A 55,645-nucleotide genomic window follows, 5' to 3' on the forward strand; every position below is an offset into this window, starting at 1 on the left:
GCACGCCCTCCCCGGGGGCCGCGTTCACCGCCGCCACCACCTCCCCCAGGGGCGGGCGCAGCGGCGGCGTGAAGCCCGTGCCCAGCAGGCCGTCCACCAGCACGTCGGTCTCGCGGGCGCGGCGGGTCACGGCCTGAGGGGTCAGCGGTTCGGGCCTGAGGCCGAAGGCTGCCAGCCGTCGCCGGTTCAGGCGGGCCAGCGGGTGCCGGGCGGGCGCGGCCAGCACCCGGACCGGGTGGCCCAGCGCCGCCAGATGCCGCGCGGCGACGAGTGCGTCCCCGCCGTTGGCCCCGCCCCCGGCCAGCAGCAGCACCCGGCTCCCCGGAAACCGGGTGTGGACGACCTGCGCGGTGGCCCGCCCCGCCTCCTCCATCGCGGGGTCGAGCAGGCCCGCGGCGGCCAGGCGGGCATCCAGCGCCCGCACCCCCCCCGGCAAGTAGACCCATTCAATCATCCCAGCCCACCCCGCAGCAGCAGGAACAGCACCAGCACGCCCACGGCGATCAGCACCCAGCGCAGGGCGGGCGGCGGCGCGCGGTGGCCGAACTGCTCGCGCAGGTCCTCGCGCGATTCCTCCCGCGAGCGCTTCATGCCCAGGCGCTGGCCCCGGCGAATCGCGCTGACCGACTCGTGCAGCTTGCCCTGTCGCCGCAGCGCCACCCCCAGGTTGTGGTGCGCGCCGTCGTAGTCGGGGTTCAGCCGCAGCACCTCGCGGTAGCGGGCCTCCGCCTGGGCGGGCTGCCCCGCTTCCAGTTCCAGGTTGCCCAGGTTGGTCATCGCGCGGTAGTGGGCGGGGTCGGTGTTCAGCGCCTCCCCGAAGGCCGCGCGCGCTGCCTCCGGTTCCTCGCGCAGTGCGTGCAGCACGCCCACCGCGTTCAGCGCCTCTGCCCGCGTGAGCGGGTGCTCCAGGGCCGGGACCAGCCGGGCGGTCAGCGCCTCCGGTTCCGTCTCACCGCCCGGTGCGCGCCGGGTCGCCTCCAGCGCCGTCAGCGCCTCTCCCAGCGCGCCGGGCCTCACCAGCGAGCGCAGCAGCGCGACCTCGCCCGTCAGGCCCTCGCCCGCGGCGGCCTCCAGGTCGTCTTGCAGCCCGGCTAGGGCGCGGCGCGCCTGCCCGAGGCTGCGGGCGCGCACCGCCTCCTGCACGTTCACGATGCCCTCCAGCGCCCCGCGCAGCGCCGCTGGGGTGGGGGTGAGGCGGGCCGCCGCCAGTGCCCGCCGCCACTCGCCCGCGCGGGCAAAGCTGCCCCAGTCCGGCGCGGATTCGGGGGGCGTGCTGGGGGAGAGGCCAGGGTCGGTCATGCGGGGAGTATACTGACGCGCCCAGCGCCCCTTCCCGCCCTCAGGGCGCGGCAGCCCGGCGCGTCCAAGGAACCTTCCCGTGACCCAGCCCGACCCCGCATCCCCGCCGCCGACCCCCGCCGCCGACCTGCCGCTCTACTCGCCCGCCCGCGTGCGTGACCTGCTAGCCCTGCACGGGCTGAGGCCCACCAAGAGCCTGGGTCAGAACTTCCTGATCGACGGCAATATCCTGCGCGCCATCGCGGAGGCGGGCGGCGCGGCCCGGGGCGTGCCCGTGCTGGAGGTCGGCCCCGGCCTGGGCGTCCTCACCCGCGAGCTGGCCGCGCGCGGGGCACAGGTGACGGCGCTGGAAAAGGACGAGCGCCTGGGGCCCGTCCTGGCCGAGACTCTGGCCGGGCTGGACGTGAGCGTGGTCTGGGGCGACGCCCTGGACTTCGATTACGCGGCGCTCCCGGCGGGCACCCGCGTGATTGCCAACCTGCCCTACTACATCACGGGCGTCCTGCTCTCGCGTTTCATGGGGGCACCCGGCGTGCTGTCCGCGACCGTGCTGGTCCAGAAGGAGGTCGCGCAGCGCCTCGCGGCCCGCCCCGGCGAGGCCAACTACGGCTTCCTGAGCGCGCTCGCGGCCCTGCACGGCACCGTCCGCCACGTGCGCGACGTGCCCAGGGGGGCCTTTTTCCCCGCGCCGGACGTGACCAGCAGCGTGGTGCGGCTCGACTTCGACCGCTCGCGGCCCCTGCCCGACCCCGCGTTCCTGAAGTTCGTGGAGGCGGCCCTGCACCACCGCCGCAAGACCCTGCGCAACAACCTGCGGCTGGTGGGCTTTGAGGGCGAGGCGATCAGTGCGGCGCTGGAGGCCGCCGGACTGCGCCCGGACGTGCGCGCCGAGGACGTGCCGCTGGAGGACATCCGCACCCTCGCGCGGCACCTGGGCGTGATACGGTAGGAGCCGCGTTTCAAACGCCAACCTGGCAGTCCGGCGCTGAGGTTCCCCCGCGGAACACGGCGAACCTGTCCGGACACGCCGCATCTGGGGGCCGCCTTCTGCTGGCCCGGAGGTTTCCACGTGAAGTTTTTCGTTATCGGTGACGTCACCGTCGATCACCTCTACCACCTCGACCGTCTCCCCACGCCCGGTGAGGAAGTCGTGCCCGGCCGCGCCACCATGAAGCCCGGCGGGGCGGGCGGCACCATCAGCGTCACCCTGGCCCGCCTGGGCCACAGCGTCACCCTCGCGGCCCGCGTCGGCAACGATCCCTTTGCCGAGTACGCCCTGGGCAGCGTGCGCGAGAGCGGCATCGTGCAGACGGCCATCCAGGTGGACCCCGAGCATCTCACCAGCACCATCACAGTGATGCAGACGCCCGACGGGCAGCGCGCCATGATCAGCGACGGGGCCGCCAACCGCCAGCTCGACCCCGCGAAGCTCAAGAAAAAGGACATCGAGGGCACCGACGCCCTGATCGTCAGCGCCTACAGCCTCACGGAAGGCCCGCAGCGCGAGTACACCCTGCGGGCTATCGAGACGGCCCAGAAGGCCAAGAAGCCCGTGCCTGTCTTTATCGACCTGGGCACCGGTGCCGTGAACAAGGTCGGCACCGACCTGATCGAGAACGTGATCAGCGCGGACTACCTGACCCTCAACCAGCACGAACTCCTCGCCCTGACCGACACCACCAGCATCAGCGCGGCGCTGGCGCAACTGGGGGACGCGGGCGCGCGGCGCGTGGTCGTCAAGGTGGGCCGCATGGGCAGCATCGTCTGGACGCCCAGCGAAACCGAACTGGTCGACCCCATCAAGCCCGAGGGCCGCGTCGTGGACTCCACCGGGGCGGGCGACACCTTCACCGCCGCCTTCGCCCACGCGGTCCTGACCGGCCAGCCGCTGCCCCAGGCCGCCCGCATCGCCAACGCCGCCGGTGCCCTCGCCGCCACCCGCGTCGGTGCCCAGGCCCGCCCCATCACCCCCGCCGACCTCGAAGCGGCCCTGGCCCGGTAGGGGAGAGCACTCGACGCGCGCCCCGGCCGTAGTGGCTGGGGCGCGTTTTTTGGAAAGGGGGAGGTTCTTTCTTGAATATATACAAGAGGACTTACAGAACATTGCAGGCTGGTCAGTGCAAATCAGTGCAAAAGCGGGTCCCCACCCCACTCCCCGCGCCTCAGCGCCCCACGTACTCCTCGCTGAGCTGCCACAGCCGCGCCGCCGCACCGTCGTCAAGCGCCTGGGCGGCGGGGCGAACCTCGCGCTCCTGGCGGAAGTAGCCGCCGCTGACATGCAGGTCGGGGGCGCTGGCGAGGCGAATGCTGGTGCGTGCGCCCTCCTCGGGCGTGATGCCGAAGCGGTCCACCAGACTCCACAGCCGGCTGATGCCCCCGCCGTTGTTGTGCGCGAAGCCCGAGCGGACCAGGCCGGGGTGGAGGCTGTTGCTGCTGACCCCCGGCTCGCGCCGCGCCAGCTCCCGCGCGAACAGGATGTTCGCCAGCTTGCTCTGGCTGTACGCCGCCCAGCCCCGGTAGCCGCGCCGGAACTCGGGGTCGTCCAGGCGAAGCCGCCCGCTGCGGTGGGCCTCGGAGGCGACCGTCACCACCCGCGCGTCCCCGGAGGCCCGCAGCAGCGGCAGCAGCTCCCGCGTCAGCAGGAAGGGGGCCAGGTGGTTCAGCGCCCAGGTCAGCTCCAGCCCCTCGCGCGTCTCCTGCCGCCGCCCGTAGAACGCGCCCGCGTTGTTGACCAGCACGTCCAGTTCTCCCACCTGCTCGCGGAACTCGGCGGCGGCGCGGCGCACCTGCGCCAGTTCCGACAGGTCGGCCACCAGCGTGCCCACCGCGCCGATATCCTGCGCGACCCGCGCGGTCTTCCCGGCATTCCGGCCCACGATGTACACCCGTGCCCCCCGCCGCGCCAGCTCCCGCGCCGTGACCTGTCCGATGCCGCCCGTCGCGCCCGTGACCAGCACCGACTTGCCAACCATGTCCCGCGTCATCCCGTCAGCATAAGGCTGCCCCCAGCGAGGCCCCATTCCAAAGGCAAGGCTGACCCACGCGGAGTCAGCCTCCCGGCGCGCGGACTTCACCCGGCCCGCATATTTGGTTGCGCTGATGCCCGCACTGTACGTCCGCGCCTGTCACAACACTCTGACGCCTTTCCGTCCGGCGACCCGTCTCAGATCACCTCGCGGAAGGCCACGCTCTGGCTGCGGCTCTGCAACTCCTGGCGCAGGTATTGCAGCCGCGGATGCTCCAGCCGCGGGTCGTGCGCGAGGATGTGCTTGGCGAGTGCCCGCGCCTGCTCGATGATCTCCACGTCGCTGGCGAGGTCGCCCAGCCGCAGGTCGGGAATGCCGCTCTGGCGGGTGCCGCGCAGCTCGCCGGGGCCGCGCAGCTTGAGGTCGGCCTCCGCGATCACGAAGCCGTCGGTCGACCCCTCGATGATCTTGAGGCGCTGGCGGGTCTTCTTGCTGTGCTCGCCCGCGATCAGGACGCAGTAGCTCTGTGCGCTGCCGCGCCCTACCCGCCCCCGGAGCTGGTGCAGTTGCGAGAGGCCGAAGCGCTCGGCGTTCTCGATCACCATCACCGTGGCGTTGGGCACGTCCACGCCCACCTCGATCACGGTGGTGCTCACCAGGATGTCGAACTCGCGGGCGCGGAAGCGGTCCATCACGAAGTCCTTTTCCGCCGCCGTCATCTTGCCGTGCAGCAGCTCGATGCGCGCCTCCGGCAGAATCACCCGCAGGTCGTCCGCGAGTTGCGTGGCCGCCAGCAGCTCCAGATTCTCGTTTTCCTCGATCAGCGCCGTGACCACGTAGGCCTGCCGCCCTTCCCGGATCTGCCGCATCACGAAGCCGTAGGCCTGCTGGCGGTGCGTGTCCTGAATCAGCTTCGTCTCGACCGGCGTGCGCCCCGGCGGCAGCTCGTCGATCACCGACAGTTCCAGGTCCCCGTACGCCGTCAGCGCGAGGGAACGCGGAATCGGGGTGGCCGACATGACCAGCACGTCCGGCCGGGAGGACAGCAGCTTGCGCCGCTGCATCACGCCGAAGCGGTGTTCCTCGTCCACGACCGCCAGGCCCAGGTTGTCGAAGCGCACGTTCTCCTGAATCAGCGCCTGGGTCCCTACCACCACGTCCACGTCGCCCTCCGCGATGCGGATCTGCATCTCCAGCTTCTGCTTGGGCGTCATCGCGCCGATCAGCAGGCCCACCCGCACGTCGAGCTTGCCCAGATACCCCACCAGATTCGCGTAGTGCTGCCGCGCCAGAATCTCGGTGGGGGCCATCAGCGCGCCCTGGTAGCCGTCGCGCACGGCGAGGTACAGCGCGCAGGCTGCCACCGCCGTCTTGCCGCTGCCCACGTCGCCCTGCACCAGCCGGGCCATCTGCCGCTCGGCGCGCATGTCGTCGGTGATTTCCAGCAGCACCCGCCGCTGCGCCCCGGTGAACTGGAAGGGCAGCGCCGTCTCGAAGCGGCTGATGTCCTCGCCCGTCGCCTGGAAGCGCTTGCCCAGCAGCACCGCGTCCTCGCCCTGAAGCAGCACCCGCAGCTCCAGAAAGAGGTACTCGTCGAAGCGCAGCCGGTGCATCGCCCGCTCCAGGTGCGCCTCGTCGTGCGGGAAGTGGATGCCGTGCAGCGCGTCCGCGAGGTCGGTCAGGCCGCGTTCGCGCCGCCAGTGGGCGGGGAGGTAATCGTCCAGCGGGACGGCGTGCAGGGCGCGGGACGCGGCACGCCGCAAAAACTCCTGGCTGATGCCGTCCTTGCTGTCGTAGACCCCCACGATCCGCCCGATGCTGAGGCTCTCCCGCGCGTCCTCCACCGTTTCCAGATGCTCCACGCCGAGCTGCACCGTGCGCCCGAACCGCTTGGCGCGGCCCGTCAGCACCAGCCGCGCGCCCTCCTTGAGCTGCCGCTCCACCCACGGCTGGTTGAACCATGACGCCTTGACCCGCCCGCCCGACGGCGTTTCCAGCGTCACCTCCAGAATCAGCATGTTGGGCTTGGGCTTGCGGCGCGACTTGGCGACCACCGTGCCCTCCACCGTCACCTTCTGGCCTTCCTCCACGTCCGCGAGGTCGGGCAGCGCGCGGCGGTCCTCGTGGCGGTGCGGGTAGGCGTGCAGCACGTCGCGCAGGGTGTGCAGGCCCAGCGACTGGAGCTTGCGCGCCCCGCCGGGGCCGGTGTCCAGCCGCGTGACCTCCGCATCCGGCGGCAGCCGTTCGCCGGGGGCAGCGGTGGGAACCGCCTGTTTCGCGGCGGGGCGGGGCGTCCGGGGCGCTTTGGCCGCCTGCTCCTGCCCATCCAGCACCGCCAGCGCCCCTCTCAAGGCCTCCGCCCGGCCCGCCGCGTCCAGCCCCGCGTAGCCGCGCAGCGCCTCGCGCACGCCCGGAAAGGGGTTCGCCAGCGGCGAGGCCAGCAGCCGCTCGACACCGCCCGCCACCACGCGGTCGGCACACCCGGCGGCGAGTTCCGCCGCGAGGGGGCGGCGTAGTCTCTCCCGCATCTCCGCGACCGTCGCCATACCAGCGCGCAGGCTACCAGAGGGGACGGGAGCGCGGCGGGGGTTCCCTCACGGTGCCCCTCAGTGTCGCCGTGGCCGCAGGTGCAGCGCCGCCACGATGACGCCCCCCACCAGCAGCCCCGTCAGCGCGGAGCCGAGCGTCTCCACCACCCACGCCACCACGTCGGCCGCGAAGGGGAGCGCCTGCCCCGCCGCCACCGCCACCTCATGCAGCGCGTGTTCGGGGGCTTCCAGCCCAAAGTGCGCCAGGCCGTCCAGCAGGATGTGCCCGCCGACCCACAGCATCGCGGCAGTACCGATCACCGACAGGGCCGCCAGGACCGCGGGCATCCCCCGGACCAGCCCCCGCCCGAGGGTCCGCAGCGCCCCCGAGTGGCCCCGCGAGAGCCGCAGCCCGAGGTCGTCCATCTTGACCAGCAGGGCCACCACGCCGTAGACGAGCAGGGTGATCATCAGCGCCACCAGCACCAGGCTCACCGCCCGCAGCACAAAGGTCTGGGCCGCCACCTCGGCCAGCGAGATCGCCATGATCTCCGCCGAGAGAATGAAGTCGGTGCGGATTGCCCCCGCCACCAACTGTTCCTCCTGCGCGCGGCTGGGCGGCCCGGCGTCCTGGGCCTGGGCCGCGTCCCCGTGCCCGGTCAGGGCCTCGTACACCTTCTCGGCCCCCTCATAGCAGAGGTAGGCCCCGCCCAGCATCAGCAGCGGCGTGATGGCCCCCGGCAGGAACTCGCTGAGCAGCAGCGCGGCGGGCAGGATAAACACCAGCTTGTTGCGCAGCGAGCCGCGGGCAATCCGCGCGATGATCGGCAACTCGCGTTCCGGGGCCAGGCCCGTCACGTAGCGCGGGGTCACGGCGGTGTCGTCCACCACCACCCCGATCGCCTTGACCCCCGCCTTGCCCGCCGCCGCGCCCACGTCGTCGATAGAAGCGGCCGCCAGTTTCGCCAGCGCCGCCACATCGTCCAGCAGCGCCACCAGGCCGCCACTCACCGTTCAGCTCCCGGCGGGAGAGTCCGCGCCGTGTCCTTGCCGTTGCCGCCTTGCCACTGGGCCATCAGGCGGACAGCCTATCAAGCCCGCGCGCGTCCACCTTTACCCGAGCTTCATGCCCCAGCGGGTTCTCCCGCGTTCAGGCGCTCCAGCCCGCGCTGCAGGCTGCGGCGGTGGCTCCCGGTGTGCCACGTCGTCATCCGCAGCCAGTCCTGCGCGTCCAGCATCCCCATGAAGGGATGGAAGAAGGTGCGCCCCGGGTTCGCCTCCGCGCGCACCTGCTCCAGCAGCGCGCGCGTGGCAGCGTGGCGGGCCAGCAGCGCCTCAAGCGGCTGCTCCGGCCCCGGCTCCAGCCCTGCCGGGGCGAGCCGCCGGCCGTCCTCGGTGGTGCGGCCCGGCTCCTGGGGCGTGGGGCGCAGCGGCTTCTCCGAGAGCAGCAGCCGCACGATCCTGCCGGTGCCCTCGTTGACCAGGATGGTGTGTTCGGCCTCCTGCGCCGGCGACCAGGTGCGGTCCGGCATCCGCGTGTCCCAGTGGGGCAGGGCGGCGCGCAGGGTCTGCTCGAAGGCGTCCAGTTCCTGCTCCAGCCGCTGGGCGAGAACCTCGGACGTGGGGAAGGCCGTGCGCAGGGCGGCCACCTGCTCCTGGGGGCTGGGTTGCGTCATGGCCGCAGTCTAATGCCACCTCGCCCGGATGCCAGAACCTCCGGGAAAGCGCCCGGGGTTCACAGCCGCAGCGCCAGCCCCACCGCCTCCGCCAGTCCCCCCGCGTCCACGTGGGCGACGTGATAGCGCCCCGCCGCCCGCGCCTCCGCGTCCGCGTTGCCCATCGCCACCGGGTGCCCGACCACCCGCATGGCCGTCACGTCGTTGTGGCCGTCGCCCACCATCATCACCCGCTCCAGCGGGAGGCCGTAGGCGGCGGCCACCCGCGTGACCGCGCTGCCCTTGCCCACGCCCGCCCGCGTCACGCTGATGAACATCACGTCCGGCATCACCGGGCTGCCCGCCGGGTGCAGGTCCAGCCCCGGATGCGGCTCGGCCTGCACGCCTGCCGACTCCGCCAGCGGCACCACCCACTGCGCGCGGACACGGGTGCCGGTCAGCGTCTGCGGGTCGCGCGGTACATAGGGCACCCCCAGCAACTCCGCGTGCCGCCGCGCCAGGTCGCCCGGCTGCGTGACGCCGTACTCGTCATCGGTGTAGACCTCCAGCAGCCGCCCCGTCTCGTGGGCGCGGTCCAGCAGCCGGTCCAGCTCCCCCGGCGGGAGCGGTTCCGATAGACTCTCGCCGCTGCCCACATTGACCACCGACGCCCCGTTCTGAAAGATGTGCCACCCGTCCGGGTCCAGCCTCCGGGCATACTTCAGCGCGTTGCCGAAGGCGGGCCGCCCGCTGCACAGCGCGATGCGCACGCCCCGCGCGCGGGCATCCGCCAGTGCCGCCCACACGTCCTCGCGCACCACGTTCCCGGTGCCGACCAGCGTTCCGTCCACGTCCACACAGATGAGTCCCAGCATCCGGGCAGTGTACGCCTGCCCGTCCAGCCCGCCACGTTCGGTAAACTGCCTGACCACGCAGCCCCCACAGGAGATGCCCATGCCCACGCCCTACGACGTGATTGCCCGGTGGTATGACGCCCAGGTCCGCGCCCACTCGCCGGCCAATGCTCTGCTGGTGCCGCCGCTGCTGCATCTCGCCGGTGAACTCGAACACCGGCAGCTCTGTGACCTCGCCTGCGGCGAGGGCCACCTCGCACGCCTGCTTGCCGCTCGGGGAGCGCAGGTGACGGGGGTGGACCGTTCGGCCGAACTCCTCGCGCTGGCCCGGCAGGAAGAGGCACAGTCACCCCGGGGCATCACCTATGTCGCGGACGACGCCCAGACCCTGGAGCATCTGCCGGAAGCGGCGTTTGACGGCGTGGTCTGCCACCTGGCGCTGATGGATATCCCCGACCTCGCGGCCACGGTTCAGGCGGTCCGGCGCGTTCTCAGGCCCCGGGGCTGGTTCGTGTTCTCGCTCACCCACCCCTGTTTTCAGGCCCCTCACGCCCGCTGGCACACGGCCCCGGACGGCACCATCCGCCGTGAGGTCTCCACCTACTTCGACGAAGGCTTCTGGAAGTCGGCGTATCCGGGCGGGGTGCGGGGGCAGGTGGGGGCATACCACCGCACCCTCTCGACGTACATGCGGACCCTAAGCGAGGCGGGCTTTCAGTTCTGCGACATGTATGAACCGCAGGCGACCGGTGCCGTCAGAGACGCCCGGTCCGAATACGGCGTCATCCCGCCGTTCCTGCTGATGCGCAGGACCAGAGCGTGAGTTCAGCTCACCGCGTTCACGAAGACACCCTCCCGCAGGACCGGCACGCACCCGCTCACGTCCAGCTCCGCCGCCAGCGCCACGTCCTCCGCGAAGCCCCGCTCCGACAGTTCGAGGCCTGATGCGCACCCGCCCAGCACCTCCGGCAGGCGTTCCCGCATGGCCTGAAACATGGCCCGCGCCCCCTGTGCCTCCGGGGAAGGGCGGAGGGCGGGGGCAAGCGCCTCCACCACCGCTCCCGCCCCCAGCAGGTCCTCCAGCGCTGGCCGCAGCGTGCCGTCCGGCCAGCGTTCCCCGGCCGGGACGACCAACACGTTCTGAAAGCGCCCGCCTATCCAGGCTCCCACCGCCGCCGCATTCCGCAGGCACGCCGCCACGACCACCCCACCGGCCTCCCCCGCCCGCGCGCACAGGGTGGCCCCGTTGGGCGAGGGCAACACCAGCCGCGCTCCGGCGGGCAGCCCCAGCAGTGAGGTGGGGGAGAGGGAAGGCCTGCCCGCCGCCCGCTCTCCCGCCAGCAGCGCCCCGTGTTCGGCGGCAAAGGCCGTGGCCCGCGCGTCCCGCCAGCCAAACGGCAGCACGGCCGCGCCGCGCGAGACGGCCACCTCCACGCAGGTGGCAAAGGACAGCACATCCACGACGACCACCACGTCAGCCTGCGCGGCGAGGTGCTCCAGGCCCGCCTCGCCCCATTCCAGCCTCACGCCGGCGTCTTGTTGCTCCCAGAACATCCCGTGAAGCTACCAGCTCACGTTGAGGCCCACACTGCCGCCCACCTTGCTCTCGCTCGGCTTCACGTTCAGGCTGACACTCATGCTCCAGCGCGGGTCCAGCGGTGACAGCGGGTTGCCCGACACCGAGTAGCTCAGCGACCCCACGTTGCTGCCCGGCGTGTAGTACAGCGACACGCTCTGGTTGACGGTTTTCGCTGGGGCCACCGTGTAGGGCACTGTTTCCAGCACCTGCCCCGCGTGGTTGCTGATGGTGATGGTCCCGCTGTGCGCTCCCACCGCCACGAAGGTCACGGTCTGGAGCAGGTAGGCGTTCAGCCGCACTGCACCTTTCTCGCCCCCCAGCAGCACCAGCCGGGAGTCGCTCGCTTTCAGCGTCACCTCGGTAGGAACCTCGCTGAACAGCGTGAAGTTGAGGTTGCCCGTCGTGTAGCCCGTTTGCAGCCGCATTTCCAGCTTCGAGGGCTGCACCAGGACGCGGCGGGCGATTTCCAGCGGTGCGGGCGCGGCGTCGGTCGGCGTGAGGGTGATGCCGGGGGCGGTGAACTGGGCACCTGCGCTCCCCAGCAGCCCCACGAGCAGGAAGAGAAACCGCTTCATCAGAGGCTCCTGGGAAAGCAGGACGAGCGGGGCGGCTCGTCCTGGCTGAGGGGAAGGGGGTGACTTAGCCGCCGCTGGTGCCGAAGCTCACGTCTTGCGTTGCGTCATCGTCCGCCACCGCGTTGATAGTGAAGCTGACGGAGACGTTGCCGCTGTAGATCGGATCGCCCGCAGCCGCGTTGGCAAAGGTGAAGGTATAGGTCAGCGTGGCGTTGTTGCCGGCCCCGACGGCCACGTTGGTGGCGTTGGTGCCCGTGATGGTCAGCTTGCTGGCAAAGGCCGCGCCCGTGGGCGTCCCCGCCACACCCGTGACCTTGATGTTGCGGCCTGTCGGGTTGCTGACCGGCACACTGACTGTGAAGCTCGCGCCGGGCCGCACCTGGGCCGCCGGGATGGTCAGGGTCGTCTGGGCGATGCTGAACTTGACCGCGTCGCTGGCCGTGCCGCTGGTGGTCAGCGTCATCGTCGCGTTGTTGTGGTCCGTGGAAGTGCTGTCGGCGGCGTAAGCACCGCCGGACACCATCAGAGCCGTCATCAGAGCCAGAGTCTTGAGGGAACGCATCAGAGAGTCCTCCCCGGAAACCATTTTCCGGTGAATCAAAGTCTGCCGCACGCCACATGGACGCCGCAGAACTGGACGAAAAGCCGGTCGCACCACTGGCTCCCCCCATCCGAGGTGCCCGGATTACAGGACGGGGTTCAGCGCCGCTCTCCGCCAGAGAGGGTTCTCTGAACGAAGTGCGTTCAAGGTATGGCCCTGCTCCGCACAGAACTCTTACGGGGGCCGTTCCCCGGCTGACCTGCCCGCGAAATGCCGAAAAGGCTGTGGCAGCGCGTGTCCACGGGGCAGGGGGGTTCCGTTTCCATTGCGCGGCTTATTTCCCGGTTCTTACTTCTTGCGGTCCCAGTACCCCTCGCGGTCCAGCGCGGCGCAGCCCCCCACCCGGATGTCCCGCACCGTCTGCCCGGCGAGCGTCACCTCGACCTCCACCTCGCCAGGGGTGCCGAGGGCGTGCCCCTGGTAGACCACGCCGCTGGCCCGGTCGCCGCGCACCGGCAGGCGGCCCCCCTCGGCCAGCAGGGCCAGGAGTGCGCCCGCCGCGCTGCCCGTTACCGGGTCCTCGGGAATGCCGACGGCGGGGGCGAAGTCCCGCGCGGCGAAGCGGTTCACGCCCATCGGCGCGTAGGCGTACACGCTGGTCACGCCCAGCGCGTCACTCAGCGCGTGGATGCGCGGCAGGTCGGGGTCCAGCCCGTCGAGAATCACGGTGTCGAGCAGCGGCACGAAAACGCTCCACAGCCCGCTGCTGGCCGCCGCCAGGGGCAGGCCGCGGTGAATCATCCGCTCGTCGAGGCCGAGCGCCTCCGCGAGTTCCCGGCGCAGCTCGCGCGCCACCGGGCGGGTTTCCAGCCCCCGCTGCTCCATCCACACCCGCGTCGGCACCCCCGCCTCAGTCTCCAGCGTGAGGGGCACCCGGCCCACCAGCGTCTCCAGTTCCAGCGGCTCCCCCTGCCAGTGCCCCCCCTGCGCCAGCCGCAGCCCCAGCGCGACCGTCGCGTGCCCGCAGAACTCGATCTCCTGCGTGGGGGTGAAGTACCGCACCCGCACTAGGCCGCCCCCCATCCGCGTCACGAAGACTGTCTCGGGGGCTTCCAGAAAGGCGGCCAGCGCCTGCATCTCGGCGTCGGTCAGCTCGCCCGCCTCCAGCACCACGCCCGCCCGATTGCCCTGTCCCGGCGTCTGGGTGAACGCGCTCACCTCGCAATACGCGATCATGGGGGCACTCTAGCGTACTGGTTGCCGGGGTAAGAACAAAAACTTCACGAATTAGGTTCATCGTGAATACTTTCACTTGAGCTTCCAGAGAAAAGCCGGGAGTGACCCGGCCCGGCCCTCAGGGCACCATGCGCGTCAGCATGCGCGGAAAGGGAATCGCCTCGCGGATGTGGTCGATGCCGGTGATCCAGGCCACCGCCCGCTCCAGCCCCATGCCGAAGCCCGCGTGCGGCACGCTGCCGAAGCGGCGCAGGTCGAGATACCACTCGAAAGCCGCAAGCGGCAGCTCCTCGTGCTCGATGCGTGACCGGAGCAGCTCATAGTCGTGGATACGCTCGGAGCCGCCAATGATCTCGCCGTAGCCCTCGGGGGCGATCATGTCGTCGCACAGGGCCAGGCGGGGGTCTTGCGGGTCGGGCTGCATGTAAAAGGCCTTGATGGCCGCCGGATACTTCTCGACGATTACCGGGCGGTCGAAGTGATAGCCCAGGATCGTCTCGTGCGGTGCGCCCAGGTCGTCGCCCCACTCGACGGCCTCCACGTCGGCCTGCACGTTCGGCGGCAGGTCGCCCGCCTCGATGTGCGTGCGGATGATAGCAAGCGCCTCGGTGTACGTGACGCGCGGGAAGTTGCCCTCAGCCGCGGGCCGCAGCTTCGAGAGGTCGCGGCCCAGCACCTCCAGCTCGGTCCCGCATTCCTCCAGCGCGCGGCGCACCAGGAAGCTCACGAAGCGCTCCTGGAGGGCCATGTTGTCCGTGTGCGTGGCGGGCGCGACCTCCGGCTCCACCATCCAGAACTCCAGCAGGTGCCGGCGCGTCTTGCTCTTCTCGGCGCGGAAGGTCGGCCCAAAGGTGTAGACCTTGCCGAAGGCCAGCGCTCCCGCCTCGGCGTGCAGTTGCCCCGTCTGCGAGAGATACGCCTTGTCCTCCCCGAAGAGGTCGATCTCGAACAGCTCGGTGGTGCCCTCGGCGGCGTTGGGCGTGAAGAAGGGCGCGTCGAAACGCACGAACCCCTCCTGGTGGAAGAAATCCACGATGGCGCGCTGCACGCAGTCGCGCACCCGCAGAATCGCCCAGGGGCGGCGGTGGCGCAGCCAGACGTGGCGGTGGTCGAGCAGGAACTCGATGCCGTGTTCCTTGGGCGTGATGGGATACTCCGCCTGGTTCTCCGCGTAGGGGGAGAGGTCCCGCACGGCGAGTTCGACCCCGCCCGGCGCACGCTCGTCCGCGCGGACCTCGCCCGTGACCCGCACCGCCTGCTCCTGCGAGAGCCTCTTGGCGGCCTCGAAGACCTCTCCCGCCACGTCGCCCTTGAAGACCGTCGCCTGCACGAAGCCGCTGCCGTCGCGCAGCTTCAGAAACTGGATCTTGCCCTTGCCGCTCTTGTCCTGCAACCACGCATCCAGGGTGACCGTTTCCCCCACATGCGCCTTCAGTTCACGAATGGTCGTCTTTGTGCTTGTCGCCGTCACAGCGGAATTATAGGCGGAGGCGAGCGGCGTTCAGAATCGAGGAAGGCTAGGAAACATAAAGTTCACGAACAGCTTTTATCGTGAATACTTTCACTATCCATAACACTGCCCCCACCCCGTTTCCAGAGTAGGGAAGAGGCTTTACCTCAGCGCGTCGTTCATGCCCAGCACGTCGGCCACCTTCAGACTCGCGCCGCCGACCAGGGCACCGTTGACATTGGGCCGGGCGCAGATACTGGCGATGTTGTCGGGCTTCACGCTGCCGCCGTACAGGATGCGGAAGCCTGCGGCGTCGGCAGTGTACAGCCCCGCCAGCGCCCGGCGGATGGCGGCGGCCATCTCCTCGGCGTCGTCGGCGGTGGCCGTGCGGCCCGTGCCGATGGCCCAGACGGGTTCGTAGGCGACGATCAGGTTCTCGCCCACGCCGTCGGTGCTGGCACGGAGCTGGTCGAGCGTGAAGTTCACGTGTTCGCCGCGCTCGCGCACGTCCAGCCGCTCGCCCACGCACACGATGGGCGTGAGGCCGCCCGCCTGGGCCTGCCGCGCCTTGGCGGCCACCACCGCGTCCGTCTCGCTGTGGTACTCGCGGCGCTCGCTGTGGCCCACGATGACATAGGTCGCGCCCAGGTCGCGCAGCATCGCCGTGCTGATTTCACCCGTGTACGCGCCCGCCTCGTGCTGCGACACGTCCTGTCCACCGTAGGCCACCCCCGCGGGCAGGCCCTCGGCCAGCGCGGGGAGGTCGATGGCCGGGGCCAGGACGGCCAGCTCGGCGCGGCCGGGGACCAGGGCTGAGGCGAGGTCGGCCGCCCACGCCCGGGCTTCCGAGGGGGTCTTGTTCATCTTCCAGTTGAGGGCGAGGAGGGGAGTGGATCTGGTCATGGTTCCTCCGGGGCGGCCAGCGGCCAGCCGCCAGCTTCCAGCCAGAAGAAGCCTGAGCAAAAGCGTCTCCGGGCTGGAAGCTGGAAGCTGTTCGCCGGCGGCCTCTTCACTTCATCGCTTCGACGCCCGGCAGCCGCTGGCCTTCGAGCAGTTCCAGGCTGGCCCCGCCGCCGGTGCTGATGTGGCTGACCCGGTCGGCCTGGCCGCTCTTGTTGATGGCGCTGACCGAATCACCGCCGCCGACGACGGTATAGGCGTCCTGGCCGAGGTCCGCCACGGCCTGCGCGACCGCGTTGGTGCCCGCCGCGAAGGCCGGGAACTCGAACACGCCCATCGGGCCGTTCCAGAAGACGGTCTTCGCCCCCTTGAGGGCGTCCGCGTAGGCCCGCTGCGTGTCAGGGCCGATGTCGAGGCCCATCCAGCCGTCGGGAATCTGGTCGGCGGGCACCACCTGCGTCCGGGCATCCGCCGCGAACTTATCCGCCGCCACCGCGTCGGTGGGGAGCATCAGCTTGTCGCCGTACTGCGCGAGCAACTGCCCGGCATAGGCCACCTGGTCTTCCTCCACCAGGCTGCCGCCGATCTGGCCGCCCTTCGCCTTGATGAAGGTGAACATCATCCCGCCGCCGATCAGCATCCGGTCCACCCCCGGCAGCAGGTTCTCGATCACCTTGATCTTGTCGCTGACCTTGGCCCCGCCGATGATGACGACGTAGGGCCGCGCCGGGTTCTCCAGCAGCCGCGAGAGGGCGTCCACCTCGGTCTGGAGCAGCGTGCCCGCCGCGTGCGGCAGCAGCCCCGCCACGCCGCTCACCGAGGCATGTGCCCGGTGCGCGCTCCCAAAGGCGTCCAGCACGAAGGCGTCACCCAGCCGCGCCAGCTGGCGGCTCAGCTCCGGGTCGTTCTTCTCCTCGCCCGGCTCGAAGCGCACATTTTCCAGCAGCGCCACCTCGCCGGGCTTCAGGGATTCCACCGCCCGCAGTGTCTCCTCGCTGGAGGGCAGCGAACCGATAAACCGCACCGGGCGGCCCAGCGCCTTTTCGAGCACCGCCGCCACGGGGCGCAGGCTGTACTTCTCCTCCGGCCCGTTTTTCGGGCGGCCCAGGTGGCTCATCAGTACCAGCGAGGCCCCCTGCGCGAGCAGCTTTTGCAGCGTCGGCACGCTCGCCGTCACGCGCGTCTCGTCCTGCACTGCGCCGTCCTTGATCGGCAGGTTGTAATCCACGCGCACCAGCACGCGCTGGCCGCCTACGTTCAGTTGGTCGAGGGTTTGCATGAATCTCCCTTTGCAGAAGGCAGAAGGCGAAAGGCAGAAGGCCAGAGGTTCTCAGCCATCTGCCTTCTGCCACCGGCCATCAGCCTTTTTGCTGTACCAGTTGCACCAGATCCGCGATCCGGTTGCTGTAGCCCCACTCGTTGTCGTACCACGAGAAGAACTTCACCAGGTTGCCCATCGCCATCGTGAGGTCGCCGTCGATGATGGCCGAGTGCGGGTCGCCCACGATGTCGGCCAGCACGATGGGGTCCTCGGTGTACTTGATGATGCCCTTGAGTTTGCCCTCGGCAGCCTCGCGGAAGACGGCGTTGACCTCGTCGGCGGTCACTTCGCGGCCCAGGATCACCACCACGTCGCTGATCGAGCCGACCGGGGTGGGCACGCGCAGCGAGGTGCCGTCGAACTTGCCCTTGAGCTTGGGGTACACCTGCGAGACGGCCTTGGCCGCGCCCGTGGAGGTGGGGATGATGTTCACGGCGGCGGCGCGGGCGCGGCGCAGGTCCTTGTGCGGGAGGTCCAGCACGCGCTGGTCGTTGGTGTAGGAGTGGACGGTGGTCATGATGGCCTTTTCGATGCCGAAGGCCTCGTCCAGCACCTTCATCGGCGCGCCCAGGCTGTTGGTGGTGCAGCTCGCGTTGCTGATGATGTTGTGCTTGGCCGGGTCGTACTCTTCCTCGTTCACGCCCAGCACGATGGAGATGTCCTCGTTCTTGGCGGGCGCGGTGATGATGACCTTTTTCGCGCCGCCCGCCAGGTGCTTGCTGGCCCCCTCGCGGTCGGTGAAGATGCCGGTGGACTCGATCACCAGGTCCACGCCCAGCTCGCCCCAGGGCAGCGCGGCGGGGTCGCGCTCGGCCAGCACGCGGATGCGTTGCCCGTTGACGGTCAGGCTGTTCTCGTCGTACTCCACCGTGCCGTTAAAGCGCCCCGCGGTCGAGTCGTACTTCAGCAGGGTCGCCAGCGTCTTGGTGTCGGTCAGGTCGTTGATCGCCTCGACGTCCACGCCGCGCTCGATCAGAATGCGGAACACCAGACGTCCGATGCGGCCGAAGCCGTTGATGCCTACCTTCATATGTCCTCCTCGTGCTGCCTCTGGGAAACTGTGGGGCAGCCGCCGCCCCACGCATGAGCGAGTGTAACCCACGCCGCAGCGTTGCGGCGTCCCGGGCGGCGGGACAGCCTGCGGCTGGCCTTCAGGTCACCCGTCCCCCCGCCCCGCCCTACAGTGAGCCGTGTCACTCTGGCCCCGGACCCCCAGCCTGCGCCGGCTCGCGGCACTGCTGACGGTCCTGGCCGCCTTCGCTTACCCGTTGCGGCTCCCGGTGGGGGCCATGCTGGGGGAAGCCGGCTGCGCCCCGGCCATGCCGGTGCACCAGCACGGCACCGCCCCCCACCCCCTGCCCGACCACGCCGCCGACCACCGCGCCCACTGCCTGTTCTGCCTGACCGGGGCCTTTGCCACCGCGCCCGCACCGGAAGGATCTCTCGCGGGCCTCGTCCTCCGGCCCGTGCGGGAGCGGGCACCGCTGCCCCGCGCGGCCCGCACCCGGCTCCCGCTGCCCGAGGCCCGCGCGCCGCCGCGGCCGGGTTGAGACGGATGCCGCTGGCGGGGGCTGAAGCTCCCCCGGGTGTCCGTCTGGAGAAGGAAAAGCCCCGGACTTCCTGTTCAGGAATTGAACGGGAACCGCCGCAGACAGCCCGAAGTTCTGCCCCACCCCTGCCCGGAGGACGCGCCCCCGTTCCCGGACGGTCGGCCGCGTCCTGCCGGATGACCCTGTCCAGGAGAACCCCCATGATTCGACGTTCCCTTCCCCTGCTGCTGGCCCTGCTGCTCCCCGTGGCGGCCGCCCACGCCACCGTCCGCACCGAGAGCGGCCTGACCGAATCGGCCGCGGGCAAGAGCGAGACGTACCGGCTGAACGTGCCCACCGAGAAGAACGTCAGCACCACCCAGATCCGGCTGGTGGTTCCGGCAGGCGTCACACTCACCCGGTTTCAGGTCACGCCCGGCTTTGTCCGCAGCGTCCGGCTGAACGACGCGGGCCTCGTCACCGAGGTGGTCTGGCGCGGCCGCGTCGGTCCCCAGGAGTACGCCCGCTTCTTCTTCCAGGCACGCAACCCAGACCAGCCCGGCACCCTGGTCTGGAAGGTGTACCAGACCTACGCGGACGGCTCGGTCGTCGCCTGGGACGACACCGACGCGGAACAGGCCCCCGCCAGCCGCACGACCGTCAAGTAGGAGTTCCCATGCGCATTCTGCTTTCCCTCCTGACCGCCCTGACCCTGGGGACCGCGCTGGCGCATACCGAGGTCACCTCGGTCACGCCCGGCGCGAATGCCCGTGTCTCCGCGCCCACCCGCGTCGTCCTGACGTTCGGTGAGCCGCTCAACCTCCGGTTTGCGACCCTCAAGGTGCTGCCGCTGCCGCCCGGCATGGAGGCGGCGCAGGCGGCCGCCCAGGCCCTCGCCAGCCGCGACGACGGGGAGCGCCGGGTGGACACGGCCCCCATCCTGTCCGGCCAGGCCGCCCGCGTGGTCCTGCCCCTGCGGACCCCCCTGCGGCCCGGCCGCTACCTGATCGCGTGGCGCATTCTCTCGGAAGACGGGCACCCGGTCAGCGGGCACTCCGTCTTCCAGGTGCGCTGAGGGCCGCGGTGCTGCCCGCGCTGGCGGCGGCCAAGCTGCTGACCTTTCTGGGCGTGCTGCTGCTGGTCGGCGGCACCTTTGCCCGCCGCGCCCTGACCCCGGCCCGGCCCTCGCCCGCCGGACTGGGGGTGGGCCTGGGGCTGCTGATCCTGGGCGCGGCCCTGGAGGTGGGCGGAACCCTGGCCGACCTGGGCTTCCTGACCCCGGGGGACGTCCTCGCCTACCTGACGGACACCGGACCGGGCCGCGCGGCCCTGACCCGCGTGATGGGCGCGGTCCTGCTGCTCGCCGCCGAGCTGTCCGGCTGGCCGGTCCTGCTGGCCGCCCTGGCCGCCGCCACGCTGTTGTGGGGGGAGGCGGGGGGTGGGCATGGCGGCACGCACGGCCTCCTGACCCGCCTCCTGACCGCCCTGCACGCGGGCGCGATGGCCGTCTGGCTGGGCGGCGTGCTGGCCCTGCGGACCCATCCCGTCCCGGACCCCGCCCTGGCCCGGCGCTTCACGCCGCTCGCCCTGACCTGCGTCGGGGTGCTGGGGCTGTCGGGCCTGTGGCTGACGTGGACGCACGCCGGCCCCCTGCTTGCCCTGCCGGACAGCGGCTACGGGCGCGCGCTGCTCCTGAAGCTGGCGCTGGCCGCGCTGGCGCTGCTGGCGGCGGTGGCCGTCCGGCGGGCCTTCGCGCGGGGGCAGCCGGTCCGCCCCCGGCTGGGCCTGGAGGCGGCCCTGCTGCTGGGGGTGCTGGGCGTGACCGCGGGCCTGACGACCCTGCCGCCGCCCAGCCATGCCGGGCACGTGGCCGCCCACCCCGAGCGCCGCTGAAGTTCCCCTGCCCAGACGCCCGCCCGCCCCCACGCCGGGGCGGGCGGCATACTGTGGCGCATGGCGTATTCGCTTCTCGTGATGAAGTTCGGCGGCACCAACATGCAGGACGCCCAGGCCATCCGCCACAGCGCGGGCCTCGCGGCACGCAGTATCGGCGCGGGTGTGAAGGTGGTCGTGGTGGTCTCCGCGATGGCGGGTGTGACCAACCAGCTGCTGCGCCTGGCCGACGCCGCCCAGAGCGGCGACATCGCGGCGGCCAACGACGAGATCGCGGCGATGCGCACCCGGCACTTCACGGCGGCCCAGGACCTCGGCGCGGCCCCCGACAGTGAAACGGTGCGCGAGATCCGCGAGCTGCACGAGACGCTGCGGCAGGCCATCTACGGCGTCTACCTGCTGCGCGAACTCACCCCCCGTTCGCGCGACCTGATCGTGGCCTTCGGCGAGCGCCTCAGCGCCCCGCTGATGACCCTGGCGCTGGAGGGCCAGGGTCTGCGCGCCCATCACCTCACCGGCGGGCAGGCGGGCATCACCACTGACGCGCACTTCGGCAACGCGCGGCCCCTGCCCGGCACCTACGAGCGCATCCGCGACCGCCTGGGCGGCCTGCTGGGGGCGGGCGTGACGCCGGTCGTCGCGGGCTTCATGGGCGAGACGGAGGAGGGCGCACTCACCACCCTGGGCCGCGGCGGCACCGACTTCTCGGCCACCATCATCGGCAAGGCGCTCGGAGCCGACGAGGTCTGGGCCTGGAAGGACGTGGACGGCGTGATGAGCGCCGACCCCCGCGTGGTGAAGGACGCCCGCAACATCGAGGTCCTGAGCTACGGCGAGGTGATGGAACTCGCGTACTTCGGCGCGAAGGTGCTGCACCCCCTGGCCGTCACGCCCCTGCGCGAAAGCGGCATCCCGCTGCGCGTCAAGAGCGCCGCCGACCCCGACTTTCCCGGCACGCTGGTGCAGGAGGCCGCCCACAACGAGGTCGGGCACCCGGTCAAGGCCGTGACCGCCATCCGCCGCGTGAGCCTGATCAACGTGACCGGCGCGGGCGTGCTGGGCGTGCCCGAGGTGGTCGCCAGCCTCTTCGACGCCATCGCCCGCGAGAACATCACCCTGCTGATGGTGTCCCAGAGCAGCTCCATGAGCAACGTCTCGCTGGCCGTGCAGAGCGCCGACGCGGGCCGCACCCTGGCCGCCCTGCGCCGCACCGTGACGGGTGAGCTGAACATCGAGGAGCAGCCCGGCGTGGCGGTCCTCGCCATCGTGGGGGCCGGGATGCGCGGGCAGAAGGGGGTGGCGGCCCGGCTCTTCGGTGCCCTCGCGCAGGACGACGTGAACATCCTGATGATCAGCCAGGGGTCCAGCGAGCTGAACATCAGCGTCGCCATCGAGGACGCGCAGGTCGAGAGTGCCACCCGCGCCGTCCACGCCGCCTTCCACCTGGGCGAACCGGCCGCGGCCGCCGACTGACGGGCCGTTGAACCGGTTTCCGGTCCGCTCCCGACCCCGCCGCTTCCGCGTCGCGGTGCTGGTCGCCGCGCTGCTGCTGGCCGCGGCCTTTGTCATCAACACCACGGGGGCGCTGCGGCTCTTTTACCCGCGGGCGGCGGCGGTGGTGGACAGCCTGCCCCCGGCCCCGCCCTACCACGCCGGGCAGCGCGTCCTGGTCGTCTCGCCGCACCCCGACGACGAGACGCTGTGCTGCGCGGGCAGCATCCAGCAGGCGCGGGCGGCGGGGGCGCAGGTATGGGTGGTGTGGCTCACCAGCGGGGACGGCTTCGAACTCGACGCGGTGCTGCTGAGCCGCGCGCCCCGGCCCAGCGGCCAGCAGCTCGCCGGTCTGGGCACGCGCCGCATCGGGGAGGCGAGGCGCGCGATGGGGGTGCTGAAGGTGCCGCAGGACCACCTGATCTTCCTGGGCTACCCCGACGGCGGCCTGCTGCACCTCTTTCTGGAGAACTACGCCCAGCCCTTCCAGTCGCGCTACACCCGCGCCACCCACGTGCCGTACCCGCAGGCGCTCACGCCGGGTGCCCCCTACACCGGCCAGAACGTCGAGCGGGACCTGGGGCGGGTGCTGGACACCGTGCGCCCCGACGTGGTGCTGGCCCCCAGCGTGCAGGACGCCCACCCCGACCACCGCGCCGCGAGCTACTTCGTCACCCGGCTGCTGGCGACGCGGGGCGAGGTGGGCCGCGAGCGCTTCTGGATTGTCCACGGCGGCCTGGAATACCCCCTGCCCAAGGGCCTGCACGAGCATTTCCCGCTGCTGATTGCGCCGCGTGGCCGCCGCCTGGCCTGGGAGCGCGTGGACCTCACCCCCGAACAGGAGGACGCCAAGCTCCGCGCCCTGCGCGAGCACCGCTCCCAGATGGACGTGATGAGCCGCTTTCTGGCCGCCTTCGTGCGCGAGAACGAACTCCTGTCGCCGCAGACGGTGCCCCGCGCGGTGCCTGCGGAGGCCGGAAGCCACTAGGGCGGCGCTCCGTTGCGTTGCCGCATATCTCAGGCGTCCACTCCACTGCGCCCCGCCCTAATCCAACCTCCGCACCATCACCAGATGCGTCGTGGGCCGCCCCAGCCACGGCTGCCACAGCCGGCTTTCCCGCGCCTCCCACACCCGCAGCCCGCGCTTCTCGTACAGCGCGACGGCGGCGCGGTTCTCGGCGGTGGTGGACAGTTGCAGGCCCCGCACGCCGCGCGCCCGCAGGGCTGCCAGGTAGGCGTCCAGCAGCGCCCCGCCCAGCCCCAGCCCCCGGCTTTCGGGGAGCAGATTCAGGTGCAGGTGCGCCGGAAAGAGGCGCTCCGGGGCGTGCGGGCTGACAAAGCGCCCCAGCCGCAGCAGGTAGGGCAGCGACCCGCCCAGCTGTGGATAGCGCCCCCGCACCGCCCGGCCCAGCACCCCCAGCAGCACCCGCGCAAAGGCCCGGCGGTACTCGCCCCCGTCCGGCGTGCCGATGATGTACCCCAGAACCTGCCCCTCCCGCTCGGCGGCGAACCCGAACGGCTCCCCCACGAAGTACGGCCGCACCCACAGGTCCGCGAACAGCCCCCGGTCGGGGAAATAGCCGGCCGCTGTCTCCCCGAAAAATCCGGTGGCATACGCGACCCGCGCCACCTCCCCGAAATCCCCGCGCCGCAGCGCCCGCACCCCGACCCGCTCCGGCTGACCCGCTCCCATCCCCCCAGCCTAGAGCATCTGCCTGTCCCGGCCGGGTGAAGGCTCCTTCACCGGAGTTAGGAAACCCGGTCAACTCTTGCCGGGCCACCTTCATCCGACCGGGCAGGCCAGCGTCAGAGCTGCGGCCAGAATCCGGGAGCGGCGGTTTTCCGCCGTCCCATTCCCGTTTTCCGCCCCACGCCAAGGAGGCCGCATGTTCTACTTCGACAAGCAGACGCAGTACCCCGTCCGGGTGGAGAAGCCCAACCCCCTCTTCGCCAAGATGCTCCAGCAGGCGCTGGGCGGCATCGAGGGCGAGATGCGCGTGATGCTCCAGTACCTCTTCCAGGCCTGGAACTCGCGCGGCCCCAGCAAGTACCGCGACATGCTGCTGCACACCGGCACCGAGGAAATCGGCCACGTCGAGATGTACGCCACCGCCATCGCCCTGAACCTCGAAGGCTCGCCCGACGTGGTCAAGGAGGAGGCCGCCCGGCAAAACCCGATGGTCGCCGCCGTGATGGGCGGGATGAGTCCGCGCGCCTACCTCTCGGGCGGCATGGGCGCGCTGGCTGCCGACAGCGAGGGCAACCCCTTCAACGGCTCCTGGGTGGTCGCCAGTGGCAACATCGCCGCCAACATGTACTCGAACGTGAACGCCGAGTCGTCCGGCCTGGTGCTGGCCTGCCGCCTGTACGACATGACCGACGACCCCGGCATGAAGGAAATGCTGCGCTTCCTGATCTCCCGCGACGTGATGCACCAGCAGCAGTGGTTGGCCGTCATCGAGGAACTCGGCGGCTACCCCGGCGTGCTGCCCATCCCCAACTCCTTCCCCCACGACGAGGAACACGAGACGCGCGAGTTCGCCTACACCTTCTTCACCACCAACGCGGACGGCTCCCCGCCCCCCCAGGGTCGCTGGACGAGTGGGCCGAGCCTGGACGGGCGTGGCGAGTTCAACGTCAAGCACCTCCAGCCCATGGGCGAGGAACCCCAGCTCGCGCCCCCCATGCCCAGCACCTTTCCCGAGGTGCAGGAGCTGGAAGGCGGCCAGCAGCGGGTGGCCCAGGCCGGATACACCAGCGGGCGTGGGGCCGACGCCAGCAGCACCAGCTCGGAAGGCATCGCCACCCGCATCAAGGACAGCCTCAAGAACGTCGCCGAGGAACTGCGCGGCGGCAACGACCGCGAAGAGCGTTGAGGGGTGAACCTTGTACTTCCATGACAAGAGGCTGATGTTTCCCGTCCGGGTGGAGACCCCCGACCCCCTCTTCGCCAAAATGCTGCAACAGGCCCTGGGCGGGTACGAGGGGGAAATCCGGGTGGTGTTCCAGTACCTCTTCCAGGCCTGGAACTCGCGCGGCCCCGAGAAATACCGCGACCTGCGCCTGCACACCGCCACCGAGGACCTCGGCCACATCGAGATGCTGGCGACCGCCATTGCCCTGAACCTGGAAGGCTCGCCGGAGGCGGTGCAGATGGAGGCCGCCCGGCACAATCCGATGGTGGCCGCCGTGATGGGCGGAATGAATCCCCGCGCCTACCTCTCTGGCGGCATGGGTGCCCTGGCCGCCGACAGTGAGGGCAACCCCTTCGACGGCTCCTGGGTGGTGTCCACGGGCAACCTCGCCGCGGACCTGTACGCCAACGCCGAGGGCGAGATGCTCAACCAGGTGGCCCTCTCGCGCCTGTTCAGCATGACCGACGACCCCGGCATGAAGGAAATGCTGCGCTTCCTGATTTCCCGTGACGCGATGCACCAGCAGCAGTGGCTGGCCGTCATCGAGGAACTCGGCGGGCATCCGGGCGTCCTCCCCATCCCCAATTCCTTCCCCCACGACGAGGACCACGAGACGCGCGAGTTTGCCTACACCTTCCTCACCACCTCGGCCGACGGGACGCCCGCCCCGGCCGGGCGCTGGACGAGTGGGCCGAGCCTGGACGGGCGCGGCGAGTTCGGCGTCAAGCACCTCCAGCCCATGGGCGAGGAACCCCGCCTCGCTCCCCCCATGCCCAGCACCTTTCCCGAGGTGCAGGAGCTGGTGGGGGGGGCCGGGGAAGACACGACCCTCATCGTCACGCCCGGCGACTGAGGCCAGGCTTCAGGCAGGCGGGTCACCTTCTGGAGAGGTGACCCGCCTGCCCTTATCCCTGTCCCCGCCGCCCTTCCCGCGCCGGGGCCGACCGCAGTCCCGGCCAGCGCCGCGCCAGAATCAGGTACAGCCCGGCGACCCAGGCGATGGAGGCGGCGAACCCCGCCAGCACGTCGGTGGGGTAATGCACGCCCAGGTAGTTGCGGCTGGCTCCCACCGCCAGCGCCCAGCCCAGGCCCAGCACCACCGCCAACCAGCGCGCGCGGGTGTGCCAGAACACCAGCACCAGCGCGAAACCGAACGCCATATTCGCCATTGCGTGCCCGCTGGGAAACGAGAAGCCCTGCTCGACCAGCACCGCGCCGAGGTCGGTGGGCCGGGGCCGCTGGAACAGCAGCTTCGCCAGCACGTTCAGCAGCGTCGCGCCCGCCAGCGCCCAGGTCAGAAACCAGGCGTGCGCCCGCGCCCCCACCCGCGCCAGGGCCAGCACGATGGCCGTCGTCACGACCGGCAGCACCTGCACGCCCCCCAGCCGCGCGAGCGTTTCCGCTGCCGCCGTCAGGCCCGGCGTGCGGTGCGCGGCGTACCACGCCAGCACGGTGCGGTCCCAGGCAAAGCCGCCGTCCCGGAACACGTCCTCGGTGAGGTCGGCCAGAAACAGCAGCGGCACCAGCACGCCCAGCAGCAGCAGTGCCAGTTGCGTCCAGTGCCGCGCCAGCAGGTCGGGCAGGTCGCGGCGCATCCCCCCACTGTAGGGGGACCGGGGCCGGACGCCTTACGGAAAACGTTCAGAAATGCCTGCCCCGCCCTCCGCCATCCGGCGCATCGGGCCTGCGCTGGCCGGCGGATGCCCCCGCGGGGTCCCCCGGCGCACCATAGGGGCAGCCGGAAAGGGACCTTCCCCCGGCAGAAAGGAACCCCGGATGCACCTCTATCCCGACCTCAACTGCAGCCGCGCCGAAGCCCTCCGCGCCGAGGCCCAGCGGAACCGCGACGCCCGCGCCGCCCGCCAGGAACGCCCCGCGTCCCGCCTGGCCGCCTTCCTGAGCGCGCTGACCCTGCGCCCCCGCGTCCGCCCCGCATGACCCGCCGCACCCGTCCCGCCCACCGCCCCCTCCGCTGACGAGGGGGCGGCCCTTTTGGTGGGCGGCCAGCTTCCAGCCGCCAGCACTCCTGGGCGCTACACCGGCGTGCTGTTCGCCTGCCGCTGCACCAGCCGTTCTGTCAGGTAGGCCTTCACGCTCTGCGCCGCTTTCAGGTTCATGCCCGGCACCCGCGCGATCTGCTCGACGGGGGCGGCGGCCAGGTCCTCCAGGCTGGTGAACTGCTCCAGCAGCGCGTCCCGGCGCTTCTGGCCGATGCCCGGCAGGTCGTCGAACACGCTGCGGAGCATGTCCTGCCCGCGCAGCTTGCGGTGGTAGCTCACCGCGTAGTGGTGCACCTCGTCGCGCACGCCGATCAGCACGCGCAGGGCCGGGTGCGAGTGCGGCAGCAGCAGTTCCCGGTCCACGCCCACCTCGCTGCCCCCCTCCAGCCACCACTGCGCCCCGTAGCGCCCCGGCAGGATGATGCGTTCCTCGCGTTTGGCGAGGCCCACCACCGGCACCCGCACCCCCGCCTCCTGCAGGGCGTCCAGCGCGGCGTTCACCTGCCCGCGCCCGCCGTCGATCAGGATCAGGTCCGGCAGCGGCAGCTTGTCGGCCAGCGTGCCGGTAAAGCGGCGCACAATCGTCTGTTTCATCGCCGTGTAGTCGTCGGGGTGGTCCAGCCCCCGCACCTTGAAGCGGCGGTGCTCGCCCCGCCGGGCGCGGCCGCCCTCGAACACCACCATGCCCGAGACGATGTTGGTGCCGAAGAGGTTGGAGTTGTCATAGCCCTCGATGCGCCAGGGCCGCTCGGGCAGCGCCAGCACCTCGCGCAGCGCGTCCAGGCCGGGATGGTCGCCGCGCCGTTCCAGCAGCGCCAGTTCGGATTCCAGTCCCGCCTGCGCGTTGCGCTGCGCCATCTCCACCAGGTCCACCTTGTCGCCGCGCCGGGGCGAGCGCATCTCGACCTTGCGCCCGGCCTTTTCGCTGAGAAAAGCACTCCACACCGGCGCGTCCTCGAAGTCGGCGGGCAGCAGGATCAGGGGCGGCACGTGCGTGGCCTGCGTGTAGTAGTCCTGCACAAAGGCCCCCAGCACCTCGCCCACGTCGCCGCCGCCCTCCGTGTCCGTCAGGAACCGCTTGTCGCGCCCCACCACCCGCCCGCCGCGCAGCCGGAACAGTTGCACCATCGCGTACTCGCCCGCCTGCGCCACGCCCAGGAAATCCAGGTCCGTCTCCTCGCTGACGTAGGCGTGCTGCTCGGTGCCGAAGAGCTTTTCCACCGCCTGCACCCGGTCACGCACGCGGGCGGCCTGCTCGAAGTCCTGCGCCTTCGCGGCCGCCTTCATGTCCTCCTTCAGCCTGGCGATGACGGGCGCGGCGCGACCCTCCAGCAGCGCCTTCACGTCCTCCACCGTGCGCGCGTAGGCCTGCGGGTCCGCCGCGTCGATACACGGCCCCAGGCAGCGGCCCATGTGGTAGTTCAGGCAGGGCCGGGGCTTTTTCTGGAGGGGCAGCCCCGAGTTCTTCCGCAGCGGGAACATCGTGTCGATCAGGTGCTTGACCCGCCGCACCGCCGAGGCGTCCGGGTACGGCCCGTAGTAGCTCGCCCCGTCCTTCAGCACCCGCCGCGTGACCACCAGCATCGGAAAGGCCTCATTTGTCAGCTTCAGGAACGGGTAGTGCTTGTCGTCCTTGAGCAGCACGTTGTAGTGCGGGCGGTGCTGCTTGATGAGGTTGGCCTCCAGCACCAGCGCCTCGACCTCGTTGCGGGCGGTGATGAACTCCAGTTGGTCCGCCAGCGCCGTGAACTTGCCGCTCTTGCCCCCCGCCTTGAAGTGCTGCGCCACCCGCGAGCGCAGATTCACCGCCTTGCCGATATAGATGGGCGTCCCTCCCTTGCGGAAGAGGTACACGCCGGGCGAGGCGGGCAGCACGGGCAGGTCGTCGAAATGCACGGCTCAGCATAGGCCAGCCCGCCACCCCGCACCGGAAGAAGGCTCACCGCGCTAGCCTGCCCCCATGCCCGCCCGCCGCCTCTTTCTCATCCGCCACGCCCGTACTGCCAGCAACGTCGCCCAGACCCTCGGCGCGGGCCATGACGACCCCCTCGACCCCCTGGGGGAGAGGCAGGCGCAGGCGGTCGCGGCCCACCTCGCCGCCCTGAACCTGCCCGCCCCCCGTGTCTACGCCAGCCCCTACCGCCGCGCCCGGCAGACGGCGCAGGCCATCGCGGACGCTCTCGGCGTGCCCGTCACCGTGCTGGTCGGCGTGCAGGAGTTCCACACCGGGAGCTGGGTCGGCCGTCCCTATAGTCACCTGCAAACCCACCACCACGAGTGGCTCCACGAGGACGGCACCCTCGGTTTCCCCGGCGGCGAGAGCCTGCAAGGGGTCGCCCGGCGCTTTCAAGCGGCCCTGGAGGGCGTGCTGGAAGAAGAGGGCACGCCCCTCGTCGTCTCGCATGGGGGTGCGCTCTCCTCGGTTCTGCCCTTTTTGCTGGGGACGGACCTGGCGGAGGCCTGGCAGACCAGCCGTTATCAGCATGGCAATACGGCAGTGACGGAACTGGTGTGGGAGCCGGATGGGTGGGTGGCGGTGCGTGTGGCGGACGGAGGGCATCTTGAGGGAATGCTTTAGAGCCAGGAAACAAAAAAATCACGACCAAATTTATCGTGAAAATATTCACTTAGAACCATAACAGAAAAGGGGGCCTGCACCCCCTCCTTCTCACTCCTGCGACCTGACCTCAATCCCCACTTCCGCCAACTGGGCGTCCTCGACAGGGGAGGGGGCCTGGGCCATCAGGTCCACGCCGCGGTTGTTCTTGGGGAAGGCGATGACCTCGCGGATGCTGGAGGCCCCCGCCATCACCATCACCAGGCGGTCGAAGCCCCAGGCGATGCCGCCGTGGGGGGGCGTGCCGTATTCCAGAGCGTCCAGGAAGAAGCCGAACTTCTCGCGGGCCTGTTCCTCGCTGAAGCCGATGGCCCCGAACATCTGCGCCTGCACCCGCGGGTCGTGGATACGGATGGAGCCGCCGCCCACCTCGAAGCCGTTCAGCACCAGGTCGTAGGCCTGCGCGCGAATCTCGCCCTGCCGCCCGGTCCCGAACAGCGGGATGTCCTCGGGGTGCGGGGCCGTGAAGGGGTGGTGCATGTAGGTCCAGGTGCCGGAGTCCTCGTCGAACTCCAGTTGCGGGAAGTCCACCACCCAGGAGACATGGAACTGCGGCCCGGCGGCGGCCAGGTCGAACAGGTCGCGCAGGGCGAGACGCACTGCCCCCAGCGCCGTCACCGCCTTCTTCCACTCGCCCGCTGCGAAGAGCAGCGTGCCACCCGGCTCCACCCCGGTGCGCTCCAGCAGCGCCGTCGCCTGGTCGCCCACGAACTTGCTGATGCCGCCCGTGAAGCCACCGTGTTCATCGGCATGGGCGTCGCGCTTGAGCCACGCCAGCCCCTTCGCGCCGTTCTGCTTCGCCACGCGCTCCAGCTCGTCAATCTGCTTGCGGGTCAGCTCGGGGGCCGCCAGCACCTTCACGGTTTCGGCGTCCGCAAAGGCCTTGAACTCGCCCCCCCGGAACAGGTCGGTCACGTCCACGAACTCCAGACCAAAACGCAGGTCCGGTTTGTCGGAGCCGTAGCGGTCCATCGCCTCGTGGTAGCTCAGGCGGGGGAAGGGGAGAGGCAGCTCCACGCCCAGCACGTCGCGGAAGACGGCGGCCATCAGCCGTTCCTGCACGTCCAGCACGTCCTCCTGGGTCACGAAGCTCAGCTCCATGTCGAGCTGCGTGAAGTCGGGCTGGCGGTCGGCGCGCAGGTCCTCGTCGCGGAAGCAGCGGGCGAACTGGTAGTAGCGGTCCAGCCCCGCAATCATCAGCAGTTGCTTGAACAGTTGCGGTGACTGCGGCAGCGCGTAGAACTCGCCCGTGTTCAGCCGGGAGGGCACCAGAAAGTCGCGTGCCCCCTCTGGCGTCGAGCGCGTGAGCATCGGCGTCTCCACCTGCACGAAGCCCTCGGCATCCAGGAAGGCGGTCGCGGCGGCCATCGCCTTCGAACGCAGCATCAGGTGCCGCTGCATCTCCGGGCGGCGCAGGTCGAGATAGCGGTACTTCAGGCGGATGTCCTCGGCGACCTGCTCGCCCTTTTCCAGCTCGAAGGGCGGGGTTTTGGCCGCGTTGAGGACCGTCACGCGCGAGGCGATGACCTCGTAGTCGCTCAAACCGCCCTTGCGCTGACCCTCCGGGCGGGGCTGGAAGCGGCCCTCCACCTCCAGCACGTACTCGGCGCGCACAGTGTCGGCGTCACGGAAGGCGGGGGAATCCGGTTCCACCTGCACCTGCACGGTGCCCGTGCGGTCGCGCAGCTCAATGAAAATAAGCCCGCCAAGGTCGCGGCGGCGGCTGACCCAGCCCTGGAGAATGACGGTCTGCCGGGCGTTTTGCTCATTCAGTTGTCCGATGTAGGAGGTGCGTTTCATGGGGACTCCGTTGTGGTGAAGACGGTGGGATGTTCAGACCTGTTCGGCCAGGAAGGTGTTCAGCTCCGCGAAGGGCACTTCCCGCTGCTCGCCCGACGCGAGGTCCTTGACGTTCAGCACGCCTCGCGCGGCCTCATCGCTGCCGATGATGGCGGCGAGGCGGGCGCGGCGGCGGTCGGCTTCCTTGAAGGCGTTGCCGGGCTTCAGCGCCCGGTAGGCAAACTCGACCCGGGCCACCCGGCGACCCTGGAGGGCCACCCGCGCCGCCAGTCCCACGTTCTCCTCGTCCATCGCCGCCAGGAACAGCAGCGGGCCGCCCGTTTCGGGAAAGGCCGCGCCCTCCGCCTCCAGCGCCCCCAGGACCCGCTCGATGCCGAACGCCCAGCCGATGCCGGGCACCGCCGCGCCGCCGAGCTGCTCGGCCAGACCGTCGTACCGGCCCCCGCCCCCCAGGGCGGACTTCGCACCGATGCCCTCGTGGTGCAGCTCCCACGCGGTGCGGCGGTAGTAGTCCAGCCCGCGCACGATGCCGGGGTCCACGTCGAAGGGCACGTCCCAGACGCTCAGATACCGCTGCACCGCCTCGAAATGAGCGCGCGCCTCCTCGCCCAGGAAGTCCAGCATCGGCCGCACGTCCAGCTCGCGGATAAGAGCCTGATCCTCGGCGCTCTTGGAATCCAGAATCCGCATGGGGTTGCGGGTCAGGCGGTCCTGGCTGTCCCCCGACAGCCGCTCCAGCTGCGGCGTGAACAGCTCGCGCAAGTAGGCGTTGTAGGCCTCGCGGTCCTCAGGGTCGCCGATGGAGCCGAGCTTCACCCGCACGCCGGTCAAGCCCAGTTCACGCACGACCTCCCACATCAGCCAGATGGCCTCGGCGTCCACCAGGGGGCCTTCGGACCCCAGCACCTCGTAATCCACCTGGTGAAACTGCCGCAGCCGCAGCTTCTGCACGTTCTCCGCGCGGAACATCGGGCCGTGGGTCCACAGCTTGAGGGGGGCCGGGAGCTGCTTGAGGCCGTTCTGGAGGTACGCGCGCACGATGCTGGCCGTGCCCTCCGGCCGCAGCACGTAGCCGCCGTGGTCCCCGAAGTAGTAGACCGTGAACATCTCCTTGCGGACGATGTCGGTGCTGCCGCCCACACCGCGCTTGACGAGTTCGGCCTCCTCGAACAGCGGCGTATTGATGAACTGCGCGCCCGCCCGCTCCAGCACGCGCTGCGCCGTATTCTGCACGTGGCGGAAGGCCGACGCCTGCACGTCACGGGAAAGCTTGGGGCTGCCGTCCGGCAGGTGGTCCTGGGTGCCCTTGGGGCGTTGTAACGCCATAACCTGGGAAGTGTAGCAGCCGGGGGGGCGAGGGTTAAACACAAGCCCCCGCCGTCCTCATCCGGCCCCGCCAGCGGGGGGGAGAATCGGACCGTGACTCCTGACCCCCTCCACCCCGACAAGACCGCCAGCGACTCGGCCCACCGCCCCTTTGCCACCGTCAACCCCTACACGGGCGAGACGGTGCGCGAGTTTCCCTTCCTGGACAGCGCCGAGGTGCCCGCCGTGATCGAGCGCGCCCACCAGGCCTTCGGAGAGTGGCGGCAGCGCCCCGTCGAGGAACGCGCCGCCATCGTCCGCCGGGCCGGCGAACTGATGCTGGAACGCAAGGACGAGTTGGCCCACCTGATCACGCTGGAGATGGGCAAGCTGATCCGCGAAAGCGGCTTCGAGGTCGAGCTGGCCGCCAGCATCCTGAAGTACTACGGCGAGAAGGGGCCGGAGTTCCTGCGCCCGCAGCCCCTCCAGGTCGAGGGCGGCGAGGCGGCCATCGTCAACGAACCGCTGGGCGTGCTGCTGGGCATCGAGCCGTGGAACTTCCCGCTCTACCAGGTGGCCCGCTTCGCCGCGCCGTACCTGGTGGTCGGCAACACCATCCTGCTCAAGCACGCGGAAATCTGCCCGCAGTCGGCCCTGGCGCTAGAGCAGCTCTTCCGTGACGCGGGCACCCCGGAGGGCGTCTACACCAACGTCTTCCTCCAGATCCGCGATGTCGAGCAGGTCATCGCCCACCCCGCCGTGCAGGGCGTGTCGCTGACGGGCAGCGAGCGTGCTGGGGCCAGCGTGGCCGAACTCGCCGGGCGGCATCTCAAGCGCTGCGTGCTGGAACTGGGCGGCAGCGACCCCTTCATCGTGCTGGACGCGCCGGACCTCGCCCAGACCATCAAGGCCGCCGTGGTCGGCCGGATGGCGAACACCGGCCAGAGCTGCGTGGCGGCCAAGCGCTTCATCGTGCTGGACGAGCTGTACGACAGCTTCGTGGCTGGGCTGGCCCAGGGCTTCGCGGGCCTGAAGCCGGGCGACCCCGCCGACCCCGCGACCCGTCTGGGGCCGCTTTCCTCCGAGCGGGCGGCGCAGGACCTGCTGGCTCAGGTGCAGGACGCGGTCGACCAGGGGGCGACGGTGGTGACGGGGGGCAGCCGCCCCGACCTCCCCGGGGCCTTCGTGGACGCCACCATCCTGACGGACGTGAAGCCGGGGATGCGCGCCTACTCGGAGGAACTGTTCGGCCCGGCCGCGGTGGTCTACCGGGTGTCGAGCGACGAGGAAGCCGTGGCCCTCGCCAACTCGTCGAGCTACGGCCTGGGGGGCGCGGTGTTTTGCAGCGACCTGGCGCGGGCGCGCGCGGTGGCCGACCAGCTCGACAGCGGCATGGTGTGGATCAACCACCCCACCTCGTCACAGCCGAACCTGCCCTTCGGCGGCGTGAAGCGCTCGGGCTTCGGGCGCGAACTCGACCGCCTCGGCATCTTCGAGTTTACCAACCGCAAGCTGGTGCGGACGCTGCCCCCCGCGCCGGGGGTAGGCAAGAACGCCCAGGTCGTGGGCTGAGGAACCCCAGGACAGGGGAGAGGGCGGCCCGCTAGTCTGGGCCGCCCTCTCTCATGAACACCTACTGCCGCACGCTGTAGGGCAGACCGGTGGACCGCATCCCGCCCACCTCCACGAACAGCCACGAGCCGCCGACCGGCGCGTCGGCTGGGACGGTCAGGACAATCTGGCTGTCGGTCCACGACTGCACGGCGCTGGCCGGGAACACGTACCCGCCCGCGCCGGTCATGTCCGTGCCCAGCCGCACCTTGCCGGTGGACGGGCCACCCAGATACCGGCCCTGGATGGTCAGGGTACCGCCCCGTGCCGCGGGTTCCGAGAGCTTGATCAGCACGGGCGTGACGGTGACGCCCGCCACAGCCTGTTGCCGGGGGGCACAGGATGCCAGAACACCCACGAACAGTAAAGAAGCAAAGAAGAAACGCACCATAGCAGCAGCCTCCGTGGGGGCAGTCTAATAAGCGCGACATGACGGGTCAAACTCCCCCCCCCACCACCCCCGACCCGCGCCTCCAGGGCAAGCGCGTTCTGATCGTCTTCAACCCCAAAAGCGGACATGGTGACAGTGGCCTCCCCGACTTCCTGCGTTTTCTGCGAGAGGCGGGCGCGGACGTGACCGAACGCGAGCTTCAGCCCGACACGGAGATGGCGGGGTACGTCAGCGACCTGAAAAGCTTCGACGCCCTGGTGGGCGCGGGCGGTGACGGCACGGTGAGCAGCCTGGCCTACGCGGCCCGCTACCAGAACGTGCCGCTGCTGGCCTACCCGGCGGGCACCGCCAACCTGATCGCGCAGAACCTCGACCTGCCCAAAGACCCCGCCGAACTCGCGGCCATCGTGGCGGGTGGGCACGCCGTCCGGGTGGACCTGGGCGAGGTGGAGGTGCAGGGCGAGAAGAACGGCTTTGCCATGCTGGCGGGAGCCGGGGCCGACGCCGCCATGATCCGTGACTCGGAGGAGCTGAAGGAACGCTTCGGGGCGATGGCCTACGTGATGAGCGCCATGAAGCAGATCAGTCCTAAGAAGACCACCTTTCACCTCGAAATTGACGGGCAGAAGCGCAGCTTCGAGGGCATCGGCGTGATGGTCGCCAACTTCGGCATGGCGAACTACCGCCTGCCCATCACCAGCGACATCAGCCCCTCGGACGGCCGCTTCACGGTGGTGCTGCTCAAGGCCGGGAACCTGCTGCGGCTGGTGCCCAACCTGATCGACTCGGTGCGCGCCAAGCTGAATCTGGGCGATCCTCTCTTCAGCGGAAACCTTGAAACGCTGGAGGCCCGCACCGTCACTGTGGACGCCGACGACCCCTTTCCCCTCCAGTACGACGGCGAGCTGCACGTGGAAACCACGCCCTTTACCGCTCGCATCCTGCCAGGAGCCATCCGCTTCCTGACCCCGGCAAGGAAAGCTGACCTGGACACCTGAACGCGGGGTCAGTTCGGCGGCCTCACAGGAAGGCCAGGAAGGGGCCTCCGGGTCTCTGCGAGGGGTCCAGGTCGGGGGGAAACGGTGGGCAATTCCCGTGAGCTAGGTCTGGAACTCACCGGGGAGCAGGTCGCCTGTGGCGCGGATGCCCAGCTTGTGGGTGCCGCTCCGTGACAGTGGGATGATGTGGTCCACCGCGCAGCCGATGGTGTCCAGCGGTCCCTGGCAGTAGGCGCAGGCTGAGGCGGGAAGGATGAGGGGAGCGAGGGTTTTTACGTCCACCTGTGTGGAAACCCGGTAGCCCTCGCAATGGGCTGACCTGTGTCAGGGACCAAAGGCCGTGAGGGATAAAGTCCTGCGGCAGGAGGCACACTGCTTCGGGAGTGGTTTGGACATACTCCATCTTACTCCGGATAATTTCAGTTCTGCCGAGTAGAATGGGACTGTGACTGCCCCATCAGGAATGGCCCTGCAACTGGCGAGTAAGTGGAGCAATGCCGAGAACCGCCGCCGCGAAGGCCTGCGCGCGGCCCATGCCCAGGACGCCGACACGCTGACCGACCTGCTGACGACCTACATGCGTCTCAAGTCGAGCCGCAAGGGGCGCACCAGTGAACTGACGCTGAAAGCCTATGCGGAGTCGGTGCGGCAGTTCCTGGCGTTCACTGGCCCGCCGGAGTCGCCCAGTCGCGCCTTGAACCAGCTCAGCGCCGAGGATTTCGAGGTCTGGCTACTGCACATGCAGGAAGCGGGGCTGAAACCGAACACCATCAAGCGCCACCTGTACGGTGCCCGGAACCTGATGAAGGCGCTGGTGTGGGCGAACGTGCTGAAGGCCGACCCCAGTGCGGGGGTGTCGCCACCCTCCGATCCGACCCCGGCACACGCGAAAAAACGTGCGCTGACCCAGGCCCAGATGCGTGACCTGCTGGCCCTGCCCGCCGAGTTGCATGCGGAGGACGGCGTACAGGCCAGCCGCGACACGCTCCTGCTGGCCCTGGGCGGCACTCTGGGCCTGCGTGCGGCAGAAATCGTGGGGCTGGACGTGACAGATGTGGACCTGTCCGGGGCGGCCCTCACGGTGCGGGGCAAGGGAAGCAAGACGCGGGTGGTGCCGCTTCCCACCGGCGTCAAGACACGCCTGCAACGCTGGCTGCTGGCCCGCCAAGCCGTGAACCCGGCGTCCCCGGCGCTCCTCGTCTCGCTCTCGTCACTGAATCGTGGAGGCCGGCTTTCTACCGACGGTGCCCGTTTCATCGCCCACGCCTACTACCGCCACCTCGGCCTTCCCCCCGAGATGTGGGGCCTGCACACCCTGCGGCGCACGGCGGGCACCCACCTCTACCGCGCCACCCGCGACCTGCACGTGGTGGCCGACCTGCTGGGGCACGCTTCGGTCACCACCAGCGCCATCTACGCCAAGATGGATGTGGACGTGCGCCGCGAGGCGGTGGAGGCGATGGAGCGCCTGCGGGCCGGGGAAGAGTAATAAGGATTCCGGTTAATCAGTGATGGAATCACTGGTTAACCCGACCGGCGGGAGAAGGAACAAGGGTGACGGATAGGAGTGGAGGCACCGCAGCGCAGCGAAGGGGCCGTAACGGATCATCCGGAATCCGCTCTCCCCTGTTCACAGCCCGCGTTCCCAGCGGTCCAGCCGGACGGCGTAGACGAGCATCAGCGCCGCCAGCAGCAGCGCGGGCAGGTTCCCGACCCGCACGTAGACGGTCTGCCCACTCAGCAGGCGGGGCCGCACCTGCACCGCGCCCTCACCCCGCGAGAGGGTCCGCACCGGCTGGCCCAGGTCGTCCACGGCCCCCGCAATCCCCCGGTTCACGCTGCGGACCAGCCAGCGCCGGGTTTCGATGGCCCGCACCCGACCCATCATGAAGTGCTGCTGCACGCCCCAGCCGTCGTACCAGCCGTCGTTGCTGGGGTTGACCAGCACCTGCGCGCCCTTCTGCACCAGTTGCCGGGCCACCCAGGGAAACACGCTGTCGTAGCAGATGTAGGCCCCATAGGTCACGCCGTTCAGGGTCAGGGGCGTGAGGTCGTGGGCGGGCGGCAGCGCCCCCAGCTCGAAGCCGATGGCGTTCTCCAGGACCTGGTAGCCGGGGTGCAGCGGGCCATAGAGCGGGAAGTATTCCCCGAACGGGACCGGCTTTGCCTTCTCGTTGCGGGCGGTGATCTGCCCGGCGGCGTCGAGGCTGACCACGCTGTTGCGGTGCGGCTCCACGGTGCCCAGACCGCTGATGCCGGGGCCGGGAAAGCCGGGCAGCGTCTGCGGGGTGAGGGCCGTCTCGCTCCAGACCACCATCTCGCCGGGGGTGCGGGCGGCGCTGAGCCGCTGCTGCACGGCGAGCTGCTCCTCGGGGGTGAGTTGCCGCGTCGCCCGTCCAAAGGAGTCGAAATCGGTGCGCAGGACCAGCATGGGCTGCTCCGACCCCTGCCCCGGCACGCGCGTGATGCCGTAGGCCAGCGCCGCCAGCCAGGCGAACGTGACGAGGCGGTGCGGCCAGCGGTTCTCCCAGCGCACACTGACAAACGACGCGGCGGTGGCGGCAACCAGCACGCTCCCCAGCAGCACGCCCCCCAGGTCGGCAATCTGCATGGCGGGGGTGGGCAGCAGCGTGTAGCCCAGGGTGGGCCAGGGAAAGGCCAGCGGCCCCAGAAAGCGCAGCCACTCCAGCAGCACCCAGCCCCCGGCCAGCGCCCACACCCGCGCCTCCCGCGTGCGGACCAGCCGGGCGGCCAGGTAGGCCATCAGCGCGAAAAAGGCCCCCTCCAGCGCATACAGGGCCAGGGCCAGGACGCCCAGCGGCGCGAAGTGGAAGATCTTGCCCAGAAAGGCCGTCAGCCACCACAGGTGGACGGCGCTGTAGGCAAACCCCGCCCACCACATCCGCCCGGCCACCTGCCGGGGGGTCGCGGCGTCGGCCACGCAGGCCAGCAAAAAGGCCAGAGGCAGCGGCGAGAGAAAGCTCCAGGGCAGCGGCAGCCCGCAGGCGGCCAGCAGGGCACCCAGCAGGGCGGCGATCAGGAAGGGGGGCACCGGCGGCACCGCGCCATGATACGGGGGCCGGGGGCACCCTGACGGGGGGAATGTCGCACCCGCGCGGGGCCGTTTGCACTAGGATGAGCGCACTTTGAGACTCGCCTTTCTGAGTGATCTGCACGGCAACATCCACGCCCTGACGGCGGTCAAACGCTTTCTGGCCGATCAGGTGGTGAACCAGGTCGTCGTGGTGGGCGACGTGGTGGGGTACGGGGCCTCGCCCGGCCCGGTCATCGACTTCGTGCGGCGTGAGGGCTGGGTGACGGGGCTGGGGTCCAGCGACATGCGGGTCGCGCTAGAACTGGGCGAACGCGCCGAGCGGCACGGCATCGCGGATCAGGTGCTGGGCTGGACGCGCAAGGTACTGGCCCCGGAGCAGATGGAGTTCCTGCGCCGCCTGCCGCCGGGGGGCCGCCTGATGACGCCGGTCGGCCGGGTCCGCTTCTTTCACGGCAGCCCCCACGCCCCCGATCAGCGCCTCGACGTGATGGCCCCCGAGCGTGAGCTGGAGGCGCTGGCCGAGACGCTGGGGGCGCGGGTAGTCGTGGTGGGCGGCACCCACGTGCCCTTTGTGCGGGTGGTCGGCGACACCACCTTCGTGGACCCCGGCTCGGTCGGCCTGAGCCTCAATCACGAGCCGGGCGCGGACGTGGCGCTGGTGGACTGCGTGGGCCGCAAGCCCCGCGTGGCGCTGCACAAAGTCAGCTACGACTACGCCTCCTCGGCCTTCGACATCATGGCGTGGAACCTGCCGCCCGTGATCGCGGACGTGATCCGCACCGGGCGCATGGCCTGACGGCGGGGAGGGGGCTGTGGTGGTGGGCCTTTTCCACGCACCACGGCCCCTCATATGGATTCCGGTCTAGCGAAGCGGACCGAAAATAGCGTGCTGGCGAGCAAAAAGCCCCTCCCCCCTTGCGGGGACTGGTACAGCTCGCACCGCGAGAGGTTGGGACTCGTAGAGCTGCTTGCAGAGGGGGGTGGACGGCCATGCCGTCCCAGCGCGGCACATTTTCAATCCCTTAGAGCGTGTTTTGAAAACTTACTGGACCATTGATCAGGCCGTGACGGCCAGCGCCTCCTCGAAGCGGTCCACCAGACCGCGCTCGCCCAGGAGCTCTTCCAGGGCGGCCATCAGGGCGCGGTAGGGGGCGGGGCGGGCAGCCTCGCCCATCAGGCCCAGCCGCCAGATCAGGCCCGCAGTCGGCCCCAGCCCGCCGGTCACGCTGATGTCGCGCTCCCGCAGGGCGCGGCGGATGCCCGCGTCGTCGAAGCCGCCGGGCAGCCGCAGAGCCAGCACGGTGGGCAGGCGCACGGCGGGGTCGGCCACGTAGGGCCGGAAGCCCAGGGGGGCCAGCGCCGCGAGGATGGCCTCACCCACTTCGGCGGCGCGGCGCTGGCGGGCCTCCAGTCCCTCCTCCAGGGCGGCCCCCAGCGCCGCGTGGAAGGCGTAGTGCAGGTTCACCGGCACCGTGTGGTGGTAGCTGTGGTCCACCCAGTAGTCGCGCAGACCGCCGAAATCGCAGTACCACAGCGGCGTGGGGGTGCGCCGGGCCGCGTACCGGGCCAGCGCGCGGTCACTGATGGCGACGGGGGCCAGGCCGGGAGGGGCCGAGAGGCACTTCTGTGCCCCCGTGTACACGTAGTCGATGCCCCAGTCCTGCATGTGGAACGGCTCCATTCCGGCGGTCGTCACCGCGTCCACCGTCAGCAGCGCCCCGCTCCCGCGGACCAGCTCGGCAATCTCCGGGACCGGGTTCAGCACGCCGGTACTCGTCTCGCCGTGCACCACCGCGACAAGGGCCGCGCCGTCAAGCTGCGCCGCCACGGCCGCCGGGTCGATGGCCTCCCCCAGCGGGGCCGTCACCTGCCGGACGCGCGCGCCGTAGCGGGCCGCCATCTCCGCCATGCGTGCCCCGAAGGACCCGTTCACGCACACCAGCACCTCGTCCCCCGGTTCCACCAGGTTGGCGAACCCCGCCTCCATGCCCAGGCTGCCGGTCCCGGCCAGCAGCGCCGTGAAGGTGTCCGGGGCCGTGCCGTACATCTCGCGCAGCCCCTGCTGGATTTCCCCGTTCAGGGCAAAGACCAGCGGGTCCATGTGCCCCAGCATCCCGTGCAACAGCGCCCGCTGTGCCCGCGGATGAATCGGCGTCGGGCCGGGCGTCAGGAGGATGTGCCGCGCGAAGGGGTCGTGGGTGTCCTCGAACATGGTCCGGAGTGTAGCACTGACGGGGGAAGCTGGAGCAATAAGATTGCTAGAGGGGTTAGATATTGGAGTTGGTGGGCAATGATGTTGCTCTCCCCTGCTGATTCTTGGGGTTTACCGAGTTTGGGGTGTGCATAAGGTGTTGGGTGGGAAGAGTATCGTGGTTGCGGGCATATCGTGAATACTTTCACGATAAATCCAAATCGTGAAACCTTTGTTCTCCGATGCTGCTATAAGCGCCTAGAATCCCAGGTTATGAGCCTTCAGACCTCCCCTCAGCCCCTCCAGGGCGTGCTGTTCGACCGTGATGAAACGCTCGCCTACACCGACCACAGCGTGTACCGCGAGGCCGCCCTGTGGACCGCCGAGCGCTTCGGGCTGGATGCGGCGGCAGTGGGGCAGGCGCTCGCGGCGCAGTGGCAGGAGCGGGCCTTTGCCTGGTGGGACCTGCGGACGCCGGAGGACGAGGACACCTTCTGGGCCGCCTACGGGGATGAACTGTGTGCGCGGATGGGGCTGGACGCGGCGCACGCGGGCGAGCTGATGGCGGCCTTCCCGTACGAGCGGTACATGAAGCCGGTGGAGGGCGCGCGGGAGGTGCTGACCGAACTGCGCGCGCGGGGGCTGAAAGTGGGGGTGCTGAGCAACACCCTGCCCAGCATCGGCCGCACGCTGGAGGCGCTGGACCTGGCGGACCTGGTGGACGTGGCGGTGGCGACCTGCACCGCCGGGGTTCACAAGCCGGAGGCGGGCGCGTTCCAGTACGCGCTGGAACGCCTGGGCCTCCCCGCCGGGGCGGTGCTGTTCGTGGACGACAAACCCGAGAACGTGGAGGCCGCCCGCGCGCTGGGGATGGTGGCGGCGCGGATTGACCTGGGGGGGCAGGCCCCCGACGCCATCCACGACCTGCGGGCCGTGCTGCGGCTGGTGGAGGAGCGGGCGGGCGCGTGAGCGGGCCGGCCTCTCCCCTGCCGCTGCTGATAGACGGGCACCTCGACCTCGCCTGGAATGCCGCGCGGGGCCGGGACCTGGGGCTGGACCTGGCCGCGCTGCGGGCCGGCGACCCGGTAGCCGGCGAGACGGCGACCGTGACCTTCGGGGAGCTGCGGGCGGCGGGCACCCGCGTCTGCTTCGGCACGCTGTTCGCGCTGCCACGTAGCGGGGAGAGTCCGGAGGGGTACACCGACCACGCGGGCGCACGAGCGCAGGCCCTCGCGCAACTCGACCAGTACCGGCGGTGGGAGGACGCGGGGCAGGTGCGGCTGCTGCGGAGCGGGTCGGAGGTGGCCGCCCACCTCGCCGCCCCGGCCGGGCCACTGGGAGTGGTGCTGCTGATGGAGGGGGCCGACCCCATCCGGGACGCGCGGGACCTGCCCTTCTGGGTGGGGGCGGGGGTGCGGGTGATTGGCCCGGCGTGGGGCCGGACGCGCTATGCGGGTGGCACGGACGCGCCGGGTCCCCTGACGGACGCGGGGCGCGAGCTGGTCACCGCGATGCGCGAGCTGGGGGTGACGCTGGACGCCTCGCACCTCGACGATGCCGCCTTCTGGGAGGCATTGGACCTGGGGCCGCAGGTCATCGCCACCCATGCCAACAGCCGCGCGCTGGTGCCGGGCAACCGTCAGCTCAGCGACGGGATGGTGCGGGCGGTCGCGGGGGCGGGCGGCGTGGTGGGCCTGGTGTTCCTGAGCCGCTTTATCCGCCGCGGCTGGGAGGCGGGGCAGCCGCGGGCCGCGCTGGAGGAACTGGCCGCACACGCCCGGCACCTCGCGGCCCTGGTGGGCTGGGAGCATGTCGGGCTGGGGACCGACCTGGACGGCGGGTTCGGGCAGGAAAAGGCACCGGCGGGGGTGGACCGCTACCGGGACGTGCCCCTCTTGCTGGAGCGGCTGCCGCCGGAACACCGCGCGGACGTGGCGGGCGGGAACTGGGGGCGCTGGCTGACGCGCTACCTTTGAGGGGTGAGACCGACCGCAGAACTGGACCCGCGCCTGCATGCCTTCGACCCGCTGGCCCGCCTGGCCGAGGAGGCGCTGCGCGGCCGCCTGGCGGGCGAGGGCTGGCGCTTTGTCGCGCCGCACGCGGCGCGGGCGGGCAACGCCCGCGTGAGCCTGCGCGCCCGGCCCGGCGCGGACGCCCCCCAGGTGACGGAGGCGCTGCCGGGTGAGGCGCTGGAGGTCGTCGCGGAGCGGGAGGGCGGCTGGGCCTGGGTCCGCACCGCGCACGACGGCTACCTGGGCTGGGCGCGGGCGGAGGCGCTGGTGCCGGGGGACGGGCCGGGGGGCGAGGTGCGGCAGGTGACCGCGCTGCGTGCCCACGCCTTCGCGGAGCCGGGCGTGAAGGGCCGCCTGGTGGCCGAGCTGTGCGCGGGGGCGCGGCTGGAACGGGCATCCGGCGCGGAGGTGACCGAGGAGGGCCGCCGCTGGGTGCCGGTGCATCTGCCGGAGGGCCAGGAGGCCTGGGTGCAGGCGGTGGTCCTCTCCCCCATTGCTGAGGCGGACGCGGCGGGGTACGCGCTGCGCTTTCTGGAAACCCCCTACGTGTGGGGCGGGCGCAGCGCCTGGGGGCTGGACTGTTCGGGCCTCACACAGCTCGCCTACGCGGCGCTGGGCCGGTCCCTCCCGCGCGACGCCGACCAGCAGCAGGCGTCGCTGCGGCCGGTCACGGAGCCGCAGCGCGGCGACCTCGCCTTCTTTCCCGGCCACGTCGGGGTGATGCTGGACGGGCGGCGGCTGGTCCACGCGAACGCGACCCACATGCGGGTGACGGTGGAGACGCTGGGGGAAGGCGAGTACGGCGGGCGGCTGGCCGTGAGCGTCACGGGCTTCGGGCGGTGGACGGCATGACCGGGAAAGAAGGCGACGTGGCCTGGGAAACGCTGGACCTGCGGACCGCACAGCCCTTCGGCATCGCGCGCTGGACGCATTCGAGCTACCCGCGGACCTTCGTGACCTACGCGCAGGACGGCCTGACCGGGCGGGGAGAGGCCGCGCCGAACGCCTTTTACGGCGAGACGGGCGGGACGGTGGGGGCGGTGCTGCCGCTGCTGGCTGAGGCCCTGACGGATGGCTGGGACTGGGACGGTCTGCACGAGCGGATGACGGCGCGGATGCCGCAGGGCCACCCCAGCGTGAAGTGCGCGCTGGAGATGACGGCGGTGGAGTGGGCGGCCCGTGCGGCGGGGGTGCCGGCGTGGCGGCTGCTGGGGCTGTCGCCGCTCCCGCTGCCGGAGAGCAGTTATACGGTGAGTCTGGGGCCGCTGGAGGAGATGCGGCGGCAGGCGCGGGAAGCCGTCTCACGCGGCCACGGGGTGCTGAAGGTGAAGCTGGGCACCGGGCAGGACCGCCAGATCGTGGAGGCGCTGCGGGAGGAGGTGCCGGGGGCCGCGCTGCGGGTGGATGCCAACGCGGCCTGGACGCGCCCGCAGGCGAAACGGATGCTGGACGTGCTGGCCGCCGCCGATGTGGAACTGGTCGAGCAGCCCCTCGCGGCGGGCGACCTGGAGGGGCACGCCGAGCTGCGCCGGCTGAGCCGCGTGCCCCTGGTGGCCGACGAGAGCCTGCACCACGTGTCCGACGTGCCCCGGCTGGCCGCCGCCTTTGACGCCGTGAACCTCAAGCTCGCCAAGCTGGGCGGCCCCTTGCAGGCGCTCTGCGCGCTGCGGCTGGCCCGCGCGCACGGCCTGGGCGTGATGTTGGGCTGCATGATCGAGAGTTCGCTGGGCATCGCCGCCGCCGCGCACCTCGCGGGCCTGGCCGACTGGGCCGACCTCGACGGGGCGCTGCTGCTGGCGAACGACCCTTTCGGGGGCCTGGAGTGGGCGGCGGGGCAGTTGGAGCGCCCGCGCGGGGTGGGCTGGGGCGTGGAGCGGCGATGACCACCGTCGCCATTCTGGGCTGCGGCAACCGGGGCGCGGACGTGTACGCGCGGCACCTCACGGCGCAGGGGGCGCGGGTCACGCAGCTGGTGGACCCCCGCCCGGCCCGGCTCGCGGAGGTCGCGGCGCGGCATGGCCTGCCGCCGGAAGCGTGTTTCCCGGACCCCGACGCCTTTTTTGCGCGGGGGCGGGTGGTCGACGCGGTGGTGATCGCCACGCCCGACGATGCCCACGTGGGGCCGTGCCTGCGTGCCCTGGCGCTGGGGTACGACGTGCTGCTGGAAAAGCCCATCTGTCTGCATGAAGAAGAACTGGATCTGCTGCTGGCGGCGGAGGCGGCCTCACGTGGCCGGGTGACGGTCTGCCACGTTCTGCGGGCCACCGCATTCTTTGGGGCGGTGCGGGGCGTGCTGGCCTCCGGGCGGCTGGGGCGGCTGGTAGGCGTCCAGCACGCGGAGAACGTGGCGTACTGGCACTACGCGCATTCCTACGTGCGCGGCAACTGGGCGCAGTCGCCCCCCGCCGCACCGTTCGTGCTCGCCAAGAGCGGCCACGACCTGGACCTGCTGCGCTGGTTTGCGCAGGCCCCGCCCGTGCGGGTCAGCAGCGAGGGGCGGCTGAACCACTTCCGCCCGGAGGAGGCCCCGCCCGGTGCCTCGGACCGCTGCGTGACCTGCCCGGTGCCGGACTGCCCCTATGACGCGCGGCGCATCTACCTCCCGCGCGACCCGGCGCACTGGCCGGTCACGGTGCTGACCGCCGGGGGGGTCCCGCTCGCGGAGGCGCTGGAGCGGGGGCCGTACGGGCGCTGCGTGTACGGGGCCGGGAACAACGTGCCCGACCATCAGGCCGTCACGGTCACGTTTGCGAACGGCGTCACGGCCCAGCTGACCGTCAGTGCCTTTACCCACAACAACACGCGGACCCTCAAGCTGCTGGGCACCCACGGCGAACTGCGCGCCCACATGGAACGCGGCGAGCTGGAGCTGCACGACTTCCGCACCGGCGACACCGAGCGCTTCACCGTGGAGGTGGGCGGCAACCACGGCGGCGGCGACGAGGCCCTGGTGGCGGCCTGGCTGGCCTTTCTGCGCGGGGAGGCGGAGGTGCCCACCCCTCTGGCCGAATCGCTGGACTCGCACCGCATCGCCTTCGCCGCCGAGCGTGCCCGGCAGCGCGGGACGGTAGAGATGGTGGGCGTGGCCTCCTCTGGGTGAGGCTGGGGGGAGTGTATTAAGTGAAAGTATTCACGATAAATCTTGTACGTGAAATTTTTGTTTCTAGACCCCCGCTTCCCGCAAAAAATCCAGCGTGTAGCGGGCCACCGTGCGGGGAAAGCTGTCGGTGACGGCGTGGGTGCCGCCGGGAATCTCACTCACGGTGGCGTGGGGAATCAGGCGGCGGATGACCTCCAGGGTCCAGGCCTGGATGACGGGGTCGGAGGTGCCGTCCAGCAGCAGCGTGGGCGCGAGGACGTGGGGCAGGAGGGGGCCGGTCTGGTGGCGGTTCTGGTCCTGGGCGAGGCGCAGCAGGCGGGCCGGGCCGCAGCGGACGTAGGCGGCCAGGGCGGGAGGCAGAAAGAGCGGGCGCTCGCGGGGTGCGTCGAGGGCCAGGCGCAGCAGCTGCATCAGGACGCGGGGGTTCTCGGGGATGCCGGTGGGAGCGCAGGCGATCAGGGCGGACACCTGCCGGGGATGGCGCGCGGCGAGGTCGAAGACCAGCTCGCCGCCGAGGGAATGGCCCAGCAGGGGCACGCGGCCCAGACCGGAGGCGTCCAGCCAGGCCGAGAGGTGCTCGGTCAGGTCCTCGAAGGTGCGCGGGAAGCCGGGGCGGCCCTGGCTCAGGCCGTGGCCGGGGGGGTCGTAGGCGTAGACGGTGCGCTCGCGGGCGAGTTCGCGGCAGACCCGCCCGTACATCCAGGAGGCGCAGCCCAGGCCGGGCACCAGCACCAGCGGGGGGCCTTCGCCGCGCACGCGGGCGCGCGTGAGCAGTCCGGCCACCCGGACGGTGTGGACCGCGCCGCTCAAGGAGCCGCCCGTTCCTCTTCACGCAGGAAGTCGAGGACCAGGGCGTTGAAGCGCGCGGGGGCATCCACCATCACCACGTGTCCGGCGCGGGGAATCTCCTCGTAGCGTGCACCGGGAATCGCGGCGGCGAGGGCGCGGCCCAGCGCGGGGGGCACCAGGGCGTCGCGGCCGCCCCAGATCACCAGGGTGCGCGCCCGCAGCTCGGGCAGGAGGTCCTGCACGCTGTCCCTGAGCAGGTCGGCGGCGCTGCGCCACAGGTTGCGGGGGCCGCTGCGCACCGCGTCGCCCAGGATGCGCGGCACGAAGGTCAGGCGGCCGGTGAGGGCGGCGCGCGGCAGGTTCAGGGCCACCCGGTAGGGGCTGGCGCGCAGCAGGCCACTCGCGCAGGCCAGCACCAGGTTCTGCACCCGCGCGGGGCGCAGTGCCGCCACGTGCATGGAGATGTGCCCGCCCATCGAGTGCCCGATCAGGGTGACGCGGTGCAGGTCGAGGCTGTCCATCCAGGCCGCGATCAGGGCGGCGGCCTCACGCACGCCCAGCGACCGCTGCCGCCAGGCCTGCCCGTACCCGGCGAGGTCCAGCACGTAGACGCGGTGCGCGGCCGACAGGGCGGGAATGTTGCGCCGCCACCAGTGGGCCGAGCCGCTCAGGCCGTGCACCAGCACGATGGGGTCGCCCTGTCCGGTCAGGTCGTAACTCAGGGACGCGCCGCGCGAGCGGAATTGCAAAGAGCGCACCGGCCGAGGATAGACGAAAAGCCCCCGCCGGGGCAGGGGCCGTGGGGGACGGCGGGACCTTCAGGCGGGGGTGGGGGCCGCGCTCATCTTCAGGAACAGGGCGTGCAGGCGGGCGTCGGGCGTCAGTTCGGGGTGAAAGGAACTGGCGAGCAGGTTACCCTGGCGGGCCAGCACGATCTGGTCCCCGTGCCGGGCCAGCACCTCCACGCCTGCGCCCACCCGCTCGATGACGGGCGCGCGGATGAAGACGGCGGGAAAGGGCGCGTCCAGGCCCCGCACATCCAGCGGCGTATCGAAGGAATCCACCTGCCGCCCGAAGGCGTTGCGGCGCACGCTCAGGTCCATCAGGGCGAGGCTGTCCTGGTGGCCGCCGAACTGCGGGGGCGCGCCCACCACCTCACGCGCGAGCAGGATCGCCCCCGCGCAGGTGCCCCACAGCGCCCCGCCCGCCGCGTGAAAGTCGCGCACCGGGGTCCACAGCCCGAAGTCGGTCATCAGCCGGGCGATGGTGGTGCTCTCGCCGCCCGGAATCACCAGGCCCTGGAGGCCCGCGAGGTCGCCGGGCAGCCGCACCTCACGGACCCCGGCCCCGAGCGACTCCAGCCGCTGGCGGTGCTCGCGGAAGGCCCCTTGCAGGGCCAGGACGCCGATCCGGGGGGCTTCCAGCCGCCAGCTTCCAGCTTCAAGCTCTTCGCTGGCCGCTGGCCGCTGGAAGCTGGCCCCTTTTACCATCCCCGCCCCGCCAGCCGCTCCTCGGGAATCAGGGTGTCGATGTTGATGCCGGTCATGGGCGCGCCGAGGTCCTCGCTGATCTCGGCCAGCACGTCGGGGTTCTGGTAGTGGGTGACGGCCTTCACGATGGCGTGGGCGCGGCGCTCGGGGTTGTCGCTCTTGAAGATGCCGCTGCCGACGAACACGCCGTCGAGGCCGAGGTGCATCATCAGGGCCGCGTCGGCGGGGGTGGCGACGCCGCCCGCGGCGAAGTTCACGACCGGCAACTTGCCGTGCTGGTGCACGTACTGGACCAGGTGGTAGGGGGCCTGGAGGTCGCGGGCGACGGTCATCAGCTCCTCGGTGGGGCGGGCCTGGATGGCGCGGATCTCGCCCAGGACGGTGCGGGCGTGGCGCACGGCCTCGATGATGTTGCCGGTGCCGGCCTCACCCTTGGTGCGGATCATGCTGGCCCCCTCGCCCACGCGGCGCAGCGCCTCGCCCAGGTTCTTCGCGCCGCACACGAAGGGCACGGCGAAGCTGGCCTTCTCGATGTGGTACTGGTCGTCGGCGGGCGTCAGCACTTCCGACTCGTCGATAAAGTCCACGCCGATGGCCTGGAGAATCTGCGCCTCGACGATGTGGCCGATGCGGACCTTCGCCATCACGGGGATCGTCACCGCGCCGATGATCTCCCTGATCATCTTGGGGTCGCTCATGCGGGCGACGCCCCCGTCCTTGCGGATGTCGGCGGGCACGCGCTCCAGCGCCATCACGGCGGTGGCCCCGGCGGCCTCCGCGATACGGGCCTGATCAGCCGTCACCACGTCCATGATGACGCCGCCCTTGAACATCTCGGCAAAGCCCTGCTTGATCTGGGGGGTTCCGGTCTGGGCCATTGCGGTGGAGGCAGGTTCGGTCATGCCCCCAGCCTAACGTCCAACTGGCCCCAGAAGCAGGGCCAGTTGGGGGCCGGGCAGGGGGTCAGTTTCCGGGAGGGTCGGTCCGCACAACGCGCCGGATGCTCTCCACCAGCTGCGAGGGGCGGAAGGGCTTGACCAGGTACTCGCTGCGCAGGCCGGGCACCTGCTCGGGGCGGTTCAGGCCCGACAGGAAGACGACGGGGGGCATGGCCTCCCCGAGTTCGGCCTGGAGGCGGCGGCAGGTTTCGAAGCCGTCCCAGGGGGTCATCAGCACGTCCATCACGATCACGTCGAAGGTGGCCTGCCCCGCGGCACACAGGGCCAGGGGGCCGCTGCGGGCCGTGACCACCCGGAAGCCGTGCATCCCCAGCGTCAGGTCGAGCAGTTCGAGAATCTGCTCCTCGTCGTCCACGACCAGCAGGTGGAGTGCCTGGCCCCCCGCGCTCATGGCAGCAGCGCCAGCGGATCGACGGCCTGGCCGTTCAGCCGCACCTCGAAGTGCAGGTGGGGGCCGGTGCAGATGCCGGTGCAGCCGACGTAGCCCAGCAGGTCGCCCGGCTGCACCGGCTGGCCGGCGGTGACGGCGGTGCGGCTGAGGTGCCCGTAGATCACGGTGCTGCTGCCCTGGACCGTATAGACATTCATGCCGTAAGCACCATACCCGCTCTCGGTGACGGTGCCGGCCGCAGATGCGTAGATGGGGGTGCCGGACGGGGCGGCCAGGTCCACGCCGCCGTGAAAGACCTGCTTGTGAAAGTCGATGTCCGCCTCGCCGTAGCGGCTGGTGATGCGGTAACTGTGCATCGGCCAGGCCAGGCGGGTTCCGGCGGCGACGTTCACACTCGCCGGGCGGGTGGCGGGGGCCAGGGCGGCGGCCTGGGCCTGCTGGCGCTGACGCTCACGTTCGGCGGCCTGGGCGGCCTCGAACTGCACCTGCTGCTCGTACTGCTCGATACGGCGCTGGCGCTCGGGGCTGGCCTGCCAGGCGAGGTAGGCCTCGTACTGGGCCTGGCGGGCGTACTTCTCCTCCAGGCGCTGGCGCTCGCGGTCCTGCTGCCAGGCCACGTAGCGGTCGTACTGCGCCTGCACGCGCGCCTGGTGCTCGGCCTCCTCGCGCTCGGCGCGGCGGCGGGCCAGCTCTTCCCCGAAGCTCTCGGCGCGGATGCCGGGCAGCAGCAGGTAGTCGCCGGGCCGCAGGGCATTGGGCAGCACCTCGTTGGCGCGGGCGGTGCGGGTGAGGTCGGCCCCGTAGCCGGCGATCAGGCCCAGGGCCGTCTGACCCGGCTTGATGCGGACCAGCAGACCGCGCTCGGCGGTGGGAATCAGCAGGGTTTCCCCCGGCGTCAGCGTGTCGAGGCTCGGGCGGTCGAGGTTGGCGCTGAGCAGGTCCAGCAGGGTCAGGCCGTACCGCGCCGCGACCGTGCTCAGGGTCTCGCCCGCGCGGACCGTGTGGGTCACGACCGAGCTGGGCAGGACGGGGGGCCGGGCCGCTTCGGGAGCGGGGAGCCGCACCCGGAAGACGCGCCCGGCCTCGCCCGGCTCGCGGGGCAGGGCGTCCACGGCGGCCGCGGGAACGCCGTAGCGGGCCGCCAGCCGCGCCGGACCCTGGGCCGTGACCACCAGGAGGCTGGGGGCCTGCGCCTGCGGCTCGCGGGTGAGGTGAACGGCGGGCAACGCGGCGCGCAGCTGCTCGGCGGGGGTGGGAACGCCCAGCAGGAGCGTCTGCCCTTCGGACTCCTCCGGCACGTCGGGCCGGGCGGCAGCGAGGGGAGCGAGGGCGGACAGGCCACACAGCGCGAGCGTGAGCGGCAGCCGCCGGGACAGGGGAGCGTGGCCCCGTGGGGGGGATGGGGGAAACTCGGGCACCGGACCTCCAAAAAAGGCAGCAAGCAGGGCGCGCCCGCCCCAGAAGGGGAAGCGGGCACGGGGGCGGGGCTTCAGCCGCCGGCCAGGGCCTGCAGGAATTCGACGTTGTTGCGCGTCTTGCCCATGCGTGAGAGCAGCATCTCCATCGCGTCGGCGGGGTCCATGTCGCTGATCACCTTGCGCAGCAGCCACATCTTCTTCAGCACCTCGGGCTGGAGCAGCAGCTCCTCGCGGCGGGTGCCCGACTTCAGGATGTCCATCGCGGGGAAGATGCGGCGCTCTTCCAGGCGGCGCGAGAGGACCAGTTCGGCATTGCCGGTCCCCTTGAACTCCTCGAAGATCACGTCGTCCATGCGCGAGCCGGTTTCCACCAGCGCGGTCGCCAGGATGGTGAGGCTGCCGCCCTCGCGGATGTTGCGCGCCGCGCCCAGAAAGCGCTTGGGCCAGTGCAGCGCATTGGAATCGAGGCCGCCGGATAAGGTGCGCCCGGTGGGCGGCGTGACCAGGTTGTTGGCGCGGGCCAGGCGGGTGATCGAGTCGAGCAGGATCACCACGTGCCCGCCTTCCTCCACGATGCGGCGGGCGCGTTCGTGGACGAACTCGGCCACCCGGACGTGGTGCTGGGGCGGCTCGTCGAAGGTCGAGGCGATCACCTGCGCGCCCTGCACGCTCTCGCGGAAGTCGGTGACCTCCTCGGGGCGCTCGTCCACCAGCAGGACCATCACCGTCACGTCGGGGTAGTTCTTGACGATGGAGTTGGCGATCTTCTTGAGCAGGGTGGTCTTGCCTGCCTTGGGCGGCGCGACGATCAGCGCGCGCTGCCCGCGGCCGATGGGCACCAGCAGATCCACCACCCGCAGCGAGAGACTGTCGTCCATCAGCGGGTCTTCCAGCACCAGCTGACGGTCGGGGAAGGTCGGGGTGAGGTCGTCGAAGCGGGGGCGCTGGCGGGCGGACTGGGGGTCCAGGCCGTTGACGGCCTCCACCTGCACCAGCGTGCCGTAGCGCTCGTTCTCGCGGGGCTTGCGGGCGCGGCCGATCACCTCGTCGCCGGTGCGCAGGTGGTACTGCTTGATGACGCCCGCCGTCACCAGCACGCTTCTGGAGGCCGGTTCCAGCAGATCGGACTGGAGAAAGCCGTAGCCGTCGGGGCTGATGTCGAGGTAGCCGCGCGCCAGGACCTGCCCCTCGGCCTCCGCCTGCCGCTCCATGATGGCGAGGGCCAGGGCATCCTTTTTCAGCTTGCGGTAGTTCTCGATGCCCGACTGGGCGGCGATCAGGTGCAGCTCGGGCAGAATCTTCTGCTGGAGTTCGTGAAAGGGAAGCGGCGCGGTGTGGGGTTCGGTCACTGCTGCCGGCCTCCCTGGCTGGGTTCACTCTGCCCGGTTTCTGCGTTCACGCCGCCCTGCTGCGGGTTGGTGCCCGCCTCGCTGGGGGGGGTTTCGGGGTTGGCCCCGGCACGCTTGGCCCAGTCCTTGAGGAAGGCGTCCAGGCCCGCCTGGGTCAGCGGGTGCTTGATCATCTGGGTAAAGACCTTGTAGGGGATGGTCGCCACGTCGGCCCCGGCGAGGGCGGACTGCACCACATGCTGGGGGTGGCGGATGGAGGCGGCCAGCACCTTGGTCCGGATGTCGCCCAGGACGTAGGCTTCCTTGATCTGGCGCACGAGTTCGATGCCGTCCCAGCCGATGTCGTCCACGCGGCCCGCGAAGGGGCTGATGTAGGTCGCGCCTGCGCGGGCAGCCAGCAGCGCCTGCGGCACGCTGAAGCACAGGGTGATGTTGGTCTTGATGCCCTCGCTCGTCAGCGTCTTGCAGGCCTGCAACCCCGCCGGGGTCAGCGGCAGCTTGACGACGACATGCTCGCTCCAACCCGCGACCTCGCGGCCTTCTTTGATCATGCCTTCCGCGTCCAGCGCGGTCACCTCGGCGCTGATGGCTCCGCCCACCAGCTCAGCGATTTCCTGGATCACTTCCTTGAAGTCGCGGCCCGAGGAGGCGACCAGGCTGGGGTTGGTGGTGACGCCCGACAGGACGCCCCAGGCATTGATTTCGCGAATCTCGTCCACGATGGCGGTATCGATGAAAAATTCCATGTTGACTCTCCTTGGTTTTCTGGCCCTGGCTTGCTGGCCTGGCGGTCTGGTCCTGCGGCCGTCTTGTTGAGATTGTAGGCAACGCGCGCAGCACCTGCCATAACCGCATGGTCAGAAGTGCCTCACCCCTGTGACCTTCCACTTCAGCATATCCGGCCGGTCAGGAATGCGTCACATGACGGATTGACCCTGCCCATGCTGCGCGCCTACCATGAGGGACATCCCCAGCCGGGGGTGAGCAACCCGAAGAAGGCGAACGCGAGAAGAGTACGCGGGGCCACGCGGCCACGAGCGAGTCAGGGATGGTGAGAGCCTGACGGTCCGCCCCCCGCCGAAGATCCCCTCCCGCGCCGGACGAAGAAAGGCCCGCAGGCTCACTAGACCGTCCCGGACGCCCCCCGACAGAGGGCACGACGAGGCCGCCTCCGTGTGGCGAAGTTGGGTGGTACCACGCGCGAGCACGTTTCCCGGCGCGTCCCAGCACACAAAGCTGGGGCGCGCTTTGTTTTTGGTCTAACCGCCGAACAGCCTCCCCTTTTTGACCCTTAGACCGTTAGACGGCCCAACCCTCTACCCCGCCGCTTTTCAAGTCCGAAGGAGCACTATGACCACCACCGACCCCAGGCCCACCACCTCCCCCCCCACCCCTTCGGACACTCTGTTTCAGCCGGTGAACTCGCAGCCCAGCTTCCGCGAACTCGAAGAAGGCGTGCTGAACTTCTGGCAGGCGGGCCATGTCTTCGAGCAGACACAGGAGCGCAAAGAAGGCCAGCCCGAGTTCGTGTTCTACGAGGGGCCGCCCACCGCGAACGGGCGTCCGGCGCTGCACCACGTCCTGGCGCGCTCCTTCAAGGACCTGTTTCCGCGCTACAAGGTGATGCAGGGCTACCACGTCACCCGCAAGGGCGGCTGGGACACCCACGGCCTGCCGGTGGAGATCAGCGTGGAGAAGCGGCTGGGGCTGCTGGGGCGCAACCACGGCGCGAGCCGGGCCGAGCTGGAGGAGTTCAACCGCCTGTGCCGCACGTCGGTGTGGGAAACCATTCAGGAGTGGAACACCTTCACCGAGCGGCTGGGGTACTGGGTGGACCTCAGCGACCCCTACATCACGTATGAGAACGAGTACGTGCAGAGCGTGTGGAACCTGCTTAAAAGGCTGCACGCGCAGGGGCTGATCGCGCAGGACTACAAGGTGGTGCCCCTCTCGCCGCGCATCAGCACCACGCTCTCGCGGGCCGAACTGGGTGAAGTGGATTCCTACCGCATGGTGGACGACCCCAGCGTGTACGTGCGCTTCCCGGTGATCTGGGACACGCTGCCCGAGCGGGCACACGCTGTGCTGAGCGGGCTGAGCGGCGAGGACCGGCAGAACCTCGCGCTGGTGGTGTGGACCACGACGCCCTGGACGCTGCCCAGCAACACGCTGGCGGCGGTGAACGCGGACCTGACGTATGTGGTCGCGCGCAGCGAGGCGGGGCCGATCATCGTGGCGGCCGACGCGGTGGAACGCCTCTCGGGGCTGCACAAGAACGCCGCGCCGCTGGAGGTGCTGACGAGCTTCGCGGGCCGCGAGCTGGAGGGCGTGGAATACGAGCCGCCGTTCCCGGAAGTGGCGACCGAACTGGGCGTGGTGAGGGAACTGCACGAGCGCAATGCGCAGGGCCGCCCGGTGATGCACTTCGTGACGCTGGCGGACTTCGTGAGCGCGGAGGACGGCTCGGGCGTGGCGCACGAGGCCCCGGCCTACGGCGCGGAGGACCTGGAGCTGGCCCGCAAGTACGGCGTGCCGCTGATGTTCGGGGTGGACGACCACGGCATCCTGCGGGTCACGGGCGAGCGCGGCAAGTTCTTCAAGGACGCGGACAAGGGCCTGATCGCGGACCTCAAGGCGCGGGGGCTGATGTTCTGGGCGGGCACGCTGCGCCACCGCTACCCCTTCCACGACCGCACCGGCGACCCGATCCTCTACTTCGCCAAGAAGGGCTGGTACATCCGCACGAACAGCGTCTCGGAGCGGATGCTGGAGGAGAACCAGAAGATCAACTGGGTCCCGGCGAACATCAAGAACGGGCGCTTCGGCAACTGGCTGGAGGGCAATGTGGACTGGGCCATCTCCCGCGAGCGCTACTGGGGCACGCCGCTGCCCTTCTGGCTCAGCGAGGACGGCGACCTGCGCGTGGTGGGCAGCGTGGCGGAACTCTCGGAGCTGACCGGGCGCGACCTCACGGACCTCGACCTGCACCGGCCCTACATCGACGACATCACGTTCGAGCAAAGCGGCAAGACCTACCGCCGCGTGCCGGAGGTGCTGGACGTGTGGTTCGACTCCGGCTCGATGCCCTACGCGCAGTGGCACCTGCTGACGGACGAGACGGGCGAGCACGCGCTGCCGGGCGCGGGGGCGCAGAAGGAACTGTTCGAGCGCCACTTCCCCGCCGACTTCATCAGCGAGGCCATCGACCAGACGCGCGGGTGGTTCTACAGCCTGCACGCGATCAGCACCATGCTCTATGGCCAGCCCGCGTACAAGAACGTCATCTGCCTGGGCCACATCGTGGACGAGCACGGTGCGAAGATGAGCAAGAGCAAGGGCAACGTGGTGGAGCCGCTGCCGCTGTTCGACCGCTACGGTGCCGACTCCGTGCGCTGGTACATGTTCATGGCGTCGGACCCCGGCGACCAGAAGCGCTT

At 70.6% G+C, this 55,645-nt stretch carries 55 protein-coding genes and 1 riboswitch (2 of these 56 only partly in view); of the genes, 23 read left to right on the top strand and 32 right to left on the bottom strand.

Annotated elements, in window-relative coordinates; genetic code table 11:
• Positions 1–454: the 5' portion of an NAD(P)H-hydrate dehydratase gene (locus tag ABEA67_RS04365; protein ID WP_345461415.1), read on the bottom strand. Its footprint begins 1,034 nt before the window's first position; the window shows 454 of its 1,488 coding nt (coding positions 1–454); the start codon lies at positions 452–454; its stop codon lies beyond the left edge, outside the window.
• On the bottom strand, positions 451–1,299 hold the full coding sequence (locus ABEA67_RS04370; protein ID WP_345461417.1) for a tetratricopeptide repeat protein: 849 nt from the start codon (positions 1,297–1,299) through the stop codon (positions 451–453). The genes ABEA67_RS04365 and ABEA67_RS04370 overlap by 4 nt, the downstream gene beginning before the upstream one ends.
• Before the next feature lie 79 nt (positions 1,300–1,378).
• On the opposite strand from ABEA67_RS04370, the gene rsmA reads away from it, so the two are divergent.
• Together rsmA and ABEA67_RS04380 are read left to right on the top strand one after the other, a co-directional pair.
• Positions 1,379–2,248, top strand: coding sequence for a 16S rRNA (adenine(1518)-N(6)/adenine(1519)-N(6))-dimethyltransferase RsmA (gene rsmA, locus ABEA67_RS04375; RefSeq protein ID WP_345461419.1), 870 nt, complete (start codon positions 1,379–1,381; stop codon positions 2,246–2,248).
• Between the two features lie 120 nt (positions 2,249–2,368).
• A complete protein-coding gene (locus ABEA67_RS04380) occupies positions 2,369–3,301 on the top strand; it encodes a carbohydrate kinase family protein (RefSeq protein ID WP_345461421.1) in 933 nt (310 codons plus the stop codon).
• Positions 3,302–3,461: 160 nt separating this feature from the next.
• Here the strand turns inward: ABEA67_RS04380 and ABEA67_RS04385 are convergent, their stop codons facing one another.
• The 5 genes from ABEA67_RS04385 to ABEA67_RS04405 form a co-directional block, all read right to left on the bottom strand.
• Positions 3,462–4,283 carry an SDR family oxidoreductase gene (locus ABEA67_RS04385; protein ID WP_345461423.1) on the bottom strand — a complete coding sequence of 274 codons (822 nt, stop codon included), beginning with the start codon at positions 4,281–4,283 and terminating at the stop codon, positions 3,462–3,464.
• 179 nt (positions 4,284–4,462) lie between these two features.
• Positions 4,463–6,811 (bottom strand): ATP-dependent DNA helicase RecG, encoded by a 2,349-nt coding sequence (gene recG, locus ABEA67_RS04390; protein WP_345461426.1) that lies wholly within the window; start codon positions 6,809–6,811, stop codon positions 4,463–4,465.
• A gap of 60 nt (positions 6,812–6,871) precedes the next feature.
• Entirely contained in the window at positions 6,872–7,804 is a 933-nt protein-coding gene (locus tag ABEA67_RS04395) for a DUF808 domain-containing protein (protein ID WP_345461429.1), read from the bottom strand.
• A gap of 113 nt (positions 7,805–7,917) precedes the next feature.
• Complete coding sequence (locus tag ABEA67_RS04400; RefSeq protein ID WP_345461432.1) at positions 7,918–8,469, bottom strand: DinB family protein; 552 nt, start codon at positions 8,467–8,469, stop codon at positions 7,918–7,920.
• A 59-nt stretch (positions 8,470–8,528) separates the two neighbouring features.
• A complete protein-coding gene (locus ABEA67_RS04405; protein WP_345461434.1) occupies positions 8,529–9,323 on the bottom strand; it encodes a Cof-type HAD-IIB family hydrolase in 795 nt (264 codons plus the stop codon).
• Positions 9,324–9,402: 79 nt separating this feature from the next.
• On the opposite strand from ABEA67_RS04405, the gene ABEA67_RS04410 reads away from it, so the two are divergent.
• The gene (locus ABEA67_RS04410) at positions 9,403–10,125 is read left to right on the top strand and encodes a class I SAM-dependent methyltransferase (RefSeq protein ID WP_345461437.1); all 723 of its coding nucleotides are present in this window, start codon (positions 9,403–9,405) and stop codon (positions 10,123–10,125) included.
• A gap of 2 nt (positions 10,126–10,127) precedes the next feature.
• Here ABEA67_RS04410 and ABEA67_RS04415 read toward each other — a convergent pair whose 3' ends face one another.
• The 8 genes from ABEA67_RS04415 to gap all read right to left on the bottom strand — a co-directional run bounded on the left by ABEA67_RS04415 (position 10,128) and on the right by gap (position 17,934).
• Positions 10,128–10,856 carry a 2-phosphosulfolactate phosphatase gene (locus ABEA67_RS04415; RefSeq protein WP_345461440.1) on the bottom strand — a complete coding sequence of 243 codons (729 nt, stop codon included), beginning with the start codon at positions 10,854–10,856 and terminating at the stop codon, positions 10,128–10,130.
• Between the two features lie 9 nt (positions 10,857–10,865).
• On the bottom strand, positions 10,866–11,456 hold the full coding sequence (locus ABEA67_RS04420) for a hypothetical protein (protein ID WP_345461443.1): 591 nt from the start codon (positions 11,454–11,456) through the stop codon (positions 10,866–10,868).
• A gap of 64 nt (positions 11,457–11,520) precedes the next feature.
• The gene (locus ABEA67_RS04425) at positions 11,521–12,018 is read right to left on the bottom strand and encodes a hypothetical protein (RefSeq protein ID WP_345461447.1); all 498 of its coding nucleotides are present in this window, start codon (positions 12,016–12,018) and stop codon (positions 11,521–11,523) included.
• A 72-nt stretch (positions 12,019–12,090) separates the two neighbouring features.
• Positions 12,091–12,175: riboswitch (cyclic di-GMP riboswitch) on the bottom strand.
• A gap of 170 nt (positions 12,176–12,345) precedes the next feature.
• A complete protein-coding gene (locus ABEA67_RS04430) occupies positions 12,346–13,233 on the bottom strand; it encodes a PhzF family phenazine biosynthesis isomerase (RefSeq protein ID WP_345461450.1) in 888 nt (295 codons plus the stop codon).
• A 118-nt stretch (positions 13,234–13,351) separates the two neighbouring features.
• Entirely contained in the window at positions 13,352–14,704 is a 1,353-nt protein-coding gene (gene asnS / locus ABEA67_RS04435) for an asparagine--tRNA ligase (protein ID WP_345461453.1), read from the bottom strand.
• 141 nt (positions 14,705–14,845) lie between these two features.
• On the bottom strand, positions 14,846–15,586 hold the full coding sequence (tpiA, locus tag ABEA67_RS04440; protein ID WP_345461456.1) for a triose-phosphate isomerase: 741 nt from the start codon (positions 15,584–15,586) through the stop codon (positions 14,846–14,848).
• Positions 15,587–15,692: 106 nt separating this feature from the next.
• Entirely contained in the window at positions 15,693–16,862 is a 1,170-nt protein-coding gene (locus tag ABEA67_RS04445; protein WP_345461459.1) for a phosphoglycerate kinase, read from the bottom strand.
• Positions 16,863–16,941: 79 nt separating this feature from the next.
• Positions 16,942–17,934, bottom strand: a complete 993-nt coding sequence (gene gap, locus ABEA67_RS04450; RefSeq protein ID WP_345461462.1) for a type I glyceraldehyde-3-phosphate dehydrogenase — start codon at positions 17,932–17,934, stop codon at positions 16,942–16,944.
• Positions 17,935–18,094: 160 nt separating this feature from the next.
• On the opposite strand from gap, the gene ABEA67_RS04455 reads away from it, so the two are divergent.
• The 6 genes from ABEA67_RS04455 to ABEA67_RS04480 all read left to right on the top strand — a co-directional run bounded on the left by ABEA67_RS04455 (position 18,095) and on the right by ABEA67_RS04480 (position 22,805).
• Positions 18,095–18,454 (top strand): DUF2946 family protein, encoded by a 360-nt coding sequence (locus ABEA67_RS04455; RefSeq protein WP_345461465.1) that lies wholly within the window; start codon positions 18,095–18,097, stop codon positions 18,452–18,454.
• A 200-nt stretch (positions 18,455–18,654) separates the two neighbouring features.
• Entirely contained in the window at positions 18,655–19,101 is a 447-nt protein-coding gene (locus tag ABEA67_RS04460) for a DUF1775 domain-containing protein (RefSeq protein ID WP_345461468.1), read from the top strand.
• An 8-nt stretch (positions 19,102–19,109) separates the two neighbouring features.
• Complete coding sequence (locus tag ABEA67_RS04465; RefSeq protein WP_345461471.1) at positions 19,110–19,508, top strand: copper resistance CopC family protein; 399 nt, start codon at positions 19,110–19,112, stop codon at positions 19,506–19,508.
• Positions 19,509–19,516: 8 nt separating this feature from the next.
• Positions 19,517–20,326: a CopD family protein gene (locus tag ABEA67_RS04470; RefSeq protein ID WP_345461474.1), complete on the top strand. Its 810-nt coding sequence runs from the start codon at positions 19,517–19,519 to the stop codon at positions 20,324–20,326.
• 60 nt (positions 20,327–20,386) lie between these two features.
• Positions 20,387–21,799 carry an aspartate kinase gene (locus tag ABEA67_RS04475; protein ID WP_345461477.1) on the top strand — a complete coding sequence of 471 codons (1,413 nt, stop codon included), beginning with the start codon at positions 20,387–20,389 and terminating at the stop codon, positions 21,797–21,799.
• A gap of 7 nt (positions 21,800–21,806) precedes the next feature.
• Positions 21,807–22,805 (top strand): PIG-L deacetylase family protein, encoded by a 999-nt coding sequence (locus ABEA67_RS04480; RefSeq protein ID WP_345461480.1) that lies wholly within the window; start codon positions 21,807–21,809, stop codon positions 22,803–22,805.
• A 57-nt stretch (positions 22,806–22,862) separates the two neighbouring features.
• Here ABEA67_RS04480 and ABEA67_RS04485 read toward each other — a convergent pair whose 3' ends face one another.
• Complete coding sequence (locus ABEA67_RS04485; protein WP_345461483.1) at positions 22,863–23,510, bottom strand: GNAT family N-acetyltransferase; 648 nt, start codon at positions 23,508–23,510, stop codon at positions 22,863–22,865.
• A gap of 193 nt (positions 23,511–23,703) precedes the next feature.
• On the opposite strand from ABEA67_RS04485, the gene ABEA67_RS04490 reads away from it, so the two are divergent.
• Positions 23,704–24,693, top strand: a complete 990-nt coding sequence (locus ABEA67_RS04490) for a manganese catalase family protein (RefSeq protein WP_345461486.1) — start codon at positions 23,704–23,706, stop codon at positions 24,691–24,693.
• A gap of 10 nt (positions 24,694–24,703) precedes the next feature.
• Entirely contained in the window at positions 24,704–25,585 is an 882-nt protein-coding gene (locus ABEA67_RS04495; RefSeq protein WP_345461489.1) for a manganese catalase family protein, read from the top strand.
• Between the two features lie 52 nt (positions 25,586–25,637).
• Here the strand turns inward: ABEA67_RS04495 and ABEA67_RS04500 are convergent, their stop codons facing one another.
• Positions 25,638–26,327 (bottom strand): phosphatase PAP2 family protein, encoded by a 690-nt coding sequence (locus tag ABEA67_RS04500; RefSeq protein WP_345461492.1) that lies wholly within the window; start codon positions 26,325–26,327, stop codon positions 25,638–25,640.
• 181 nt (positions 26,328–26,508) lie between these two features.
• Between ABEA67_RS04500 and ABEA67_RS04505 the strand changes: the two genes are divergently transcribed.
• Positions 26,509–26,670, top strand: a complete 162-nt coding sequence (locus ABEA67_RS04505) for a hypothetical protein (RefSeq protein WP_345461495.1) — start codon at positions 26,509–26,511, stop codon at positions 26,668–26,670.
• Positions 26,671–26,765: 95 nt separating this feature from the next.
• Here the strand turns inward: ABEA67_RS04505 and uvrC are convergent, their stop codons facing one another.
• The gene (uvrC, locus tag ABEA67_RS04510) at positions 26,766–28,628 is read right to left on the bottom strand and encodes an excinuclease ABC subunit UvrC (RefSeq protein WP_345461498.1); all 1,863 of its coding nucleotides are present in this window, start codon (positions 28,626–28,628) and stop codon (positions 26,766–26,768) included.
• Positions 28,629–28,692: 64 nt separating this feature from the next.
• Between uvrC and ABEA67_RS04515 the strand changes: the two genes are divergently transcribed.
• A complete protein-coding gene (locus tag ABEA67_RS04515; RefSeq protein ID WP_345461501.1) occupies positions 28,693–29,310 on the top strand; it encodes a histidine phosphatase family protein in 618 nt (205 codons plus the stop codon).
• 90 nt (positions 29,311–29,400) lie between these two features.
• On the opposite strand, the gene aspS is transcribed toward ABEA67_RS04515, so the two are convergent.
• Positions 29,401–31,149, bottom strand: a complete 1,749-nt coding sequence (aspS, locus tag ABEA67_RS04520) for an aspartate--tRNA ligase (RefSeq protein ID WP_345461504.1) — start codon at positions 31,147–31,149, stop codon at positions 29,401–29,403.
• A gap of 33 nt (positions 31,150–31,182) precedes the next feature.
• On the bottom strand, positions 31,183–32,475 hold the full coding sequence (gene hisS, locus ABEA67_RS04525) for a histidine--tRNA ligase (RefSeq protein WP_345461507.1): 1,293 nt from the start codon (positions 32,473–32,475) through the stop codon (positions 31,183–31,185).
• A gap of 93 nt (positions 32,476–32,568) precedes the next feature.
• Between hisS and ABEA67_RS04530 the strand changes: the two genes are divergently transcribed.
• A complete protein-coding gene (locus ABEA67_RS04530) occupies positions 32,569–34,026 on the top strand; it encodes an NAD-dependent succinate-semialdehyde dehydrogenase (protein ID WP_345461510.1) in 1,458 nt (485 codons plus the stop codon).
• A 61-nt stretch (positions 34,027–34,087) separates the two neighbouring features.
• Here the strand turns inward: ABEA67_RS04530 and ABEA67_RS04535 are convergent, their stop codons facing one another.
• Complete coding sequence (locus ABEA67_RS04535; RefSeq protein WP_345461513.1) at positions 34,088–34,456, bottom strand: IPT/TIG domain-containing protein; 369 nt, start codon at positions 34,454–34,456, stop codon at positions 34,088–34,090.
• Between the two features lie 38 nt (positions 34,457–34,494).
• Here ABEA67_RS04535 and ABEA67_RS04540 point away from each other — a divergent pair, with 38 nt between their 5' ends.
• Positions 34,495–35,454, top strand: a complete 960-nt coding sequence (locus ABEA67_RS04540) for a diacylglycerol/lipid kinase family protein (protein ID WP_345461516.1) — start codon at positions 34,495–34,497, stop codon at positions 35,452–35,454.
• Positions 35,455–35,556: 102 nt separating this feature from the next.
• Here the strand turns inward: ABEA67_RS04540 and ABEA67_RS04545 are convergent, their stop codons facing one another.
• Complete coding sequence (locus ABEA67_RS04545; RefSeq protein ID WP_345461519.1) at positions 35,557–35,736, bottom strand: HNH endonuclease; 180 nt, start codon at positions 35,734–35,736, stop codon at positions 35,557–35,559.
• A gap of 163 nt (positions 35,737–35,899) precedes the next feature.
• Here ABEA67_RS04545 and ABEA67_RS04550 point away from each other — a divergent pair, with 163 nt between their 5' ends.
• The gene (locus ABEA67_RS04550) at positions 35,900–36,943 is read left to right on the top strand and encodes a tyrosine-type recombinase/integrase (protein ID WP_345461522.1); all 1,044 of its coding nucleotides are present in this window, start codon (positions 35,900–35,902) and stop codon (positions 36,941–36,943) included.
• 141 nt (positions 36,944–37,084) lie between these two features.
• On the opposite strand, the gene lnt is transcribed toward ABEA67_RS04550, so the two are convergent.
• Positions 37,085–38,515 carry an apolipoprotein N-acyltransferase gene (gene lnt, locus ABEA67_RS04555; protein WP_345461525.1) on the bottom strand — a complete coding sequence of 477 codons (1,431 nt, stop codon included), beginning with the start codon at positions 38,513–38,515 and terminating at the stop codon, positions 37,085–37,087.
• Between the two features lie 85 nt (positions 38,516–38,600).
• Between lnt and ABEA67_RS04560 the strand changes: the two genes are divergently transcribed.
• Complete coding sequence (locus ABEA67_RS04560; RefSeq protein ID WP_345461528.1) at positions 38,601–39,305, top strand: metallophosphoesterase family protein; 705 nt, start codon at positions 38,601–38,603, stop codon at positions 39,303–39,305.
• Between the two features lie 261 nt (positions 39,306–39,566).
• Here the strand turns inward: ABEA67_RS04560 and ABEA67_RS04565 are convergent, their stop codons facing one another.
• Positions 39,567–40,721: an aminotransferase class V-fold PLP-dependent enzyme gene (locus ABEA67_RS04565; protein WP_345461531.1), complete on the bottom strand. Its 1,155-nt coding sequence runs from the start codon at positions 40,719–40,721 to the stop codon at positions 39,567–39,569.
• A 252-nt stretch (positions 40,722–40,973) separates the two neighbouring features.
• Here ABEA67_RS04565 and ABEA67_RS04570 point away from each other — a divergent pair, with 252 nt between their 5' ends.
• Genes ABEA67_RS04570 through ABEA67_RS04590 form a run of 5 tightly spaced genes read left to right on the top strand, consistent with a single transcriptional unit; the run spans position 40,974 to position 45,812 of the window.
• Positions 40,974–41,669: an HAD family hydrolase gene (locus ABEA67_RS04570; protein ID WP_345461534.1), complete on the top strand. Its 696-nt coding sequence runs from the start codon at positions 40,974–40,976 to the stop codon at positions 41,667–41,669.
• Positions 41,666–42,676, top strand: coding sequence for a dipeptidase (locus ABEA67_RS04575; protein WP_345461537.1), 1,011 nt, complete (start codon positions 41,666–41,668; stop codon positions 42,674–42,676). The genes ABEA67_RS04570 and ABEA67_RS04575 overlap by 4 nt, the downstream gene beginning before the upstream one ends.
• A gap of 3 nt (positions 42,677–42,679) precedes the next feature.
• The gene (locus ABEA67_RS04580) at positions 42,680–43,564 is read left to right on the top strand and encodes a C40 family peptidase (protein ID WP_345461540.1); all 885 of its coding nucleotides are present in this window, start codon (positions 42,680–42,682) and stop codon (positions 43,562–43,564) included.
• Positions 43,561–44,595, top strand: a complete 1,035-nt coding sequence (locus tag ABEA67_RS04585) for a dipeptide epimerase (protein WP_345461543.1) — start codon at positions 43,561–43,563, stop codon at positions 44,593–44,595. The genes ABEA67_RS04580 and ABEA67_RS04585 overlap by 4 nt, the downstream gene beginning before the upstream one ends.
• Positions 44,592–45,812 carry a Gfo/Idh/MocA family protein gene (locus ABEA67_RS04590; RefSeq protein WP_345461546.1) on the top strand — a complete coding sequence of 407 codons (1,221 nt, stop codon included), beginning with the start codon at positions 44,592–44,594 and terminating at the stop codon, positions 45,810–45,812. Before ABEA67_RS04585 ends, ABEA67_RS04590 begins: the two co-directional genes overlap by 4 nt.
• A gap of 63 nt (positions 45,813–45,875) precedes the next feature.
• On the opposite strand, the gene ABEA67_RS04595 is transcribed toward ABEA67_RS04590, so the two are convergent.
• From ABEA67_RS04595 to fsa, 8 genes are all read right to left on the bottom strand, one after another.
• Positions 45,876–46,622, bottom strand: a complete 747-nt coding sequence (locus tag ABEA67_RS04595) for an alpha/beta fold hydrolase (protein ID WP_345461549.1) — start codon at positions 46,620–46,622, stop codon at positions 45,876–45,878.
• Positions 46,619–47,359, bottom strand: coding sequence for an alpha/beta fold hydrolase (locus ABEA67_RS04600; protein WP_345461552.1), 741 nt, complete (start codon positions 47,357–47,359; stop codon positions 46,619–46,621). The genes ABEA67_RS04595 and ABEA67_RS04600 overlap by 4 nt, the downstream gene beginning before the upstream one ends.
• A gap of 60 nt (positions 47,360–47,419) precedes the next feature.
• Positions 47,420–48,091: a pyridoxal 5'-phosphate synthase glutaminase subunit PdxT gene (gene pdxT / locus ABEA67_RS04605; protein WP_425557149.1), complete on the bottom strand. Its 672-nt coding sequence runs from the start codon at positions 48,089–48,091 to the stop codon at positions 47,420–47,422.
• Positions 48,085–48,993 (bottom strand): pyridoxal 5'-phosphate synthase lyase subunit PdxS, encoded by a 909-nt coding sequence (gene pdxS, locus ABEA67_RS04610; RefSeq protein ID WP_345461555.1) that lies wholly within the window; start codon positions 48,991–48,993, stop codon positions 48,085–48,087. Before pdxS ends, pdxT begins: the two co-directional genes overlap by 7 nt.
• Positions 48,994–49,054: 61 nt before the next feature.
• The gene (locus ABEA67_RS04615; RefSeq protein ID WP_345461558.1) at positions 49,055–49,441 is read right to left on the bottom strand and encodes a response regulator transcription factor; all 387 of its coding nucleotides are present in this window, start codon (positions 49,439–49,441) and stop codon (positions 49,055–49,057) included.
• Positions 49,438–50,859 (bottom strand): peptidoglycan DD-metalloendopeptidase family protein, encoded by a 1,422-nt coding sequence (locus tag ABEA67_RS04620; protein ID WP_345461561.1) that lies wholly within the window; start codon positions 50,857–50,859, stop codon positions 49,438–49,440. Before ABEA67_RS04620 ends, ABEA67_RS04615 begins: the two co-directional genes overlap by 4 nt.
• 71 nt (positions 50,860–50,930) lie before the next feature.
• Positions 50,931–52,208, bottom strand: a complete 1,278-nt coding sequence (gene rho, locus ABEA67_RS04625; RefSeq protein ID WP_345461564.1) for a transcription termination factor Rho — start codon at positions 52,206–52,208, stop codon at positions 50,931–50,933.
• Positions 52,205–52,954, bottom strand: a complete 750-nt coding sequence (gene fsa, locus ABEA67_RS04630; RefSeq protein WP_345461567.1) for a fructose-6-phosphate aldolase — start codon at positions 52,952–52,954, stop codon at positions 52,205–52,207. Before fsa ends, rho begins: the two co-directional genes overlap by 4 nt.
• Before the next feature lie 604 nt (positions 52,955–53,558).
• On the opposite strand from fsa, the gene ileS reads away from it, so the two are divergent.
• Positions 53,559–55,645, top strand: the 5' portion of a protein-coding gene (ileS, locus tag ABEA67_RS04635) for an isoleucine--tRNA ligase (protein WP_345461570.1). It continues 1,216 nt past the right edge of the window; the window shows 2,087 of its 3,303 coding nt (coding positions 1–2,087); its start codon is at positions 53,559–53,561; the stop codon falls past the right edge of the window.

The organism is Deinococcus carri (assembly GCF_039545055.1).
Lineage (GTDB): Bacteria > Deinococcota > Deinococci > Deinococcales > Deinococcaceae > Deinococcus > Deinococcus carri.

Bases quoted from the DNA above. Each gene is read 5' to 3' on its own strand.
- ABEA67_RS04590 (WP_345461546.1), top strand. From the start codon at position 44,592: ATGACCACCGTCGCCATTCTGGGCTGCGGCAACCGGGGCGCGGACGTG.
- ABEA67_RS04385 (WP_345461423.1), bottom strand. From the start codon at position 4,283: ATGACGCGGGACATGGTTGGCAAGTCGGTGCTGGTCACGGGCGCGACG.
- ABEA67_RS04515 (WP_345461501.1), top strand. From the start codon at position 28,693: ATGCCCGCCCGCCGCCTCTTTCTCATCCGCCACGCCCGTACTGCCAGC.
- aspS (WP_345461504.1), bottom strand. From the start codon at position 31,149: ATGAAACGCACCTCCTACATCGGACAACTGAATGAGCAAAACGCCCGG.
- ABEA67_RS04445 (WP_345461459.1), bottom strand. From the start codon at position 16,862: ATGCAAACCCTCGACCAACTGAACGTAGGCGGCCAGCGCGTGCTGGTG.
- ABEA67_RS04490 (WP_345461486.1), top strand. From the start codon at position 23,704: ATGTTCTACTTCGACAAGCAGACGCAGTACCCCGTCCGGGTGGAGAAG.
- ABEA67_RS04370 (WP_345461417.1), bottom strand. From the start codon at position 1,299: ATGACCGACCCTGGCCTCTCCCCCAGCACGCCCCCCGAATCCGCGCCG.
- gap (WP_345461462.1), bottom strand. From the start codon at position 17,934: ATGAAGGTAGGCATCAACGGCTTCGGCCGCATCGGACGTCTGGTGTTC.
- ABEA67_RS04405 (WP_345461434.1), bottom strand. From the start codon at position 9,323: ATGCTGGGACTCATCTGTGTGGACGTGGACGGAACGCTGGTCGGCACC.
- ABEA67_RS04415 (WP_345461440.1), bottom strand. From the start codon at position 10,856: ATGTTCTGGGAGCAACAAGACGCCGGCGTGAGGCTGGAATGGGGCGAG.
- ABEA67_RS04425 (WP_345461447.1), bottom strand. From the start codon at position 12,018: ATGCGTTCCCTCAAGACTCTGGCTCTGATGACGGCTCTGATGGTGTCC.
- ABEA67_RS04535 (WP_345461513.1), bottom strand. From the start codon at position 34,456: ATGGTGCGTTTCTTCTTTGCTTCTTTACTGTTCGTGGGTGTTCTGGCA.
- ABEA67_RS04500 (WP_345461492.1), bottom strand. From the start codon at position 26,327: ATGCGCCGCGACCTGCCCGACCTGCTGGCGCGGCACTGGACGCAACTG.
- ABEA67_RS04410 (WP_345461437.1), top strand. From the start codon at position 9,403: ATGCCCACGCCCTACGACGTGATTGCCCGGTGGTATGACGCCCAGGTC.
- ABEA67_RS04420 (WP_345461443.1), bottom strand. From the start codon at position 11,456: ATGAAGCGGTTTCTCTTCCTGCTCGTGGGGCTGCTGGGGAGCGCAGGT.
- pdxT (WP_425557149.1), bottom strand. From the start codon at position 48,091: ATGGTAAAAGGGGCCAGCTTCCAGCGGCCAGCGGCCAGCGAAGAGCTT.
- ABEA67_RS04540 (WP_345461516.1), top strand. From the start codon at position 34,495: ATGACGGGTCAAACTCCCCCCCCCACCACCCCCGACCCGCGCCTCCAG.
- ABEA67_RS04505 (WP_345461495.1), top strand. From the start codon at position 26,509: ATGCACCTCTATCCCGACCTCAACTGCAGCCGCGCCGAAGCCCTCCGC.
- ABEA67_RS04615 (WP_345461558.1), bottom strand. From the start codon at position 49,441: ATGAGCGCGGGGGGCCAGGCACTCCACCTGCTGGTCGTGGACGACGAG.
- ABEA67_RS04585 (WP_345461543.1), top strand. From the start codon at position 43,561: ATGACCGGGAAAGAAGGCGACGTGGCCTGGGAAACGCTGGACCTGCGG.
- ABEA67_RS04475 (WP_345461477.1), top strand. From the start codon at position 20,387: ATGGCGTATTCGCTTCTCGTGATGAAGTTCGGCGGCACCAACATGCAG.
- pdxS (WP_345461555.1), bottom strand. From the start codon at position 48,993: ATGACCGAACCTGCCTCCACCGCAATGGCCCAGACCGGAACCCCCCAG.
- ABEA67_RS04565 (WP_345461531.1), bottom strand. From the start codon at position 40,721: ATGTTCGAGGACACCCACGACCCCTTCGCGCGGCACATCCTCCTGACG.
- ABEA67_RS04570 (WP_345461534.1), top strand. From the start codon at position 40,974: ATGAGCCTTCAGACCTCCCCTCAGCCCCTCCAGGGCGTGCTGTTCGAC.
- hisS (WP_345461507.1), bottom strand. From the start codon at position 32,475: ATGGCGTTACAACGCCCCAAGGGCACCCAGGACCACCTGCCGGACGGC.
- recG (WP_345461426.1), bottom strand. From the start codon at position 6,811: ATGGCGACGGTCGCGGAGATGCGGGAGAGACTACGCCGCCCCCTCGCG.
- ABEA67_RS04400 (WP_345461432.1), bottom strand. From the start codon at position 8,469: ATGACGCAACCCAGCCCCCAGGAGCAGGTGGCCGCCCTGCGCACGGCC.
- ABEA67_RS04485 (WP_345461483.1), bottom strand. From the start codon at position 23,510: ATGGGAGCGGGTCAGCCGGAGCGGGTCGGGGTGCGGGCGCTGCGGCGC.
- fsa (WP_345461567.1), bottom strand. From the start codon at position 52,954: ATGGAATTTTTCATCGATACCGCCATCGTGGACGAGATTCGCGAAATC.
- tpiA (WP_345461456.1), bottom strand. From the start codon at position 15,586: ATGACCAGATCCACTCCCCTCCTCGCCCTCAACTGGAAGATGAACAAG.
- ABEA67_RS04460 (WP_345461468.1), top strand. From the start codon at position 18,655: ATGATTCGACGTTCCCTTCCCCTGCTGCTGGCCCTGCTGCTCCCCGTG.
- ABEA67_RS04465 (WP_345461471.1), top strand. From the start codon at position 19,110: ATGCGCATTCTGCTTTCCCTCCTGACCGCCCTGACCCTGGGGACCGCG.
- ABEA67_RS04430 (WP_345461450.1), bottom strand. From the start codon at position 13,233: ATGATCGCGTATTGCGAGGTGAGCGCGTTCACCCAGACGCCGGGACAG.